This is a genomic window from Dellaglioa algida DSM 15638, from assembly GCF_001434695.1.
Lineage (GTDB): Bacteria > Bacillota > Bacilli > Lactobacillales > Lactobacillaceae > Dellaglioa > Dellaglioa algida.
Genome location: NZ_AZDI01000006.1, coordinates 1 through 57,671, shown reverse-complemented (window position 1 = coordinate 57,671; position 57,671 = coordinate 1). Strand labels below are relative to the sequence as shown.

The 57,671-nt window shown below is 35.6% G+C and carries 50 protein-coding genes (1 of these 50 running past the window's edge); 13 read left to right on the top strand and 37 right to left on the bottom strand.

Annotated elements, in window-relative coordinates:
• The 3 genes from FC66_RS05230 to FC66_RS05220 form a co-directional block, all read right to left on the bottom strand.
• On the bottom strand, positions 1-1,339 hold the 5' portion of the coding sequence (locus FC66_RS05230; protein ID WP_057974336.1) for an AcpB/EbpR/MafR family transcriptional regulator. 143 nt of this gene lie to the left of the window's left edge; only the first 1,339 of its 1,482 coding nucleotides appear in the window; the start codon lies at positions 1,337-1,339; the stop codon falls past the left edge of the window.
• 298 nt (positions 1,340-1,637) lie between these two features.
• Positions 1,638-3,122: a UDP-glucose--hexose-1-phosphate uridylyltransferase gene (gene galT / locus FC66_RS05225; RefSeq protein ID WP_057974335.1), complete on the bottom strand. Its 1,485-nt coding sequence runs from the start codon at positions 3,120-3,122 to the stop codon at positions 1,638-1,640.
• A gap of 24 nt (positions 3,123-3,146) precedes the next feature.
• Positions 3,147-4,313 carry a galactokinase gene (locus FC66_RS05220; protein WP_057974334.1) on the bottom strand — a complete coding sequence of 389 codons (1,167 nt, stop codon included), beginning with the start codon at positions 4,311-4,313 and terminating at the stop codon, positions 3,147-3,149.
• A gap of 127 nt (positions 4,314-4,440) precedes the next feature.
• On the opposite strand from FC66_RS05220, the gene FC66_RS05215 reads away from it, so the two are divergent.
• Positions 4,441-5,436 carry a LacI family DNA-binding transcriptional regulator gene (locus tag FC66_RS05215; RefSeq protein WP_057974333.1) on the top strand — a complete coding sequence of 332 codons (996 nt, stop codon included), beginning with the start codon at positions 4,441-4,443 and terminating at the stop codon, positions 5,434-5,436.
• A gap of 37 nt (positions 5,437-5,473) precedes the next feature.
• On the opposite strand, the gene FC66_RS05210 is transcribed toward FC66_RS05215, so the two are convergent.
• Positions 5,474-6,331, bottom strand: a complete 858-nt coding sequence (locus tag FC66_RS05210; RefSeq protein ID WP_057974332.1) for a hypothetical protein — start codon at positions 6,329-6,331, stop codon at positions 5,474-5,476.
• 220 nt (positions 6,332-6,551) lie between these two features.
• Here FC66_RS05210 and FC66_RS05205 point away from each other — a divergent pair, with 220 nt between their 5' ends.
• Both FC66_RS05205 and FC66_RS05200 read left to right on the top strand, forming a co-directional pair.
• Positions 6,552-7,373, top strand: a complete 822-nt coding sequence (locus tag FC66_RS05205) for a helix-turn-helix domain-containing protein (RefSeq protein WP_235804044.1) — start codon at positions 6,552-6,554, stop codon at positions 7,371-7,373.
• Between the two features lie 77 nt (positions 7,374-7,450).
• Positions 7,451-7,867 (top strand): hypothetical protein, encoded by a 417-nt coding sequence (locus tag FC66_RS05200; RefSeq protein WP_057974331.1) that lies wholly within the window; start codon positions 7,451-7,453, stop codon positions 7,865-7,867.
• A 241-nt stretch (positions 7,868-8,108) separates the two neighbouring features.
• Here FC66_RS05200 and FC66_RS08125 read toward each other — a convergent pair whose 3' ends face one another.
• A complete protein-coding gene (locus tag FC66_RS08125) occupies positions 8,109-8,195 on the bottom strand; it encodes a family 1 glycosylhydrolase (protein WP_235804047.1) in 87 nt (28 codons plus the stop codon).
• A gap of 308 nt (positions 8,196-8,503) precedes the next feature.
• Positions 8,504-9,223, bottom strand: coding sequence for a GntR family transcriptional regulator (locus FC66_RS05195; RefSeq protein WP_057974330.1), 720 nt, complete (start codon positions 9,221-9,223; stop codon positions 8,504-8,506).
• Between the two features lie 161 nt (positions 9,224-9,384).
• On the opposite strand from FC66_RS05195, the gene FC66_RS05190 reads away from it, so the two are divergent.
• Genes FC66_RS05190 through FC66_RS05180 form a run of 3 tightly spaced genes read left to right on the top strand, consistent with a single transcriptional unit; the run spans position 9,385 to position 14,736 of the window.
• On the top strand, positions 9,385-10,734 hold the full coding sequence (locus FC66_RS05190) for a PTS sugar transporter subunit IIC (RefSeq protein ID WP_057974329.1): 1,350 nt from the start codon (positions 9,385-9,387) through the stop codon (positions 10,732-10,734).
• Positions 10,735-10,764: 30 nt separating this feature from the next.
• The gene (locus FC66_RS05185; protein WP_057974328.1) at positions 10,765-13,398 is read left to right on the top strand and encodes a glycoside hydrolase family 38 N-terminal domain-containing protein; all 2,634 of its coding nucleotides are present in this window, start codon (positions 10,765-10,767) and stop codon (positions 13,396-13,398) included.
• Between the two features lie 33 nt (positions 13,399-13,431).
• Positions 13,432-14,736: a glycoside hydrolase family 125 protein gene (locus FC66_RS05180; RefSeq protein ID WP_057974327.1), complete on the top strand. Its 1,305-nt coding sequence runs from the start codon at positions 13,432-13,434 to the stop codon at positions 14,734-14,736.
• A 68-nt stretch (positions 14,737-14,804) separates the two neighbouring features.
• Here FC66_RS05180 and FC66_RS05175 read toward each other — a convergent pair whose 3' ends face one another.
• From FC66_RS05175 to FC66_RS05120, 13 genes are all read right to left on the bottom strand, one after another.
• Positions 14,805-16,292 carry an AcpB/EbpR/MafR family transcriptional regulator gene (locus tag FC66_RS05175; protein ID WP_057974326.1) on the bottom strand — a complete coding sequence of 496 codons (1,488 nt, stop codon included), beginning with the start codon at positions 16,290-16,292 and terminating at the stop codon, positions 14,805-14,807.
• A gap of 207 nt (positions 16,293-16,499) precedes the next feature.
• Positions 16,500-17,906 (bottom strand): C69 family dipeptidase, encoded by a 1,407-nt coding sequence (locus FC66_RS05170; protein WP_057974325.1) that lies wholly within the window; start codon positions 17,904-17,906, stop codon positions 16,500-16,502.
• A 143-nt stretch (positions 17,907-18,049) separates the two neighbouring features.
• Positions 18,050-24,187 carry a MucBP domain-containing protein gene (locus FC66_RS05165; RefSeq protein WP_057974324.1) on the bottom strand — a complete coding sequence of 2,046 codons (6,138 nt, stop codon included), beginning with the start codon at positions 24,185-24,187 and terminating at the stop codon, positions 18,050-18,052.
• 194 nt (positions 24,188-24,381) lie between these two features.
• Positions 24,382-24,540, bottom strand: a complete 159-nt coding sequence (locus FC66_RS08085; protein WP_169787609.1) for a hypothetical protein — start codon at positions 24,538-24,540, stop codon at positions 24,382-24,384.
• A gap of 1 nt (position 24,541) precedes the next feature.
• The gene (locus FC66_RS05160) at positions 24,542-24,874 is read right to left on the bottom strand and encodes a hypothetical protein (protein ID WP_057974323.1); all 333 of its coding nucleotides are present in this window, start codon (positions 24,872-24,874) and stop codon (positions 24,542-24,544) included.
• Between the two features lies 1 nt (position 24,875).
• Positions 24,876-25,469, bottom strand: coding sequence for a DUF1700 domain-containing protein (locus tag FC66_RS05155; RefSeq protein ID WP_057974322.1), 594 nt, complete (start codon positions 25,467-25,469; stop codon positions 24,876-24,878).
• Positions 25,469-25,777 (bottom strand): PadR family transcriptional regulator, encoded by a 309-nt coding sequence (locus FC66_RS05150; protein WP_057974321.1) that lies wholly within the window; start codon positions 25,775-25,777, stop codon positions 25,469-25,471. Before FC66_RS05150 ends, FC66_RS05155 begins: the two co-directional genes overlap by 1 nt.
• 115 nt (positions 25,778-25,892) lie before the next feature.
• Positions 25,893-26,642: a hypothetical protein gene (locus tag FC66_RS05145; protein WP_057974320.1), complete on the bottom strand. Its 750-nt coding sequence runs from the start codon at positions 26,640-26,642 to the stop codon at positions 25,893-25,895.
• Positions 26,635-27,507 carry an ATP-binding cassette domain-containing protein gene (locus tag FC66_RS05140; RefSeq protein ID WP_057974319.1) on the bottom strand — a complete coding sequence of 291 codons (873 nt, stop codon included), beginning with the start codon at positions 27,505-27,507 and terminating at the stop codon, positions 26,635-26,637. The genes FC66_RS05145 and FC66_RS05140 overlap by 8 nt, the downstream gene beginning before the upstream one ends.
• Positions 27,500-27,871, bottom strand: a complete 372-nt coding sequence (locus FC66_RS05135) for a GntR family transcriptional regulator (RefSeq protein ID WP_057974318.1) — start codon at positions 27,869-27,871, stop codon at positions 27,500-27,502. The genes FC66_RS05140 and FC66_RS05135 overlap by 8 nt, the downstream gene beginning before the upstream one ends.
• Positions 27,872-28,013: 142 nt before the next feature.
• Positions 28,014-28,436: a GNAT family N-acetyltransferase gene (locus FC66_RS05130; protein ID WP_057974317.1), complete on the bottom strand. Its 423-nt coding sequence runs from the start codon at positions 28,434-28,436 to the stop codon at positions 28,014-28,016.
• Positions 28,433-30,037: a glycosyltransferase family protein gene (locus FC66_RS05125; protein ID WP_057974316.1), complete on the bottom strand. Its 1,605-nt coding sequence runs from the start codon at positions 30,035-30,037 to the stop codon at positions 28,433-28,435. Before FC66_RS05125 ends, FC66_RS05130 begins: the two co-directional genes overlap by 4 nt.
• A 45-nt stretch (positions 30,038-30,082) precedes the next feature.
• Complete coding sequence (locus FC66_RS05120) at positions 30,083-31,201, bottom strand: low temperature requirement protein A (RefSeq protein WP_057974315.1); 1,119 nt, start codon at positions 31,199-31,201, stop codon at positions 30,083-30,085.
• 165 nt (positions 31,202-31,366) lie between these two features.
• On the opposite strand from FC66_RS05120, the gene FC66_RS05115 reads away from it, so the two are divergent.
• Positions 31,367-31,663, top strand: a complete 297-nt coding sequence (locus FC66_RS05115) for an antibiotic biosynthesis monooxygenase family protein (RefSeq protein WP_057974314.1) — start codon at positions 31,367-31,369, stop codon at positions 31,661-31,663.
• A 78-nt stretch (positions 31,664-31,741) separates the two neighbouring features.
• On the opposite strand, the gene FC66_RS05110 is transcribed toward FC66_RS05115, so the two are convergent.
• From FC66_RS05110 to FC66_RS07965, 5 genes are all read right to left on the bottom strand, one after another.
• On the bottom strand, positions 31,742-32,092 hold the full coding sequence (locus tag FC66_RS05110; RefSeq protein WP_057974313.1) for a DUF1516 family protein: 351 nt from the start codon (positions 32,090-32,092) through the stop codon (positions 31,742-31,744).
• Positions 32,093-32,210: 118 nt separating this feature from the next.
• On the bottom strand, positions 32,211-33,752 hold the full coding sequence (guaA, locus tag FC66_RS05105) for a glutamine-hydrolyzing GMP synthase (RefSeq protein WP_181647452.1): 1,542 nt from the start codon (positions 33,750-33,752) through the stop codon (positions 32,211-32,213).
• Positions 33,753-33,885: 133 nt separating this feature from the next.
• A complete protein-coding gene (gene coaA, locus FC66_RS05100) occupies positions 33,886-34,806 on the bottom strand; it encodes a type I pantothenate kinase (RefSeq protein WP_057974311.1) in 921 nt (306 codons plus the stop codon).
• 55 nt (positions 34,807-34,861) lie between these two features.
• Complete coding sequence (gene helD / locus FC66_RS05095) at positions 34,862-37,153, bottom strand: RNA polymerase recycling motor HelD (protein WP_057974310.1); 2,292 nt, start codon at positions 37,151-37,153, stop codon at positions 34,862-34,864.
• Positions 37,154-37,240: 87 nt separating this feature from the next.
• Positions 37,241-37,384 carry a hypothetical protein gene (locus FC66_RS07965; RefSeq protein ID WP_157051996.1) on the bottom strand — a complete coding sequence of 48 codons (144 nt, stop codon included), beginning with the start codon at positions 37,382-37,384 and terminating at the stop codon, positions 37,241-37,243.
• A 178-nt stretch (positions 37,385-37,562) separates the two neighbouring features.
• Here FC66_RS07965 and FC66_RS05090 point away from each other — a divergent pair, with 178 nt between their 5' ends.
• Both FC66_RS05090 and FC66_RS05085 read left to right on the top strand, forming a co-directional pair.
• Positions 37,563-38,216, top strand: coding sequence for a VTT domain-containing protein (locus FC66_RS05090; RefSeq protein WP_057974309.1), 654 nt, complete (start codon positions 37,563-37,565; stop codon positions 38,214-38,216).
• Between the two features lie 95 nt (positions 38,217-38,311).
• Complete coding sequence (locus tag FC66_RS05085; protein ID WP_057974308.1) at positions 38,312-38,974, top strand: histidine phosphatase family protein; 663 nt, start codon at positions 38,312-38,314, stop codon at positions 38,972-38,974.
• 39 nt (positions 38,975-39,013) lie between these two features.
• On the opposite strand, the gene FC66_RS05080 is transcribed toward FC66_RS05085, so the two are convergent.
• Positions 39,014-39,745: a deoxynucleoside kinase gene (locus tag FC66_RS05080; protein ID WP_057974307.1), complete on the bottom strand. Its 732-nt coding sequence runs from the start codon at positions 39,743-39,745 to the stop codon at positions 39,014-39,016.
• A 285-nt stretch (positions 39,746-40,030) separates the two neighbouring features.
• Here FC66_RS05080 and FC66_RS05075 point away from each other — a divergent pair, with 285 nt between their 5' ends.
• A complete protein-coding gene (locus tag FC66_RS05075; RefSeq protein ID WP_057974306.1) occupies positions 40,031-40,699 on the top strand; it encodes a histidine phosphatase family protein in 669 nt (222 codons plus the stop codon).
• A 59-nt stretch (positions 40,700-40,758) separates the two neighbouring features.
• Here the strand turns inward: FC66_RS05075 and FC66_RS05070 are convergent, their stop codons facing one another.
• Both FC66_RS05070 and FC66_RS05065 read right to left on the bottom strand, forming a co-directional pair.
• Positions 40,759-42,555: an FtsX-like permease family protein gene (locus FC66_RS05070; RefSeq protein ID WP_057974305.1), complete on the bottom strand. Its 1,797-nt coding sequence runs from the start codon at positions 42,553-42,555 to the stop codon at positions 40,759-40,761.
• Positions 42,556-42,577: 22 nt separating this feature from the next.
• Positions 42,578-43,333, bottom strand: coding sequence for an ABC transporter ATP-binding protein (locus FC66_RS05065; RefSeq protein WP_057974304.1), 756 nt, complete (start codon positions 43,331-43,333; stop codon positions 42,578-42,580).
• A 226-nt stretch (positions 43,334-43,559) separates the two neighbouring features.
• Here FC66_RS05065 and FC66_RS05060 point away from each other — a divergent pair, with 226 nt between their 5' ends.
• Positions 43,560-45,002: an APC family permease gene (locus FC66_RS05060; RefSeq protein ID WP_057974303.1), complete on the top strand. Its 1,443-nt coding sequence runs from the start codon at positions 43,560-43,562 to the stop codon at positions 45,000-45,002.
• 51 nt (positions 45,003-45,053) lie between these two features.
• Here the strand turns inward: FC66_RS05060 and FC66_RS05055 are convergent, their stop codons facing one another.
• The 9 genes from FC66_RS05055 to FC66_RS05015 form a co-directional block, all read right to left on the bottom strand.
• A complete protein-coding gene (locus FC66_RS05055; RefSeq protein WP_057974302.1) occupies positions 45,054-45,398 on the bottom strand; it encodes a hypothetical protein in 345 nt (114 codons plus the stop codon).
• A 147-nt stretch (positions 45,399-45,545) separates the two neighbouring features.
• Positions 45,546-45,998 carry a hypothetical protein gene (locus FC66_RS05050; RefSeq protein WP_057974301.1) on the bottom strand — a complete coding sequence of 151 codons (453 nt, stop codon included), beginning with the start codon at positions 45,996-45,998 and terminating at the stop codon, positions 45,546-45,548.
• Positions 45,971-46,384 carry a hypothetical protein gene (locus FC66_RS05045; RefSeq protein ID WP_057974300.1) on the bottom strand — a complete coding sequence of 138 codons (414 nt, stop codon included), beginning with the start codon at positions 46,382-46,384 and terminating at the stop codon, positions 45,971-45,973. The genes FC66_RS05050 and FC66_RS05045 overlap by 28 nt, the downstream gene beginning before the upstream one ends.
• Before the next feature lie 48 nt (positions 46,385-46,432).
• Positions 46,433-47,689, bottom strand: a complete 1,257-nt coding sequence (locus tag FC66_RS05040; protein ID WP_268904480.1) for a helix-turn-helix domain-containing protein — start codon at positions 47,687-47,689, stop codon at positions 46,433-46,435.
• 412 nt (positions 47,690-48,101) lie between these two features.
• Entirely contained in the window at positions 48,102-49,052 is a 951-nt protein-coding gene (locus FC66_RS05035) for an ABC transporter ATP-binding protein (protein ID WP_057974298.1), read from the bottom strand.
• Between the two features lie 16 nt (positions 49,053-49,068).
• Positions 49,069-50,136 (bottom strand): ABC transporter ATP-binding protein, encoded by a 1,068-nt coding sequence (locus FC66_RS05030; RefSeq protein WP_057974297.1) that lies wholly within the window; start codon positions 50,134-50,136, stop codon positions 49,069-49,071.
• A gap of 10 nt (positions 50,137-50,146) precedes the next feature.
• Complete coding sequence (gene opp3C, locus FC66_RS05025) at positions 50,147-51,172, bottom strand: oligopeptide ABC transporter permease (RefSeq protein ID WP_057974296.1); 1,026 nt, start codon at positions 51,170-51,172, stop codon at positions 50,147-50,149.
• A 2-nt stretch (positions 51,173-51,174) separates the two neighbouring features.
• Positions 51,175-52,104, bottom strand: a complete 930-nt coding sequence (gene opp3b / locus FC66_RS05020; RefSeq protein WP_057974295.1) for an oligopeptide ABC transporter permease — start codon at positions 52,102-52,104, stop codon at positions 51,175-51,177.
• A gap of 100 nt (positions 52,105-52,204) precedes the next feature.
• Entirely contained in the window at positions 52,205-53,848 is a 1,644-nt protein-coding gene (locus tag FC66_RS05015) for a peptide ABC transporter substrate-binding protein (protein WP_057974294.1), read from the bottom strand.
• Positions 53,849-54,147: 299 nt separating this feature from the next.
• Between FC66_RS05015 and hflX the strand changes: the two genes are divergently transcribed.
• Complete coding sequence (gene hflX / locus FC66_RS05010) at positions 54,148-55,422, top strand: GTPase HflX (RefSeq protein ID WP_057974293.1); 1,275 nt, start codon at positions 54,148-54,150, stop codon at positions 55,420-55,422.
• Between the two features lie 146 nt (positions 55,423-55,568).
• Positions 55,569-56,906 carry an APC family permease gene (locus tag FC66_RS05005; protein ID WP_420911475.1) on the top strand — a complete coding sequence of 446 codons (1,338 nt, stop codon included), beginning with the start codon at positions 55,569-55,571 and terminating at the stop codon, positions 56,904-56,906.
• Positions 56,907-57,043: 137 nt separating this feature from the next.
• Here FC66_RS05005 and FC66_RS05000 read toward each other — a convergent pair.
• Positions 57,044-57,671 (bottom strand): MucBP domain-containing protein (locus FC66_RS05000; protein WP_157051995.1); only part of this gene is annotated, 628 nt, incomplete at its 5' end.

Here is a 57,671-nt window from a genome sequence, read left to right as displayed (position 1 = left end):
CGTAGCGGCGACTAGAGTCATATACACTCACATTAGCCCGTAGATTTAAGTTCAGCTCTTGACTCGTATTCCTAACAAATAGTTCCTTAACACGTTCATTCGCATTCAAATCAATTCCAAGTGTTAACATTTTTTCTTTTTCAAGGAGTTTAGCACTAAATATTTCAATAATTTTATTACTAAATGGTTGCCTGAAGTGGCGATAAAAATCTGACCATTCCTTAGACAACTGTGGACTTTCAATTAATTCATCCATGGCATCCACCACATTTTGTCTCACTAAATCGTTGGAATATTTTTCTCGATAACCATCCATCATGTAAGTCCCTACGGCGTCCATTGTTCCTCGAAAACAAAATGCCTCGGCACAAATTGGGTATAGCGAATCACTAACATCCCCGCCACCAATTTTAATGTCCAACTTAGATTCAAATCCTTGTTCCAAGTACGCAACGGCTTGTTGTAACTTCGTATTATTCTCTCGATTAACGGCAATAAAATCGCGAGACAAGTACGTTGTCGAAGGTACTGGAACGAACGCAGCTGTCCACGCGTACAATAAGGCACTCTCAAAATGAATATCAATTTTATTTGAGAACTGTACGTAAACATCATTCATCTTTTCTTCAACTTGATCAAACAACGAATTATTTGAAATCATGTCTTCTAGAACATCAGAGATTAACCAGTTATCTCGATTCTTTCCCATCATTCTTTGGACACTGACCTTCATCCAGATTTTTATTCTCATTAAATTACTATCATTAACGTTGAAATCAAAATATTTTTCAAATAACTTAATATATTCGACAATAACACCGGCTTCTAACGTGTCATCAAAGTTAAAATCTGTTGCTAAAAATAATGAATAATAAAAGAATCTGATTTGTATTTCGCTACCCACCATTTCACCATGCGCAATTTGAATATCAAACTCAGCTAATAATTTATTTAATTGTTTGATTCTTCTAAAGATAGAAGATTCACTGACGTTCAAACTAAGGCTTAAATTGTCGACACTATTGTTCTCATTATGATAAAACGCCATTAATATTTGATAATTTATTGATTCTTGAACATATCGATAAATCGTTTCATAAAAATTAATTTTACCTCGTCCAACGAATTGAACGTTATTCTTTTTAATAATCATGAAGGGCTCATCGCCTGAATTAAATTCATCATCCAATTGTTGTAGCGCGACCCGTAATGCCGTATTTGAGACATTTAATCGATCACAGATTGCTTTTCTTGATAATCCGCGTTGATCTAACGATAACAATTCAATAATTTCGCACATCAGGAACTCTTGTCGATCTAATATATCTTTCTTGTACATTTATTCCTCCAAGAATTTTTCGATCGTCTTTTATACATCGACCTTTAGATTAGAATAATATATACCTTATTTTACCACAGTGTGCCAAGAATGGAATATTCTATTTTATCCTTCATCTCTAATACCCGTTTCATCATTAAGACTAGTAACCATCCCGTCTATTAATCTCTTATTCATTAAATTAAGATTAAATTTTTACGCCAATTTTAATTTAAAATAAAAAAGAATAGTAAATTTGGTAGTCGTTCGCCAAACCTGCTGTTCTTCTTCTATTCTGACCAATAAGTTGTATTTACTTCTAAACTTGTTCAATAAACTTAACAAATGCGTCCTGTCCATGAGCATCTTGTTTATAAACGCCGGCGTCTTCCAGAACACGCATAAAGACTTTTCCGACTTCATTTTGTACAACTGTACCAACTGTTTCTTCAGAGATTACCGCATTTTCTCGTTTAATCTCATCGGCCCACGTTTGGTGATACGCTGCAATTTCATTTGGTTGATCAATCAAGTATTTTTCAACTTCTGCCATTTCAGTTTTTAAACGTGGTGGCAAGATAGCTAATCCCATAACTTCAATCAAACCGATATTCTCTTTTTTAATATGTTGTACATCGGCATGCGGATGATAAATACCATCAGGAAATTCATTAGACGTTTGATTATCTCGTAAAACTAAATCTAATTCATAACGATCATCACGCATTCTGGCAATTGGCGTTACCGTATGGTGTGGTGTCCCATCGGTATCCTTAGCTATAATTTGCGCGTCGTTATCGCTATATTTTTGCCAAGAAGTCAGAACTTTTGCTGCCAAATCAACTAACCGTTCTGGATCTTTTCCATTTAAACGGATGACTGACATTGGCCATTTTACAATTCCCGCCTGAATATCATCAAAGCCGACAAAATGCATGGTTTGGCTGATTGGCGCTTTGGCCATTGGAAAATCATGACGCCCACCTTGATAATGTTCATGCGTTAAAATTGATCCACCAACAATCGGCAAATCGGCATTACTTCCGGCAAAATAGCCAGGAAATTTCCCAACAATTTGTAACAGATCTTCAAATGTTTTCTTGTTAATCACCATTGGCTCATGTTTCTCATCTAGAAAAATTGAATGTTCTTTAAAATAAGCATAGGGTGAGTATTGAAATCCCCACGTCGCTTTGCCTAAATCAAAGCGTACGATTCGATGATTACGACGGGCTGGAAAATCTACTCTCCCGGCATAACCCTCATTTTCCATGCATAATTGACACTTAGGATAACCTGTTTGCTTCATGGTTTTCGCTAATGCAATTTGCTTTGGATCTTTTTCAGGTTTAGATAAATTAATCGTAATCTCTAGATCACCATAATTCGTCGGTACCTGATAAGCAATATTTTTAGCAATAGCGGCCACTTTAATGTAATCATTGGCTTGGCTCAATTCATAGAAATATGCCAGCGCAGCCTCCGGATCTTTTGCATACAAATCCCAGAATCTTTTATTAACATGACTTGGAATTGGTGTAACCAAATCCATTAATTTAGCACCAAGAATATCTTGTTCTGCGATTAATTCATTTATTTTTCCATTCTTAATGGCTAAATCAAGTAAGGCATCTTTAGCGGCGATTATTGTATCATCAACTGGTCTATCGAGCTCTAACTCTGATTCACCAACCAAATCCAAAACAACGTTCACTAAATAATTTTTATCATCCATGGAATAAGTGATCGGATCAAACTGAATCACTTTATCGACAAATCTTGAAATCAATTGATTAGAATCCATATTTTTTCCTCTATCTCTTTATGCTTAATCTAGTTTTTTTGCGCCATCAGAAATTTCTGCTAAATAGAAACTTGGTGCATAACCAATTTTTTCTTCGTAAATGCGTCCAACTTCTTTTTCAAACGTTTCAACTTGATCTTTAGCAACGATTGCAATTGCACAGCCACCAAATCCGGCACCGGTCATTCGTGCGCCCAGCACACCAGGTTGTTTCCAAGCTGTTTGGGCAAGCGTATCTAATTCAACACCTGTCACCTCATAATCAAACTGTAATGAAACGTGTGATGCGTTAACTAATTTACCAAAACGTTCTAAATCTTTATCTTGTAAAGCTTTTTGAGCCATGATTGTTCGTTGGTTTTCTGAAACTGCATGACGCGCGCGTTTTAAAAGATTTTCTTTTTGAATCAAGTAAGTTTCTAGATCAAAACTTGCATTATCCATGTCGCCCAATGATTTAATATCATTTTTTTCTTGTAATAATGCTAATGCTGCTTCACATTCACTACGTCGTTCGTTATACTTGGAATCTGCCAATTCACGACGTTTGTTTGTGTTCATAATAATAATAACATTGTCTTGCAAATCAATTGGTACCAAATCATACTCAAGCGTATTTGTGTCTAATAAGATGGCATGATTTGCTTTACTCATACCAACCGCAAATTGATCCATAATACCTGAGTTAACACCGATAAATTTATTTTCTACCGTCATACCCGTTTTAACAAGGTCAATTCGATCGATATCCAAATTAAATTGATCTTCTAGAATAACACCCATCAATAATTCGATTGATGCTGATGATGATAAACCGGCACCATTTGGGATATTACCTTCAAGAAGAATATCTAATCCTTTATCAATTACGTATCCTTGTTCTTGCAAGTAAACAATCATTCCTTTTGGATAATTTACCCAATTATGTTCTTTTTGGTATGATAGATCGCTTAAATCAAATGATACAACACCATTATCTTTAAAATTATTCGACATGATATTAATCTTTGTATCATCACGTTTTGTTGCAACTGCATATGTGCCTAATGTAATGGCCGTTGGAAATACATGTCCACCATTGTAATCTGTATGTTCACCAATCAAATTAATTCGACCTGGTGAGAAATAACTTGCATCTGCATCCACGCCGTAAACATCTTTAAATTCGTTCTTTAACTTATCAATTTTCATTATATTTTCCTCCAATTTATTAACCGCTTTCATTTTACTAAATATTTACTAAAATTACAATCTTTTTCACTCAATTATTTTTATTATGGTAAACTAATAAACATAATCACCCAATCAGGAGGTAGTCATGGCAACACTTAAAGATATTGCACAGCTTGCTAAAGTTTCTAATGCGACTGTTTCCCGCGTACTAAATTACGATCAAACATTATCCGTCGGAGATGATACCCGTAAACGTATTTTTGAAGCGGCAGAAAGTTTAAATTACTCAAAGAGTACAAAGAAAGCAACCACAACTAAAGGCAAAATTGCCATCGTTGAATGGTACACCGAAAAAGAAGAATTAGAAGATTTATACTACCTTTCTATTCGCATCGGTGTTGAGCGTAAATTAATTGAACTCGGCTATGAAATTACCCGATTTTTCCAAAATGATCAATTCGATTCTTTAAATAATGTGCTTGGGGCCGTCGTTATTGGAAAATATAGTCCCGCACAGATTGCTGAACTCAAAAAAATGAATTCAAATTTAGTTTTTGTTGATATGAACACACTAGATGCCGGTGTCAGTTGTGTTATGACTGATTTCAAATCACCAGTTAAGTCAGTAATCGATTGTTTTAATGAACAAGGTCTTACAAATATTGGCATGCTGACTGGACAAGAAAGTACTTTTGATGGTGTCAAATTAGGCCTTGATCCTCGTTTCATCTACTTTAAACTGTACTTAGAAAATATGAATAATTATCATCCTGAATGGATTTACACGGGAGATTTCACGCCAGAATCTGGTTACCAGTTAACCTTAAAATTATTGGCTGACCACCCGGATGATTTACCAAATGCCCTATTCGTCGCCAATGACGCGATGGCTATTGGTGCGTTACGTGCGTTAAACGAATCTAATATCGACGTTCCAGAGCAACTTAGCATAATCAGTTTTAATGATACGTCAATTGCTGAATACACTTTTCCCGCACTTAGTTCGGTTAAAGTTTACACTGAACAAATGGGGAAATCTGCTGCCGAATTATTAGTTAATCAACTGGCTACGGCTGATGAAATTATCCCTCAAATCATTACAATTGGCACGACCCTATCTCTCAGAAATAGTTCAAAATAAAATAGCAGATTTCAGAAAAACTCTGAAATCTGCTATTTTATTTTGAACTATTACGACCAATTAACCAGAATACTAAACCGACGACAACCATCATCAAACTTCCAACTAGCATTGTATTAAGAGTGTCATTAATATATGAACTTACGATGCCTGTAAAAACGGCTGCCCTACTAGATACAATGCTGATTAACCCGGTGTATAATGCAAGTGCCGAGCCCACAGCAATTAAAATACCACTCCAGATGGCACTAGATCCTATATATTTAAGCGGTATAAAAAACGCACGATTAACAACTAGTAAAAGTAACGTAAGTACAACTGAGACAATTAAACTATATAAAAAGAAAGACTGCACTGTCGATTTTATCGAACTAACCGTTGAGGAAATTTTTGATAAGTACGAATTTTGAACATTATTCGTTAAATACTCATTCAAATTACTTTTAAAAGTTGCAACAAGGCTGTCTGCTTCAGCATTATCCGTCGCGTTTGACGTGTTTACCTTTTTCGAAATGTTACTAGCAACTTGATTTGTTATCTCTGTTGGATTGATTACTTTTTCTTTACCCGTGTAGATATTACCGAGACTCGCTTTTGCGATGTCATCAACTTGTTGATCCGTTAACGCATCTTTGACAATTGACGCTGGTACGTTATTTAATGTCGCAATATTTGATATTGCATCGTTCATCTCCCTAGTCACTAAACTTACACTCGTGTCCGTCAAGACTCTATCTTCCGTATATTTTTGATTTAACACAGTCATTCTTAAAACACTCGTCACAAATAATACGATTAAGCTAAGTGTTAAGAAGAATGCCAACCAGCCGTTCAACCCTTTGTGATTATCCCGACTACCTGTTTTATTGATTTCACTTTGAAATTCTGCGCGCATATTGTTTCCCCTCTCACTAAGTTTTCGGATTTATTTAAGTTTTAATAACCACCTAACAGCCTAATTGTACTCGGCGCGCTTGAAAAATGATAGTTTATAAAAATAAAGTACTTTATAACCTTTCGGCTATATCTAAATTATGATAAGTTAACTGTAACATTTCCCAATTAATCGTCTTATCCAATCTATTTTTACAAATAATTAAAAGAAGGTGATTGTCTTGATTACAATAGGCTCAATTTTAAAAGAAACTCGCAAGAAACAACATTTAACTCAAAAAGAAGTTTCCCAGGATATTTGTGCACAATCTATGCTTAGTGCCATTGAGACGAATAAGTATATGCCTAATGCGCAACTATTAATTCATTTATGCCAAAAACTGTCTATTGATTTAGATCAAATAAGCCTTTTAAAAAATTTTGATATTAGTTCAGAAACTCAATTTAATAATCGCGTTGATAGATTATGTAATCAACATTGCTACAATGAATTACTTCAGTTTCTCAATGAGAAATCAATCATTGATGACTTAAAAACAGACAAACAACTACAAGCCTACTATTACTATGTTGGCGTTGCCTCCCTGCATACTGAAACTAACACTGCTAATGCTGAAAAAGCCATCAAACTATCTCTTGCTTCTGGCAAAAATAGTCTTCAAGGTACACTTTCCAGACTTGGAACCATTTTTTTAGCTTTTATCTACGCAAAACATCACCTTAAAACGACAACTCAAACCTACATTGACCAAACTTTTGAAAATTTTGCTAACTTATTTTATGAAGAAAATCAAAATATTTTATTTTACTTAACGTCACTCATTTATTTTGAACTCGCTGATTATACTACATCCCTTAATTGGATAGACAAGACTATTACCTTCGCCACTGAACATAACTCGCATTATATGCTAGCAAATTCCTTTTATTTAATGGCACAAATTGCAAAAAAATCTGAAGATGACGACAAACTTTTAGAAGCCACTCAAAATCAAAAATTATTAACTAATCTTTTTAGCGAAAAAATCTATAAAAACATATAAAATATCAGAATACTGATTTTAAATTTCTTTATAGATTAGATAGACTGAAGCCATCAAATAAAAGGAGGCTTCAATTTATGAATGAATTACTATTTTCAAATACTATTTCAATTGAATCAAGTAAAGAAACAATTGCTCTACTTTTACAAAATCCAAAATTTTTACTCAAATGGGTTCCAGATATTATTCAGGTTGATCCGCTCGATGACCAAAAATTTAATATTCGCAGAACAGATTCTGCTTTAAATAAAAATGAACAACTCTCTATTAGTACTGAAAATGATACAATCTCCTATCAAAGTACAGGCGGTAAACTCGAATATACATTAAGTTTTATTTTAACAAGCAATGACACTAAAACATTAGTCGAAGAATGTTTTTACCTATCTCCAAATAATCATTCACATTTACCCTTAAAATTACTTACCCCAATTGCTAAACATGCTTTTAATTCAAATTTACAAGGACTAAAAAAAGTTATAGAAATTAATTAAATAAAAGGACAACTCACTTCAGAGTTGTCCTTTTATTTTATTGCCATTCAAATGACAGTTTATAAAAATAAAGTTATTTATGCTAATTTAGACCCATTTGATTTTATAACATCACGATACAAATTGAATGATTTCTTCTTCGTTCGTTTTAATATGTATCTTGGTTATAGTCATCTAAATCTACCTAAATGAACCTATATCTTTTACTCCTTTGTGATGTCGGGGCACTAACTAGATCAATTCATCCCCATGATGCGTAGCCTCGAACGCCAACCCCATCTTCAATGGCATCAGAGATTGACTGAAAATGATTACGGAAATACTCAATTTGATAATCATCTTGAATCGAACCATCTGATTCAACTTTATCATTATTGCCTAGTCCGTTTTAAATAATCCACAGTGGTTTACCATATCTATCATATAAATAAATCAATGGAATTTACAGGCCTTTAGAATCAACTTACCAACCCCAATCTGTCATAGATAAATAAGGATTTTTCACTCCTGTGCTGTTGACGTCCTATATATTTAGCACAAAGATCATAAATTACTTCAATATATCACTCACTTCTATTGCCTAGCACGTATTTAATTTACAAGGACTAAAAACGATTTTAGAAAACATTTGATAAATCAATCCATTTTAGATAAGTGCACATCAAGTACAAATTTATTATGATTACTCACAAATCTCGATGTTGAATACTCAAAAGCGCGCCCTTTTTGATCGTAAGCTATTTGATCTATCACAAAGATTGGGCTATTCATATCCACTTCCAAAGCTTGGCTCGTTTCTTCACTTGCCGGTTCCGCGTAAACGACTCTCCGCGCATCCGTTAACTGTATTTTTGCGTAACTACCTAAATAATCATACACAGATCCAGATAATATTTTTTCATTAATTGGTGCAACTGAAACCGGCATCACAGAATGTTCAAAACTGTACACCTGATTATTAATTAAACGGATCCGTTTAATTTCATAAACTGGATCATTGGATAAGATTTGTAAATTTTTTCGTTCTAACTCGGTCGGTAATCGTGCGTTAAAGTACAATAACCTGCTAGTTATTTTTTGATCCCTATGTGAGTAGGTTACTCCAATCGGCAAATCTAAAGGAAGCATCTCGGTCGACTGAGTATCCATCCTAGGGCGGACATACGTTCCTGAACCCTGTTTGCTATAGACTAATCCTTCGTCGATCAATAAATTTAAAGACTTTTTTAACGTCAGCCTAGAAACTTCGTATTTTTCAGTTAATATTTCTTGAGTTGGCAGCAAGGAACCCGCACGATAATGATTTGTTAATATATCTCGCTTGATATCTGAATATATTTCTCGATACCTATACATTTGTCTACCTCATTTCTTTATTATTGTATATACATATTATACTAAATTAAATAATTTGTAAACGTTTTTAATTAAAATATGTATTTACAAATTATATGTTAATGGTTATACTCTATTTATGGAAAGCGCTTCCTAAGACGAAATAAAAGGAGATTTTTATTATGCATTTTAACTTAGAAAAGATTCAAGAACCACTCTTAAAAGTTTCTGCATGGGTAGAAAAAAATACCATTTTGCAGGCGATTAAGAATGCGTTCGTTAGAACCATTCCCTTTACCGTTGTCGGATCATTCTCCAACTTAATTAAAATGGAACTCGACGCATTAATCAAAGCAAAAAATATTCATAATGTTATTTTAACAAGCATTAGCGATTTATTTGGTTATATTGGTACCGCAACCCTTGGTATCGTCGCATTAATTGTTGTTTTCTCATCGGCATACTCGTACGCAATGGAATTAAAAAAAGACGAAAAAAATAAAGGCTTGAATCCAATCATTGCAACATTGTTAGCATTCGCGGCATACTTCGTTATGATACCAAACAATGTTAACTTTTTGGATGGAAAAGCAAAAATTGTTGAAGGATTTTCCACCTCATTTTTTAGTTATGAAGGAATGTTTACGGCTTTAATTGTCGGGATGCTTGCCGTATCACTATTTGCTCGCTTCGCGAGAAGTAAATTTACTATCAAGATGCCAGGCAACGTTCCACAAAATGTTTTTGATTCATTTTTCTCATTAATCCCAATTTCTGAAGTATTAATTATCTTTGGAGTAGTTAGAATTTTAATTCAATCACTTGGTTACGTTTCATTGGTTCAAATGATCGCGGATATTGTTATATCACCCATGTTAAGCGTTGGTGTTGGACTACCTGCTATTATTATTGTTATTTTATTGGAACAGATTCTTTGGTTCCTTGGCTTACATGGCTTTAACATCGTTTGGGGTGTTATATCTGCATTTTGGTTACCACTTTTTCTCAAAAATGTTGCAAAATTTGCTGAAACTCAAAGTTTTGCGGATATTTCAATTTCACCTAATACAATGACAAACGTCTACGCTATGATTGGCGGTTCCGGTGCAACATTTGGATTAATTATTGCAATGTTAATTTTCACAAATAAAGGGGAAAAGGAACGAGAAGTGGCAAAACTAGGTTTTATCCCTAGTTGTTTTGGTATCAATGAACCTGTTATTTTTGGGTTACCTATCGTTTTAAATCCATTAATGTTTATTCCATGGATAGTTGTTCCCGTTACGAACGCAATTATCGCTTATGTCGTAACATCAATCGGTTGGGTTGTACCACTTGTTGTTCTAAATTCCGGTAATGAACCTATTTTTATTAGCACGTGGGTACTAGGTGCATTTCACTTAAGCCCTGTAGTCTTAACTGCCGTTTTAGTCGTTCTCGATACCGCATTATATGCGCCATTCGTCATTATTAATCAACGTCACGAACGTGCAGAAGCAAAAAAAATGGAACCAAATACGATTACTGAATAACTACATTTAAGAAAATAAGAGGTGTTTCCTTTGAAAAAAATTCACGCAATTGCTCATACTCATTGGGATTTTGAATGGTATTTTACTCGTCAAGAAGCTCGAGTTCAATTTGCTTTCCACATGGATGAAGTTTTTGAAGCATTAAATAAAAATGAATTAGATTATTACCTATTAGACGGACAAATGTCAATTATTGATGATTACCTGGAGACATCGCCAGGAAAAGAAATTCTTATTAAAAAATACGTTACTGCTGGACGATTACTTATTGGACCTTGGTATACTCAAATTGATGAAATGGTCACATCAGGTGAATCGATTGTTCGTAATATTAGGATTGGTTCGAAGTTAGCTGATGATTTAGGTGGAGTCATGAAAGTTGGATATCTTCCTGACTCTTTTGGTCAAGGTCAAGACATGCCAAAAATATATAATGGTTTTGGTATCGATAGCGCCGTTTTCTGGCGTGGATTCCCCTCTGATAATGATTCGCGTTACTTCTATTGGACAAGTAATGACTCCTCAAAGGTATTAGTTGCTAATATTAAAAACGGATATTATGCTGGCGTAGATCTAGTAGAGAACGACGATTTCCTTAACTTATCGGAAAAAATTACAACTAATACAGCTTCTAATAGTCTTGCTCTACCAGTTGGTGGCGATCAAAGAGCCATCGATCATAAATTAAAAGATAGACTTGAAGTTGCAAATAACATCCTTTCAGAATCAAACTTTATTATTAAGGAAAGCACCTATCCAAAATTCTTCACTTCGCTAGCTGAAGAACCTAATTTACCCACTTTTAATGGGGAATTTATCGATCCATCGGATTCTAAAATACATCGTGGTATCTACTCTTCTCGTTATGATTTGAAACAACTTTACGATCGGTTAGAACGACGAATGACCTATGAAGTCGAACCGCTAATGGCAATAGCTACACATCAAGGCATTCCTGAAAAGCAAGGATTAGTCGATAACATCTGGAAAACAATTGCTCGCGGTCAAGCTCATGATAGTTCCGGTGGTTGTAACAGTGATAAAACTAATCAAGATATTTTACATCGTGGTATATCGGCGGACCAATTATCCATTTCATTAAAGAGTTATCTGCTGAGGAAACTGAGCATTTCAATTACAGAAAAAAACCAACCTGACTTATTTGCATGGAATCCTCTTCCAGTAACAGTCAGTGAGGTCAGAGAATTCGAGGTTAGTACACTCAATGCACATTTTACAATATCAACAATTGACGGCGCCAACGTTCCTTTTGACATTATCTATCAAAGAAAAGAAAATGCTGCTGTTTTACGCCGTAATACCGAGGAAATGACCAACGATTTTTACTTTATAACTAAAATTTCTTTTAAAACAACAATATTAGCAACTGATTGGACTGGCTATTATTTTCAATCAACCCAATCAAATAAACCTGCAAACGAATTACAACTATCTAACGATATTCAAAATGATTTTTATAAAATTTATTTCGAAAACAACCAATTAACTCTTATTACAAAATTTAATAATAATTCTTACTCCAATTTCATAACGTTTGAAGATAGTGGCGATGAGGGAGATACGTACGATTATTCTCCAGCATTCAAAGATTGGATATTAGACTTAAACTTTTCAGATACTAATTCAGTCACCTTCAAGTCAGGATATTTCAATCAAATAATGTCCATTAACGGTTCATGGGATTTGCCAATGAATCTAAGCGAACGCGCTTTAAAAAATAAAACCGGAAAAGTTAATTACCAATTAACACTCAAATTAATTCAGAACTCAAATATAATTAATTTTAATCTTAAGATTGATAACTCAGTTTTTGATCATCGAATGCGTCTTATCCTAAATACACAATTAACCGATATCGATAATTCCTATGCGGACACACCATTTGGAGTTATTACTCGTCCTACTGAAGATAAACATCTTAAAGACTGGAATGAAATTGGTTACCATGAAGAGCCAACAAGTATGCGACCAATGATTCATTTCGCAAATTCTCACAATAAAAAAGCAAGTTGGTCTTTTCTAACCCTTGGTACAAAAGATTTTCAATTAATAGGTAAGTCATTTGATAAAATGGCCATTACGTTATTTAGAGGCGTCGGTTTCTTAGGTAGACCCGACCTAATGCGTCGTCCATCGGATGCATCTGGTTTACAAACAAAAATAGTTCCAACTCCGGACAGTCAATTAAATCAAGAATTATCATTTGAAGGTGGTTTAGTTATTGAATCAAAGTTTAATCCGATTGAACTTCAAAATAAACATCGTCAACTAAGCCAAAATAACCTTTTCTACCAAAATCAGATAATAAATCGCTTCACTACTCCTCTACAATATTTTATGATGAATCCAACTTCATCGAGTGTTATTCATAGCCAAATTATGTCCGTTGAAAATTTAGAAGTGGTAATAAGTAGTTTTTCAATCTCAGACGATAAAGCCGGTTATGAACTACGTCTTTATAATCCAACAGATGATTTAATTGAAAAGCCAGGTCGTATTGCATTAGAAGTCGCATGCAATATTGCAGAACTTGATCTGAACGGTAAAGTCAAAAAATTCATTGAGTCAAAGGTTAATACCATTGAATTATCGAGTTTTAGACCTGGGGAAATTAGAACCTACGGTATTATGCCAATTAAATAAGTAATTATGCTAACTAATAATTGAGGTGCACAAATGATAAATCAAAAAGAGCTCATCAACCAAGTCGAGGATTATTCACTAACGGTATCGCTTTTTTCAAAAAAATCAGAGGCGCTATTCCAGAATATCTTTATCGATACTTTAACAAATACTGTTAAGGTAAAAAATAACTCAGATATTTTTGTTGCTACGGGAGACATTCCCGCTATGTGGCTCAGAGACTCAACGTTTCAAATACTTCCTTATCTCTCCTTAACAGATAAGATACCTGAATTAATGCAATTAATTCATGGTGTCATTAAGCAACAATTAACATATATTCAACATGATCCTTATGCAAATGCCTTTAATGAAACTAGTTCAGGCGCCCATTATGCAATTGACAAGTCAAATATTCCCATATCTGACTTGGTTTGGGAAAGAAAATTTGAAATTGACTCGCTGTGCGCTCCTATTCACTTAGCTTCAGAACTTTATCACAAATCTGGATACTCGAACCATCTAGACGCTAATTTTTGGCAAACCGTGGATTTAATTATTGATACGTTCATCAAGGAACAACATCATGAAAATTCTGATTATATTTTCAATCGTTCTGACGGTCCATCAACTGATACGTTGAGCCATGACGGCAAAGGATCACCAGTTGGATACACTGGGATGGTTTGGAGCGGCTTCAGACCGAGTGATGATGCGTGTCTGTACGGTTATCACATTCCTGGAAACTGTTATATTGTATGTATATTAGACGAACTTATTTCATTGTCGGAAACACAAATGGTTGCATCCAAATTAATTGATAAAATATTAAAACTTCGATCCGATATTAAGTTTGGTATTGATAATTTTGGAATTGTGAAAGAGCCCAATACCCTGGAGACAATTCTTGCTTATGAAGTTGATGGTTTAGGTAACATCAACTTCATGGACGACGCGAATGTTCCAAGTCTATTATCACTACCATTTCTCGGATATATTTCATCTAGTGACGCCCTCTATCAAAGAACTAGAGAATTTATCCTAAGTAATAAAAATCCATTCTATTATTCGGGAAAATATCTGAAGGGAATCGGTAGCCCACACACACCGAATAATTATGTTTGGCCAATTTCATTAGCGATGGAGGGATTAACATCCAATAACTTAGAATTTATACAAGGAAGACTAGATACCATAAGCACAACCGATAACAACACGTTACAATGTCACGAAGGTATTAATGTTGATGATCCAAGTCTCTACACTAGGGATTGGTTTTCTTGGGCTAATATGACTTATTGCCAACTCGCCCTACGGTACATGGATATTCAAGAAGAAACATCCGGGCTAAAAACCTAACACATGGTATGAATCAACTTCTAACGAAAGCATACTCTATTTAATTAAATGCAAACAAAAAAGTATTATCAATTTTCATGATAATACTTTTTTAGTATCGCCGTTAATTTTTGCTCTACACCAGTCACATCGTTATCCGTGCCTAAACCAGTAATAATATATTTTTCTAACGTTGAGTTTAAATAATTTTTATTCATGAAGTTTGTAACGACTAAATCATAATTTCGATTAGAATCATAAACATCTAAGTTCACGCGCAAATTACCATTTAATAATTGGCTGACGTACATAATAAAAACGTCCTTAACCCTTTCGTCCGTGTTTAAATCAACACCTACAGTCAATAATTGTTCCTTAGCCAACAGCCGTGAATTAAAGATTTCCATAACGGAATTAGCAAATGAAACACCATACCTTAAATAAAATTGATGCCATTCAGGTTGATCTTTTACTTCTTCAATCATTGCATCCATTGCTTCTTCCACATTTTTACGAACTAGAGCGTTATCACTTTTCACACGATACGTTTCCATCATTGTTGTGCTAACTGATTTTAAAATACCGTGAAAACAAAATGCTTCCGTACAAATTGGATATAATGATTCACTTAAATCTCCACCAGAAATTTGAATGCCCAGGCTTTTTTCAAATCCATTTTCTAAAAACTCGACAGCTTGTTGTAACTTATTATTATTTCTCCGATTAATGGCAACGAAATCGTGCGCAACAAAAGTACTCCATGGCACCGATACAAACGCTATCGTCCATGCATAGAGCAGAGCACTCTCAAAATGGACATCAACTTTATCTTTAAATTGTTTAATTATCTCACCAAACTCTTCTTCGACACTATCAAATAAAGAGTTATTCGTAACCATATCTTCTAAAACGGATGAAATATTATGGTTATCTTGATCGTTTACCGTCATTCGCTGACTCGTCACTTTTAGCCAAATTTTCACTCGGACTAAACTGCTGTCATTTACATTGAAATCAAAATATTCTTCAAATCGTTCAATAATTGTCATGATACTTCCATTTTCAATTGATTCTTCAAATTTAAAATCAATCCCTAAAAACAGTGAGTAATAAAAAAATCGAATTTGACTCTCATCACCCAACATGACGCCTTGCGCAATTTTTAAATTAAAGCCCTCCAAAAGAGGCGTTAACCGTTTAATTCTTCTAAAAACAGAAGCTTCACTCACGTTTAATTTAGCACCTAAATTTTCAACCCTACCGTTACCTTTAGTGTAAAATGCCATTAAAATTTGATAATTAATAGACTTCTTAATGTAATCATATATTTTTTCGTTGAAATTAATTTTACCTTTGCCTACCAATTGAACATTATTTTTTTTAATAATCATGTAGGGTGTATCCCCAGAATTGAAATCTTCATCTAGCTGAAGCAAAGCAACTTTTACGGCAGTTTCAGAAACACCTAATTGCTCACACAACGCTTTTTTTGATAATCCAGTCTCATTCAATGCTAAGATTTCAATAATCTCACAAATCAGCCATTCCTGTTTATCAAGGATACTTTTTTTGTACATACTTGCCTCCAAGTTTTTATAATCATCATGTTTTTTAAATGAACTTATTTTATCATTCGGAATACTGTTTCCAAAAGAATAAATTCTCTTTTTAAAATTCTAACATTTAACGTATCCTGTGTCATTTTTTTCCTAGTCTAAATGGGTCTCATACCAACAAAAAAACCATTATCGTCAGATAACAGTTTTTCCACATTATTTATTAACTTAATCGTTCAAGTTATACCTTAATTTCATTTGTTCAGAACCAGAAATAACCATTTCGCCTAATAATTGTGTTTGGCGTTTCAATGATTCTTTAGCCAATTTAGCATTAATTTCTTCTAGGAATTTAGTCGCATTGGATTTCGTAGGTAATGCCTTATCAGCAGCATTTTGAATAGCATGGTACGCGCTCATTGCTTCTAATTCAAATGTATTTCGCATATCCACATAGAAGTCATAATTCGTATCGCCCAATAATGCCGTCGTACAACTCAACCAATACATATTGTTTAAATCAAATTCGCCGGTCGCATTTTTATACGAATCTGGCGTTTCATTAACGTTAGCATAGAACGGCACAATCGTGTTAAACGTGTTTGCCCCATAAGCCAACCAATGAATACCAGCGATTTCATCAGGAACATCATTACGAACTTGTAGTAAATGCACATTATGATTACGGTTAATTCCGATTGGACGAAAACGAGTTTTAATATCTTCAGGTGCACTTCCATAAGGATCATAATCCGTATTTTCAAAATGCGCACTTAAAACAAATTTCACGTCTTCAATCGAGATTTTACGATTTGCACGACGGATAAATGGTAAGTCTTGATCCATTGGATCCTGTGTAATTTCAGGATTAAAGAATTGTTGACCATACCATGTACGAGGATTGTTATAAACTGTATCTTTAATTGATGCACTACCAAAAATATGACGCAGATTATAACCGTCAAAATCAGGATTCAAATGATTATTATCAATCAAAACTTGTAAATCTTCAGAACAAAGAGTGTCTTCTGAATCAAAATCAAATGTATCAATATTTCTACGATTAGGTGCTACTACATAAGCGTCATCCGGAATACGGACGGCAGCCCAGTGATGACCACCAATTGTTTCAAGCCACCAAATGCTATCATTATCAGAAAATGCGATACCATTTGGTTCATATGTGCCATGAGTTAGAAGTAAGTCACCTAAACGCTCTACACCTTCTTTAGCGCTATGGATATAAGGTAAAACAAGTGTGACAAGATCCTCTTCGCCAATACCGCCAGCAACATATGGATCAATCCCTTGAATCCGTGGATTAGTTGTTATTGTTTCTGTTGCAGACATTGTAACGTTGTCACTATTAATGCCCGCAGCGGGCCAAATACCGTTCGTTAAGAGTGAGTTTGGAATTGATGTGTAACGCATTGGGTTATCCGGTAATTCTACCTTCACACCACTGATTACAGCCTGATAATTACGAGGTTGATCTTCAGGTTGTACCACAACAAAACGTTGTGGGTCTAAAGCCTCATGCCCATCGTCATTTCGAGAAATCATCGTTGAACCGTCGATTGAAGCCTTCTTACCAACTAGAATTGATGTACAAGAACCGTGAACTCTTTTTTTCATTTTCCAAACACTCCTTATCGATTTAATACTAATAGTATAGCCGTTTTCACAAGAAAATAACAGGTCTTAACGTCAAACAAAAGAAGTCTTAACGCTAGTTTCGGCGTTAAGACTTCTTCAATTAATTCTAAATACTTACCTGCTTACTTCTTTGTCCGTTTTGCTTTTTTTCTACCTACCATAAAGATCAGTGATGTTGCGAGTAAGGCTGCACCGACCAAGGTCATCAAGAGACTTGTTGCTTCATCAGTTTGAGGTAAACTTCCTGTTTCAGTTTTTGTCTTATTGGCTGAGGTTGCGTGAGAACCGCCATTTGGTGTATCAGTCAATGTTGTTGTCGTTCCTTTTGACTGATCATCTGTTGTTGGTGGTGTTACAACGGCTGCTTCCTCGTCCTTAAGATAAACATACGTAACTGTTTGCATCGCATCTGTGAAGATGCCTTCAGCATTGTTTGGTGTTTCTTTCAATTTCCAACCTGAAAGCTGTTTTGCCTTAGATGTATAGCTGTCGCCAACTTTTCCAGAAAGTGTAATCGATGCCGATAATTCATTACCATCTTTATCAACATATTTTACGGTTACATCTTTAGCTGTTGCTCTGGCATAAACATAGGTGACCGTCTGAGCATCCCCTGTAAACTTACCCTTTGCATTGTCTGGCGTCGTCTTAAGCATCCACCCTACAATACTCTTAGCAGTTGTTTCATAGGCATCCCCTAACTTACCAGAAAGGTTGTCAGGTGTTGCTAATTCGTTGCCTTTTTCATCTACATATTTAACTGTTACGGCCGCAGCATCTGTTTTTTCATACACATACGTAACCGTTTGAGCCTTATCTGTAAACGTCCCCTTAGCATTCTTTGGTGTTTCTTTTAATGTCCAACCTGCCAACTCTTTTGGACTAGATGTATATTCATCGCCAATTTTCCCTGACAAACTATCAGGCATTGCCAATACGTTACCATCTTTGTCAACATAGTTAACCGTCACATTGGCCGCATCTGTTTTTTCATACACATATGTGACCGTTTGTTCAGTATCTGTAAATAGCCCTTTGGCATTAGTTGGCGTTTCTTTTAATGTCCAGCCAACAAACACCTTAGGATCAGTTGTATAGGCATCTCCAACTTTTCCTGAAAGTACGTCCGCCTTAGCTAAATCATGACCTTCTCCGTCCACATATTTGACCGTAACTGGAACGGCGTCCGCTTTTTCATAGACATATGTGACCGTTTGTTTAGTATCCGTAAAGGTTCCGATCGCATTTTTTGGCGTCTCTTTCAGTGTCCAACCAGCAATATTCTTAGGCATTGTACTGTACGGATTGTCAATCTTCCCTGAAAGAATGTCTGATGCTACTAATTTGTTTCCTTTTTCATCAACGTAATTAACCGTTACATCAGCCGCGTCTGCTCTTTCATACACGTACGTGACTGTTTGTGCTTTATCCGTAAACATCCCTTGTGCATTATTTGGTGTTTCCTTCAAAGCCCAACCGGAAATATTTTTAGCCATCGTGTTATAAGGATTAGCAATCTTTCCTGAAAGTACATCTGACGCCGCTAGTTTATTGCCTTTTCCGTCAACATAATCAACTGTCACATTAGCTGCATCTGCTCTTTCATACACATATGTGACTGTCTGTGCATTATCTGTAAACGTTCCTTGTGCATTATTTGGCGTTGTTTTTAACGTCCAACCTGATAATACCTTAGAATCAGTCGTATAAGCATCCCCAACTTTTCCTGAGATAACGTCAGCTTTAATTAAATCATTGCCTTTTTCATCCACGTATCTAACCGTAACGGACACAGCATCCGCTTTTTCGTAAACGTATGTGACTGTCTGCGCCTTATCTGTAAACATTCCTTGCGCATTACTTGGTGTTTCCTTCAACGTCCAACCAGCAATATTCTTAGCTGTTGTACTGTACGGATTAGAAACTTTCCCTGAAAGAATATCTGATGCTACTAACTTATTACCTTTTCCATCAACATAATCGACAGTTACATCGGCCGCATTTGCCTTTTCGTAGACATATGTCACTGTTTGTTTAGCGTCTGTAAACATTCCTTGCGCATTGTTTGGTGTTTCCTTTAATGCCCAACCGGAAATATTTTTAGCCGTTGTGTTGTATGGGTTAGCAATTTTCCCTGAAAGCACATCTGGCGTTGCCAATTCCTTACCATCTGTATCAACATATTTGACAGTCACATCAGCTGCATTCGCTCTTTCATACACATATGTGACTGTTTGCGCTTTATCTGTGAACGTTCCTTGCGCATTACTTGGTGTTTCTTTTAATGCCCAACCTGACAATACCTTCGAGCTAGTTGTATAAGCATCTCCAACTTTCCCTGGAAGAACATCAGCGTTCGTTAAGTCATTACCTTTTTCATCCACATATCTAACCGTGACAGGAACTGCGTCTGCCTTTTCATAGACATATGTGACCGTTTGTTTTGTATCCGTGAAAGTTCCAATGGCATTCTTTGGTGTTTCCTTCAATGTCCAACCGGAAATAGTTTTAGCCGTTGTATCGTATGCGGCGTCTATCTTTCCTGAAAGAATATCCGATGCCACCAGTTTGTCACCTTTTTCATTTACGTAGTTAACTGTGACGTCAGCCGCGTCTGCTCTTTCATACACATATGTAACTGTTTGTGCGTCAACTGTGAATGTACCAGTTGCGTTATTTGGTGTTTCTTTTAATGTCCAACCGGCAATATTTTTAGCTGTTGCACTATATGGGTTAGAAACTTTTCCCATCAACTTATCTGGATCCGCTAACTTGTTGCCTTTTTCATCCACATAGTTAACTGTGACCGGTGCCGCATCTGCTCTTTCATAGACGTAAGTTACTGTCTGTGCATCCGCAGTAAACGTGCCACTTGCATTTTTTGGTGTTTCTTTCAATGTCCAACCGGAAACGTCAGCTGCAGTTGATGTATAAACGTCACCGAAATCACCCGTTAATTCTTTTGAAGCGGCAATTGTTTTACCAGCTTCATCGACATATTTTACTGTGACTGGTGCAGACGTTTTCTTATAAATGTAGGTCACTTTAACGGCGTCTGCTCCAAATTTACCAGAAGTTTTACCTTCTACCTTCACAAAATCATAACCCGGAATCTTCTTCTGAGTTGTTGTGTAGTCATCATCGAAGTAGCCACTTTGCACAACATCATCGGCAATCGTATCGCCTTTAACATCAACGTAGCTCGCCGTTACATCCGCACTGGCACGAATTAATTGTGTTCCTATCGCACCTGTCTCAACAACTTGTAGTTTGTTAGCCGCAATTCCGAAACTGTTATAAGCACCACGCGTTTCTTGAACGGCACGTGAAACTGCTGTTGTTTTAACTGGTTTATTACTAATTAACGTTGAATCTGAAATTTCAGATTCTTTAGGGGCAACTAAATCAAATGATAACGTTACACCTTTGCCTTGAGCCCATTCAACGCCATCATTAAGTGTGATTTTGTATGAATGAATGGTTGACCAATCAGTCACTTTGTCAGCCGCTACCCAAGTTGCATCTTCAGCACCTGCTGGATCAACAATTTTAGCAGCACCTGCTGGGTAAACGGTATTTTTATCCAAGATACCCGCACGTTTAGGATTCTTAGAAGTGCTATAGAGCACGGTCATCTTATTTTCCCACTCGCTTGGTAGTGTAATTTCACCATCTAACTTCATTTCATAAGCTGAATTACGAGCAGCGCCATCAGTAATATTAGCATCTCCGATTGAAGGTAAGACATCTAAAAATTGCATTGATGTTATTTTTTCGTCAGTATCATTTTTAAGAGTTGCTTTGTAAGTGGCTTTTTTACCAACCGTTACATTACCTAAATCGCCATAACCAGTATCCTTATCACCTTTGATACTTGTGCTAATATCGAGATTAGACGCTTTATTTAAGACGTAAGCATTACCTGTTTTAACAATTGGTGTATCCGTTTTGCCATCTTTATCAATATCATCCGTATCTTCAGACTTAACGGTATCCGTTAAGAGAACCGTGTCACCTGTTGGTTTAACCGCGGTATAATCAGTATCACCGATGGTACCAATCATATTAAATGTCATATTAGGTGTTGCGTCTTTAGAGATATCTACTTTAAATTGTCCCGTCAAGTAACTACCGGAAACTAACTTACCATCTTCCATTGTCACTTTAACCATTTGACGTCCAGTACCTTGATAATCTTTGTCATAGAGTTCAGCACTGTATTTAGTTGAAGAAACGGCCTCTTTAAATGTGACCCCAGTTGGTAAAAGAACGTAACTTGTATAAGGCCCATTTAAGGGTGAAATTGATGCTTTATTATTTTCAATTGATGTTAAAACTGTATTTTCACCTTCATTAACGGTACTTCCGACAGTATCTAATAGACTAACTGAAGCTTTAACAACTTTAGTTTCACCGGTCGTTTTAGCTGCAACTTCAACGTGACGAGGTCCAATTCGATCTGTGTAAATTTTACCGGAATCACCTTGGAATGCCTCTGCCCACGTATGTGTCGCATAATCAACATAACTAACATATTCATTTCCATCTGCCGCAGGTGCTTGTGCACCGTAAAAGGTCATGTCCATGGTGTTTTTCAGTTGACCCGTATACCCTTTATCAATAGTAGTATTCACTTTCATACCGCTATTGTATAACCCAGCTGGTGCCATCTTTAATAATTTATTATTAGCGTCATAAAATCTTCCCGCCGCATCATCGCGGTTTGCCGGAACATTTGTATAGTCTTTGTCATGGAACCATAACCAAATATTTGCGACCTTTTTCCCCTCTGGAATACCCAGCTGTGAACGTGAGTACTTAGCATTGGTCTGCATATCCATCTTAAGTAGTGACCAATTATCATCAACTTTTCCGTCAGTTTCATATTTTACTAACATTGCAAACGAAACTTTCTCCTTAGTTGCTCCAAACGTAGGCAATTTACCATTTGGCATATAATAAAAATTACCCGTTGTAAAACTATCGAGATTTAAATGTTTATCCATATTATAGTAGATATTATAATATACGAATCCAAAAGATGCTGATGTCGCCGTTTGCGATGACAACGTTAGTCCATAACTCAGATAAGCATCATCATTAACCGTTATATCAGGATCTATTAACGAGGTTGATGCCACTCCACCATTTCCATTTGATGGACCCAGATGATTAGTTGGAAATGCGGATCCACCAGGAGTTGGTATTGGTACATCCGTTGGATCATTTGGCATAACCATAACAACTGATTTAATTGGTGTTGTATCATTTGTGCTGCCGTCAAGGAATGTTGCCGTTGAACTCATTGTATTCGTAATTTGTGAGTAGTACGCCGCAGTATCCGAAACTTTAGCTTGAATTGTGACATTTTTTTCAAAGAAGTTAGTTGCTGCGGCCTTTTGTTCTGCGTAACTTGGTGCTGTATATTCCCAAGTTAACGTTCTACCATCGGCGCTGACTTTAGGCTCTTGTGCCCCATCTTTTACACCGTAATAGTCTAACCCTGCTCCTAAAGTATAGGTTGCCTTGACTGTTGATCCTTCTTTAACATAAAGTGCACCCGATGCTTTTTTGGGTGCACTAATACCGACACCGTAATTAACGATATCGCCACGATTAGGATTATTATATGTTTGGCCTTCAATACCAATTAGTTTATTTGTTGCAGCATAATTATTATCCGCCGTAATTTTCACTGCTGATTTTGAGTCATAACTCTTACTTTCACCATTTTGATCTGTACCAGTGAAAGCCGCAGCCACATTCAAAGTTGTATTAGGTAAAATTGCTCCATTGGTTGTTTGAATTTTTAAAATTGCTTTATTAGCAGTTCTTGCATCAAGTTTATCAAAATGATAATTCAAGATACCCTTATCTTTATCGTAAGTTGGTGTGACACCCGCAATTTTAAGCTCAGCCAAATCTTGCGTAAACGTCATATTCTCATCTAAATTGTCTGGTAACGTTACTTTTAAATCAACGTTTGTGAATGATGTATCTCGACCTGACATTTTAAAATACAGATTAAAATCAGCCCATTGTCCGGCTTCAATTGTATCTTTTTGAGCCTCAATGGTAATATCTGTATTAACGTCTCCGGCACGCGTCATACCCGTTTTTGACTTAGCGGCAGTCGACGGTGCCGCTTTTGCGGTCGTTGTTTCGGTCGTTCTGTTAACCCCCTGTGCAAAAACAGACGATAATGGTAACTGTGTAAACAACGTAATAACCGTTGTTGCGATTGTTAGTCCCTTTTTCATATTTAATTCCCCCTGTAATCCAATAACCCATGTACCACCCCGGTACAAGCAAAGTGTACCTTAACGCTATTTTTTTGTAAACGATTTCAACTCAAGCTATTAAAATACCCACGTATGAACCTAATAAACGTTAGATTCATGCGTGGGTATTTTTAGTAGACCAATTTAAACTTTCTATGTTAATTAACCATTATTTAAAAATAAAATGTTCGTCCCCATTCATGCGCACCCGTGTAATCAAATAACGTTGAATTAAACCCGGATAACGCATAACTGCTAAACATAACAATGGCACCAAACCAAATCATGAACAAACTAATCTTAATCCAATTATGACGTATATATTCAAACATTTTATACAATCTCCTTTAATCTTCTTTTCAAAATCTCACCTACTAAGTGCGTTAAACCTGCCACGAATCTAATTAAATATCTGACTGAATACCAAGCCACCGGTGCCATTAGAAATCCAATACCCAACATTGTAGCCCCTAGCCCCAATTGCATTAACCCAATTAGTAACCCTTGTTTCAGACCTACAAGCGGCGACAAAAATACGCTAAACACACCAACAATAATTGACGATAAGGATAAGACACTTGTGGCTACTGGGATTAACCACATTAATAGGTAGCCTATAGTAACTAAAAATATACTCATCAATTTATGTCGTAATCGTCTTATCATTTTAAGCCGCCGATCCTATTTTTCTTCTTAACAGCCGGCCTATCCAACGCGTTAAACTAACTGAATATGCGATTAAGTATTTTGCTGTGAATCTTGTCATTACGCCACATAAGAGACCCACGCCAATCATGACAAATCCCATGCCAAATTGCATTAAGCCAATCACAAATTCCTGATTAACCATCACGACTGGTGACAGTATCAAACTAACAACTCCGCCCAAGACAAATGATGCGAAAAAAATGCCGGCGAGTGCTGGTACCAACCAAATTAAAAGATAACCCGTTGCAATCAAAATGGCAGCCGTTAACGCTAAACTTCCCCATAATGGTGATCCCAATATAAGTAAAACAACAATTAATGCCGTTAACGCTGGTGACCGTTTTTTCTGTCCGCCTGGACGCTCAATCAGCGCCAATCTCATGGCGATTTGGTTCGGTGTTTCTAAACTAGTAAAAATAGTGGTTTCGGATTCGCCGGCCTCCAATCGGTCATCGATTAGCTCATCGTAGTACGCAATCGTATTATCAACATCCATCACTCGATAAAAATTGAGTTCTTCATCCAATTTTTTAATAAATTTTCTTTTATCCATTAGTTAGCCCCTTTTATGTAATCATAAACCGTCATTACTTGTTGCCAGTCATCCAGAAATCCCTGAATATCCGCTAGCCCCGTTTCGGTTAGATGGTAGTACTTTCGCAATCGTCCATTATGTTCAACACTGTAACTCTCAATAGCCTCTTGTTTTTCCAAGCGTTTCAAAATAGGATATAGAGTTGAATCTGAAAGATCAATGACTCCCGACGTGTCCTTAATAATTTGATAACCATATGAATCCGATGTTCTTAAAGTAGCTAGCACACAATATTCCAACATGCCTTTTTTTAACTGACTATTCATCAACTCACTCCCTTCAAAATACATACTATACGTTACATAGTATAATGTCAAACGCTATATTTATTTTTAGGCAAAAAAAATCCTTTGGAATCTCTCCAAAGGATTTACTAATAGACTATTTATTACGTTTAAAGCTAAGTGTTAAACGTTTAGTTTGCATGAAGTATTGACAAACACCTGCAAAGACAAGTGGAATAACGATACTTACTAGTACGATAAGCCAAAGATATGGCTGTCCAAAATCAAGTTCATCGATACTTCCCATCCCGCTAAAATCATTATAATAATTCTGCCATCCAGGTAATAAGTTCACAATAACGGGTTGAATATATGCTTCAAATAGTTTTGATACAACCAGCCAAGCACCTAAAACAACCCACCATATTTTACGTTCAAATAAAGTTACAAAGCTACTGATGGCAATAGCACCAGCCATTATGCTCCAAATACCCAAGATAATTACAATGATCATTTTAGGGTCCAATAAATTCGTGGTACCCGAGTAACGACTGTTAAATAAGATTCCCATAATTGGGTAAAAAATAACAAATGTCACCAGTTGGCTACCGAAAAGGCTGACCAACTGCGTGATATAACTCGTTTTTCTAGATATACCATTTAGAATACCAAAATCAAATGGCTTACGAGCCGTTGTAAATGACAGTATGATTAAGTCCGCCTGCGTCACAATCAACCCACCGGCGGCCAAACTAATGCCCAATGTAGATGATAAAACTGAAAAGTCCGCAAGTTTAATACTCAAAATAATTTCAGTAATAATCATAAATGCTTCTATAATTAGAAATGCAATAATTAAATCACGCCAAATGGCCGTTAATCGATACTTTAACATTGCTTTAAACATTTAACTCACGCTCCTCTTCGGTTAACTTGATAAAACTATCTTGTAAATCACTATGTTTAATCACAATACTGTCAGGAATAATGCGATTGGCAGGAAGGTCGGCGTATATGTAACAAGTGTAGAGTGTACCAATCTGTTCATCGTCCAAAATTTGAAGACCCTGACAGTACAACTGGACTTCCTCTTTGGGTCCACTAATCTGATAACTCTTTGCCAATAAATCCTCGACGTCAGAATCAACAATGATTTTTACATCTTTTAATATCAAAATATGTGCCACCAAATTAGCAATTTCTTCAACAAGATGTGTTGATAGAACAATCGTCCTCGCCCTATTTTCATAGGCTTTCAAAATATAACGGTACAGCATAACTCGATGATTAGCATCCAACCCCAGAATAGGTTCATCTAGGAAAACATATTCCGCGGGTACACTCAGTGCAACAATCGTTTTAAAAATTGTACGATACCCCGTTGAAAGTTGTGAGACTTTTTTCTTAGGGTCCAACTTAAATGCGAGTAACATTTCATCCGCTAACGTCTGATCAAAAGTACCCTGTAATAAAGTCGTTTTCTTTATAATATTCTTTAAACTATCTGACTTGTTAAAAAGATTATGTTCTGACATTAAATAAAATTCCTGTACTGGATGATCACGACCCGTTAATTCCTTGTCCTGCCAAACAACCGATCCACTAGAGGCAAAGATATGATTAGCTAAAATGCTCAACAACGTACTCTTCCCCGCACCATTACGGCCTAATAATGCATAAATTGTATTAGGTTTAAGATTCAAATTTAAATCATCCAACACTACTTGATTACCAAATTTCTTCGTTAAATGCTTCGTCTCTAAATTACTCATTATCATAACTCCTCTCAATAAGTGCGATTAGTTCAGCCTTAGTTAACTTTAATTTTTGTGCTTCCTTAATGAACGTTTCAACGTAATGATCATTAAATTCAGCTTGCCGTTTAGTCGTTATCTGATCCTGTGCCATCTTAGTCACAAACATTCCACGTCCTCTTTTCTTTTCAATTAAACCATTCTCTACTAGCTGGTTCATTCCTTTTAAAACTGTCGCTGGATTAATATTAAATTGCCGGGAAATCTCGGTCGTTGACGGTACTTGGCTTTCGGCCGGGAAAACACCCGTAAAGATACCCTCTTCAATTTGTTCAGCTATCTGTCGATATAAAGGCGTTTCATTATCAAATTCAAAAAACAAAATTATCACCACTTTCGTTAGTTGGTTAATTACTTATGTAACTAACTTAGCATTTATTTTTTTAATATGCAACCTTAATATTTAATTCATTTATGACAAAAAAAGAGATAAAGCTGTTAGACGGCTTTATCTCTGAGTTAAATTATTTTTTCCACACCATTAAATATTCTTTTTCGTTGTTATCTGTATCCATATCTTCTGACTTAATTATAAACCCTTCTCTTAAATAAAAATGAGTTGCCCGTTCGTTTTTTTGATATACATTTAAACTTAATTCCGATTTTATCTTTTTTGCGTAATCTAATAACTGTTTCCCAATTCCTTTAGACTGCACATCAGATGAAACAAATATGCCGGAAATATAGGTGTCATTCAGACCAACAAATCCTGTAATTACACCATTTTGTTCATATACAATTATTTCCGCGAGCGGCAACATTTTTTTAACCTCATCAAAATGACTTTTCCAATAGTCTTCAGAGATAAAAGCGTGCGCAGTCACGTTTACCTGATACCATAATTGAACAATTTCTTCAATATCATCGTTCGTTGCTTGTCTTATCATTTATTTTTTCTCCCTTTATTACCTAAAATAACGACCGGTCTTTTCCAAATGAATCCTAAATAAATGCCTACCGCTAACCAACTTAATAGTGTTATATAACCAGATATTTTTTGAATCAAGGTCTTCTTATACACCACTTTATATACCATTTTCCCAGGCATTATTTTTGCCGCCACAAGCCCGTGACTCGCGTACGTCGGAATAGTTTTATTTTTATCCGTCTGAATAACGTACCCCTTATAATAAATTTTCGGGAAAACAACAATAGTTGGTTGGTCAAAATCAAAGGATCCTGAACTCTTTTTTTCACGTAGCACCTTATAATTGATATCTTTAGGTAGATAATCAAGGCCACCACCAATAGCAGTATTATATTTTTTCGTTACATTCTGGTTCGTCAAAGTTAAATTATTAGCTTTAAAATTATTTGATACAGAAAAATTAAACGTCATCGCCAACATCAGGATTAAAAAAATTAGCGATTTAAAATACTTATGTTGATTCGTTTCTGACATTTTCGCCAGTAATAAACTACCAAATAATGTCGCAAAAATTAGAATCCGCCATTCAAATTGAATATTTGAAAACCATGAGTCTTTAAGCATGGGCCAAATCAATAAGTTAGTTGAACCAACCATAAACAGAGTTGTGATTATTAATAAGCGTTTAATGATTGGTAAACTACTTTTATACATGAATAAGCCAACAATCACGGCCAACATTAGAAGCGGTCCAACATTGGGAGAACTATTATTCCAGACGCCTGCCGCATTTGACATTGATCCATAGACTAGTTTAGATAAAGAAAAATCTAGCCCGGTCCCCCATAATGAATGATGTCCCATGAAATTATATTTTTCACTCGCCATTTGTTCTAAAACTGGAAAAACTGTCGCGCTTGCTAATATAATGGCGAATAAATAAGCATCAAATTGTCGTTTTACAAATTCAATTGATTTTTCTTTTTTAATTAATACATATATATTAATAATCCCTATGATATAGACACAGATTAGTGTAGTCATGGGATGAATACTTGTGACTAACCCTAATCCTAGCGCTAATGTTAGGATACCGTGTTTTTCATTTTTATAGACCTTATAAAATCCTAAAATAACTAACGGTAAAAAGATAAAGGCACCAGCCTCGCCCAAATCCCCACGAATAAACAAATCACCCAATCGATAGGTACTACAAGCATAGACAACTGTTGCCAGCAATGCTGTTCGCCTATTTTTAAAGAAGTGTTGCGCAGCGTAGAAGCCCACAAGTAGTGTCGCAAACGTATACGTCCCAATTAATAAGTAATATGATGCGATAAAGCCTAATCCCAACGAATAGAATAAGACAAATGGTAGTAAACTGTAGGACGGATAAAATAAATCAGTAGCATACCCATACCCTTTTGCCATACCATCAAAAATCATGGGATGAAAATCCTTGTTCACCATAACTGAATGGTAATAAGACAGTAACCTATTTTTATGAAACAAAAAATCATCATTAACATTTATTTTATGCTCTAGTAAAAATGGCATAACCGTTAGTATTGAGATACCTATAAATAGTAGCACCATTAAAATTTTATTTTTGCGTGACATGAGAACCCCTTAATTTTAAGCCCATAGATTCGGCTTAATGCTGTATTACAATCTAGTCTTTATAATCATATACCGCACATACACAATTGAATTAATAATAGCAATCAAGGCAGTCGTTATGACAACTACTGAAAATTGATTAAACATCAGGCTTACCAGTAATCCAATAATTGTTGAAATCGTAAAAAAGACAATTACCTGCTTATCTGAGTTCAACTGTTTCTTATTATACGGACTCGTTAAAAATAATCCTAAGTAAAACAAACTTAAACCTAAATATAAACTTAATATCGCAAAATTTTTAGGAATGTGGCTCTCTCCGATAAACTCTAACGAAACAGTCACCAAACTTATCCCAAATAAAATGAAATAATGAACATAAATTAATCGAATACCTGTTTCATCAGAACGATTCTCATCTATATAATGATCCATTTGCGTGATGTACGTCATAAACAGTGCGCCAACAATCGTAAATATAAGAATCGAATAAAAATTAAACGTTTCAACCGTGAAATATGACGCAATGCCAACGATTGTTTCTCCAAAAGTGATGATTGTTAGTAATGTTAGTCGTTCCAATATATGCGGAAAATTAAGCGCATGGAGCTTTAAAATAGATCCAAAAAGACCCGGTAATACCCAACTAATTGCAATACCAATCAAGGCAACCGGAATACCAAACTTAAGTGGTAAAAATGCGCCAATAAAAACTAAAACTGTTCGTGCCGCAGTAATTGTCATCATTAATCTAGAAATTCTTTTATCCGCACTTTTTTTAGAAGTCAGATAGACCGTTCCGTACTGAACGACTAATACGGTGGACAACAGACCCGTTGCGATGGCAAAGGGTTGAAACCAGTCTTGAATATTACCTTTAAACGCATTAGACATATATAACAAAATGGCGACGTCAATCATAAAAAGAATAATATCCGCGATTGAATTCTTCCCATATCGATTAATAAACACACTCTTAATCATCCAGGTATTAATAAAAACAACCATTACTACCGAAAAAATAATAAACGCTTCGGCGACACTCGCCAGATTCCCTTTAAAATGATAAAGTAAATCAGTTGTTTGCGAGATTGCATAGGCAAATACTAAATCATAAAATAATTCCGGTAATTCAACTTTCTTTTTAAATATCTTTTCTGCCATATTAATCTCCCTCAAAAATGGTTTACCCTTATTATAAACGATTAATTAAGTTCAAGCCTTACATTAACATTTATTGATTCTAAAATTAGTCGTTCACCCTGTATCTTTCATGTTTTCTTCGGAATGGTACAATTAAACCAACAAAAGAAAGGTTCGGTGAAAATAATGCCTATTACAGTTAATATTTTATATAGTGGTACTGGCACGAATGCTCAAGACTTCGCCAATGAAATGATGTCTACCGGAGTCGTGTCACAGATTAGACAAGAATCCGGAAATTTACGTTATAATTATTTTACGGATATGGAAGATAACCAATCTGTCTTGCTAATTGACGAATGGACTGACCAAGCAGCTATTGATGATCATCACAAAAGTGACATGATGACCACCATCGCAGAACTCCGCATAAAGTATCATCTTAAAATGCAGGTAACTCGCTATGTTAGAGATGAAAAGTAGCCCATTTACGCTACCCTTAAACAAAAATACCGCATAACAATTAGATTTCCGTCTAATCGTTATGCGGTATTTTATTCTCTAGATAAAAGGTCTTCCACCTGCAAGCATAAGTCCTAAAACACCTACGCCTATACAACAGATACCCACTGCATAAATCACACTTTTATTTAATTGTTTTCTGTTTTTTCGTGCAAAAGTCATTTCAGTTAATCCGATAAATATTATAGCAACAATCAATTTAATGGCCGTTAGCATTGGATCTCGCTGCCATGCATAGCCCAATAACATAATTCCACTAGCAATAGAAACCAAATACCCCAGTCTCGTAATCATTTGATAAATTTTTGTATTAGAATTTGTAAAAATCGTGAGCGCCACTAAAACTGCTATCACAACCCAAGTAATAAGATGTATCAATAACCAAATCATAGTTAATCTCCCTTTAAATTAATCTTATTATTAGTTTATCATTATTCTTCGTGAAATCAAGGTTTCAAAATTTATGCAAAAAAAATAATCCCTTTGTTAAAGGATTATCAATTTTAGTCTATTCCCACTCAATTGTTGAAGGCGGCTTGCTCGTAATATCATACACGATACGGTTAACGTGTGCGACTTCATTTACGATACGCACTGAGATATTTTGTAGGACATCCCAAGGGATTCTAGCAAAATCGGCAGTCATACCATCAATTGACGTGACGCCACGAATACCAACTGTGTAGTCATAAGTACGACCATCACCCATCACACCAACACTTTTAATGCCCGGTAAGACAGTAAAGTATTGCCATATTTCACGGTCAAGACCAGCTTTTTTAATTTCTTCACGTAAGATTAAATCACTATCTCTCACGATAGTTAATTTTTCTTCAGTAATTTCACCAAGTACACGAATTCCAAGACCAGGACCTGGGAATGGTTGACGCCATACTAATTCATCACTCATACCCATTTTTTCGCCAAGTTCGCGAACTTCATCTTTAAATAATGTACGTAATGGTTCAATTAAACTAAATTGCATATCATCAGGAAGGCCACCAACATTATGATGAGATTTAATCGTTTGGGCAGTTTCTGTCCCAGATTCAATCACATCAGTATAAAGTGTTCCTTGAGCCAAGAAGTCAATTCCTTTTAGCTTAGTAGCTTCATCATCAAAGACGCGGATGAATTCATTACCAATTGTTTTACGTTTCGTTTCAGGATCAGAGATTCCCTCTAATTTACCTAAGAAACGTTCTTGTGCATCAACTTTGATAATATTTAATCCAAATTTACCGCCAAGCATTTCCATAACTTGATCAGCTTCATTCTTACGAAGTAAGCCATGATCAACGAAAATACTTGTTAATTGGTCACCAATTGCTTTGTGTAATAAAACACCAACAACTGAAGAATCAACCCCACCGGATAAACCAAGAAGAACCTTCTTGTCACCAACAGTTTCGCGGATTTTAGCAATTTGTAAGTCAATAAAATCATCCATTGACCAGTTACTTTCAGCTTCACAAACATCAAATGCGAAACGACGTAAAATGTCATCCCCAAATTCAGTATTGCGCACTTCAGTATGGAATTGAAGACCATAGAATTTTTTATCAAGATTTTGGATTGCAGAAATAGGACAGTTAACTGAAGTTGCAACTGATGTGAAACCATCAGGAACTTCTGTTACTAAGTCACCATGACTCATCCAAACAGTTTGTTCAGTTGGTAATCCTTTAAATAAAGTTGCTTCTGGATCTGTAACTTCGATAACGGCTTTACCGTATTCTTTGTTATTCGCATTTTCAACTTTACCACCAGGCATGCAGTATGCCATTAATTGCATACCATAACAAATACCTAAGATAGGAATGCCTAATTCAAAGATTTCAGGATCAATTCTGAATGCATCTTCATCATAAACACTATTTGGGCCACCAGAAAAGATAATACCTTTAGGGGCAATCTCTTTTATTTCGGCCGCACTAATCTTGTGTGATAATAATTCAGAATAAATTCCGAATTCGCGCACACGACGAGTAATTAATTGATTATATTGACTACCAAAATCAAGAACGATAATTTTGTCGAAATCTTGCATGTTAACGTTGGCCAAAAATAGTCACCTCTTCATATTTTTTAATTTCTTATTACGTCTATTCTACTGATTGAAACCCAGTTGGTCAATCGTTTGATTTAATTTTCATGAAAATCTGTGAAAATACGTCTTTTTTCTAATATTTGCGTAAATAAACAGTATTAATTCGATGCTCATCTGTCTTCTCTAAAATAAGATCAGCACGATTTCTAGTGGGTAAGATAAAGGTATTCAAATTCTTTAGATTCACGGTTTTCCAAACATTACGGGCTAGCTTAAATGCCTCATCATGATTACCAATTGCGTAGTCATAATAGTAATTTCCAGGTTTCTGAAAAGAAGTATTCAATAAGACACCGAAACGTTCCAAATACCATTTTTCAATTAAGTCCGCATTAGCATCAACATAAATTGAGTAATCAAAAAAATCACTAACATACAGTTGTTGATTACTAGGTAACTGTAAAACATTAATCCCTTCGACAATTAAAATATCTGGCTGATCAATAAGTTGAACGGCTCCCGGTACAATATCATAACTATCATGAGAATAAACGGGGGCCTCAGTTTTCAACCCACTCTTAACATCATTCAAAAATAAAATAAGTTTCTCCATATCATAACTTTCTGGAAACCCTTTGCGGTCTAATATATCTCGACGAATAAGCTCTTTATTTGGAAATAAAAACCCATCTGTCGTAATTGACTGTACTTTTTTAGTTGGATATAACGTTGTAAGCAATAGTTGTAACAACCGTGCAGTCGTACTCTTACCGACTGCCACGCTACCCGTGATACCAATTACGAAAGGCCATTTTTTAGCTTTAATTCCCAAAAAGTCAGCTTTTTTTGATTGCAAATCTTGTTTACCCGCCAATGTCATATTCAATAAATGAACCAGGGGCATATAAATTTCCCGCACATCTTGAACCGATATTTTATCGTTGACGGATTGAATTTGATTCAATTCTTGTTGGGACAATGAAACCTGCTCCGCTTTATAGAAGTCTTGCCACTCATCCCTTGGAATTTTATAATAATTCATTTGTTTATCCATTTTAGAAATCCTCTAATAAAAATTACTTACCTTAGCAAATAATTTCTTTCACAGCTTATTTTAAAATATATAATGCTTTTGAAACATGATCAAATAATGGTGACAATTCAATTTCAGCATAGACATTCAAACGGTGCATTGCTCTTGAGCAAATCGTATAAACCAATTGACGTTCGTCTTCTTCGTGATAATTGGCTTTTGAAGCGCCCCACATCACAACAGCATCAAATTCCAAACCTTTAGCCAAGAAAGCCGGCACAATAATTGTCCCCTCAGCTAAACGTTGGTTTTCCGTTTTAATCAACGTTACAGGCACATCATCAGCCTGCAAACGATTATAAAGCGCCGTACATTCAGCTAATGATTTCGCAATAATAGCTGTCGTCAAATGATCATCTACATTTTTTGCTAATTGATTTTCTAAATCTTGAACCAATTTATCCGAGTTCTTATCCACAGTAATTGTGGGTAAGTCCCCTTGTCGGTTGAACGAGGTAACTGATTCACCATTTATCAACACTTCTTTTGTGAAATCTGTGATTTGTTGTGTTGATCGGTATGATTTCGTTAATTGAACAACCTTTGTTTTATCAGCCGGGAATAAATGCCCCAATTCTGACAATAGACTCTTGCTATTTTCTTTTGTAAAAATAGCTTGATTCAAATCACCTAGCAAGGTGAACTTAGCTCTTGGGAACCCTTCCTTCAGAAAGGCTAACTGGAATGCCGTATAATCTTGAATTTCATCAATAAAGACATAACGGACATCTGTTTCCCCATGTTTACCCGTCATTCGATCAAACAGGTAAAGGTATGGCGTTACATCGTGCATCGAAATCTGACGCGTTTTCAATCGCGCGACAACATCAGCAACATCGTCTTGCCATTCTTCTAAAGTAACCCCATAATCACTCAAATTAACGTACTTAGGCACATTGTGTAAAAAGTTCACATATTGTGAATTAATGTTCAAAAATCGGTTACGCACAATGGCTTTGTGGACACTTGTGAATTGACGCATGACAAATGTTCGCGTTAAGAAACGCATTTCTTTATCACCACTCGCAAATTCTCGATCTTGATCGCCGTATAAAGCATTTAATTGTTCTTTTGACATATCTTGAATGGCTTTTTCAACCCACTCTAACTTAGCTTCAGCTTCAATTCGACGGTTCAACAATTTAACTAACGACTCGCGCGTTGCTTCCAATCTCGTACGCAAATGGTAATTTTCATTATATTTATAGTAAATTGATTTGATTTTATCTTTTGAAATGAAAATTTCATCATTAAATTTAATATCTCTAAATTTCATATCCGCTTGTTCCAAATGTTCTGAATAAGCCATTGATGCATTAAAGAAAGCGAGACTATTTTTCAACACCTGAATATGCTTCTTGGCAGTCGTATTATCTTCTTCAAATCGCTCTTGTAAGGTTTCAACTTGCATGTTCGGTAAGCGTCTTGATGCATATTGGAAGTAAGTCATTTGAACCATGTTTTGTTCACCAAGTTCTGGCAACACTTGATCGATATAATCATTAAACAGCTGATTAGGTGAGAATAAAACAACTTGGCTAGCCGTTAAGTTACCACGATAACGGTATAACAAGTACGCCACTCGTTGTAAGACTGCTGAGGTTTTACCCGATCCAGCTGCCCCTTGAACAAATAATAATTCCGCTTTAACATCACGAATAATTTGATTTTGTTCTTTTTGAATTGTTGTAACGATACTCTTCATTTTTGTATCCGCAGAATCGTTCAAAACATCTAATAACATTTGATCTCCGACGGCTTCATCAGTATCAAAGATCGTTTCAATCTGTCCATCGTCAATCACGAATTGACGTTTCAATGAAACGTCTACCGTCTGGTCACCGTCTGGCGTTTGGTAAGTGACATCCCCTAGCCCACCATCATAGTAAACACTTGAAATGGGTGCACGCCAATCGTAGACCATAAAATGTTCAGGACGATCTGCGAATGATCCTAATCCAATATAAATTGTTTCTTTTTTATGATTTCCTTCTTGGATATTCAGTCTAGCAAAATATGGTTTATTCTCTAATTTCTTTAAAATATCTAAACGTGATGTCGCATTTTTCCAACTTGTCTCACGTTCAGCTAACATTTGTTGTTGTTGACGAACAGACATCGCCGTATCAATCATTCCGGTATACGTTGTCGTATTGATATGAACATCACTTGTAAATTCACCATTGATTGATCGTGCTTCATTTTCTGCGTACTTAATTTCATTTTGGCGTTTAACTTCAGCGTCTTTAATCTTAATAATCACGTCATCAAGATGTGCTTGTTCTTCTATTTTAATTTTATCAGCCACTTCTTAATACCCCACTTTACATGATTTTCTTAGGCTTAATAGTGTATCACTTTTCAATAATCAACTCAAATAAGCTCCCAGTTGACTTTATTTTTTATTTGGCAAGAATTGGTCAACCGTAATACCCACAGCCAATCCAATCAGTGTCGCCACGGCAATTTTGCCCATCATAATACCGGCAACTAATCCAATTAATGTTGTCATTCCTGCAATTAAAGCACGTCTTGTCATATTGACCTCCAAAAATTTAATATATCAAGTATACCAGTATCAAAACCGGTTTGACACCAACGACCCTCAATAACAACGCAAATCTTAATAAAAGCTAAATATCGGTTAAATTAATAGTCTTTTTTTACGTTTCGGTTTAATATAATTATTAAGAATAAGAGGACTGGAGGATCCGACAATGTTCGAACAAGCTTGGTTTTTATTCACCCATTTCGAAAACTATCTAGAACCCTTGTTTCAAACGTTAGGCAGTTGGAGTTATCTAACTCTTTTTGTCTTAATTTTTGCCGAAACAGGCCTTGTGATCTTTCCTTTTTTACCCGGCGAGACACTACTTTTTTTCACCAGTTCAATTGCCGCCTACTCAACTCAAACTTTAGATATTCGTATCTTAATTCCAATATTTTTTTTCGCGGCACTTATTGGCGATGCCGTTAATTTTGAGATTGGCCGTCACTTAAATAAATTACCGTTCCTTAAAAACAGAATTTCTCCAGAAAAAATGGCATCCGCAAATATTTTTTTTAAAAAACACGGAGCTAAGACTGTTATTTTCGGCCGTTTTGTCCCTTTAATTAGGACGTTTGTACCCCTTATTTCGGGTAGCGCTCGAATGAGTTACCGCCACTTTGGACTATATAACTTTATCGGCGTCACACTTTGGGTGGCACTAGGAGCTGGTATTGGTTATTACTTTGGTGCACTCCCTTTTGTTAAGGATCACTTCTCGGTCATTTTCATTTCAATTGCTGGAATTGCCCTAATCCCTTCAATCTTAGCCGGATTATTACACTTATTTAAATTTATTACTAATAAAAAAGCACGTTCTTAAAATTTAGAATGTGCTTTTTTGGTCTCATAAATCTTTAGATTAATCGTTTTCTTTAGCGTATAATGGGCCTATCATATAAATTTCAGGAGGTTCACATGTCATTTACAGTCTATCTCGTTCGTCATGGTCAAACAATTTTCAACAAATATAACCGGATGCAAGGGTGGTCCGACTCTCCACTAACAGAAAAGGGCATCAACGATGGTCACGCAACTGGTAAGAAGTTAGCAAATATTCACTTTGCTAACGCTTATAGTAGTGACACGACTCGCGCAAACCGAACAGCAAATTATATCTTATCTGAAAATGAAACATCTTCGAATCTAACTGTTAAATCATCCGAATTTCTAAGAGAACAAGGATACGGATACTACGAGGGTGCTGATTCTTCACAAGCTTGGTTTGTTGTTGGCAAACCACATGGTGCGGCTAACTTTACCGAAATTCTACAACAATTTTCAATTGAAGAAGCCCGTGATTTTTTCAAAGAAACAGACCCTTTTCACGATGCAGAAGATGATGCTGATTTCTGGGCACGTCGTGATAAAGGCTTTAATTTATTACGTGAAGATGCTAAAGATGGCGATAACGTTCTCGTTGTCAGCCATGGTACAACTATTCGAAGTATCGTTTCTCGCTTTGCACCCGAAATTGATATCACAATGAGTCCTAAAAACGGTAGTGTAACGAAATTAATTGTTGACGATGATTCTGTTAAAGTTGTCTACTTTAACCATCACGATGACGATAAAATCTAAATTAAAAGGAGTAGCCATTGACTGGCTACTCCTTTTAATTTAGATTGCTTTACGTTGTGTTTTATAATCGATAACTTCTTTTTCAGATAAGTTACCTAATTCTTGTAGTTTATCTTCAATGATATTTAAAACAACATTACGATCAGCTTCGTTTTCAACAAAATCATACTTGTCACCATCAATAACTAAAAATTCTGAGACGTCATATTCTTTTTCCCAATCTTCATAGTAACGAAGTAATGTTTTATAGTATTCAACCAATGAATGATCCGTTTCAATTTGTTCGTAATCGCGTCCACGTTTTTGAATACGGTTAACCATTGTTTCGTAAGAAACTTTAATCATAATCATCAAATCAGGTGATTTTTTATGTGCCGCATAAGGTAATTCTTCAAGCATATTTTCTAATAAATCTTGATAAATGTCATATTCAACATTTGTCGCATTACCCATTTCCGTATTCATCTTCATGAAAATTGCATCTTCATAAATTGAGCGGTCAAGGACATTATTATCCTCTTGCATCGCTGCTTTAATCATTCTAAAACGACGATTTAAAAAGAAAGTTTGTAATAAGTAAGCATATGGGTTAGTTGCGTCCTTATCTCCTGCTTCACGTTTTTTTGCAGCAATCTCATTACCCTTGTAGAATAAAGGTAATACGGGGTTATCTGTTACGGGTTCGTAGAAAGCTTCTACCCCAAGTTCTTCAGATAATATTTTTGTCATACTAGATTTTCCTGAACCAATAATACCAGCCAACGTGATCAAAATAATAAACACTCCTTCTTAAATAGTTAATCCAATTTATGTCGTCAAAAATAATCAAATCTAGACTTATAACACCTCATTCGGTATTATCTTACTAGTCAATATTAATAAATAATCTCATATTTTTAATTCTCCGTTTATTTAGTATACATTGGTTTAAATAAAATAAAAGTCTTTTCTTTTTCCAAAATTAATGATTTATAGTAAACTTTTTATTGAAAGCTAGACAGCTCTAAGCACCTTTTTATTTACAAAATAAATATTATTTACCATGAAAGGATTCTTATGTCATTTACTGTTTATATGGTCCGTCATGGCCAGACACTATTCAACTCTTTTCAACGAATGCAAGGTTGGTGCGACTCACCACTTACAGATGCTGGAATTGACAATGCGATTCATTCGGGAAAACTTTTACAAGATAAATCTTTCAACGCAATTTATCGAAGTGACACAATGCGCACAAAAAATACGTTGATTCATCTTTTAAAAGAATCTCATATTCCAGAGAATACTCGTTTAACGCCAATCGAATCAGATCTTTTTCGTGAAGAGTTTTATGGTTTTTTTGAAGGTCAGAATACTGATAAAGTCATGGAAACGGTTGGTCTACCCTATGGTTGTCGAACATTTCTTAATATTCTTGAAAAATATTCAATTGAAGAATCTCGCGATTTTATGAAAAAGGCCGATCCATTTGATCTAGCTGAAGATAATCAAGAATTCTGGGATCGTTATGATAAGGCATTCGATTTTTTACGCGCTCGCCAAAACGATGACGACCAAGTACTTCTCGTTGGTCATGGTACAGCCATTCGAAGTATCGTTTCACGTTATGCGCCAGAGATTGATATTTTAAAAAGTCCCAAAAATGGTAGTATCACTAAATTGATTGTTCATCCCGATACGGTTGAAGTGAGTTATTATGGTAACTTGGGCAAAACGCCAATCTAAGTATCAAAAAAATGCACGTTATTCAGTTTTCATTATCTGAGTAACATGCATTTTTTATTTTACTTTTTCAATACAATGCCTTTATACAAGCTAACCGTTAGCCAATAGTAACCCAGGTAGAGTACCGCAAATATGATAAACGGAATCGCGATATGTGAATAAGTATCTGGAATCATTTCCTTAAACATTTGTAACCCGAATAAAACATGGGTTACACCAACAATTCCCGGTAATAAGAAGAGAATTCCAATTTCACGATTAATTGATTTCTTCATTAATTGGTGTCTAGCACCCAATTGATCTAACAGATCATATCTTTTTTTATCGGCCGCTGCACTTGATAAAATCTTAAACATCAGAATACTTGCTAACATAGCCAACATTGCAATACCCAAGAAGAAGCCCATGAATTCCATGCCACCAAAAATACCATTAATACTTTGGTAAACGACATACTTATTCATTAAGTAGGTTGAACTTTCAACCTGACTCTGAGAAATCCCCTGACTTAATGATTTTAAAGTATCTTTATTATCCTTGAAAGAAGCGAGTCTAACCGCATGGACATTTCGAGTTGGTGCAGATATAGTTGAAAATGATTTATCCGAAACAATCTCTGGATCCAACATATCAGATTCCAAAGTGGTTCGAACGACATTTCCCCACACATCATCTTCATTTTTAGTCGTCATATTATTGGGATCAATTTTAGACAACTTACCCGCATTCATATTTGATGCTGTGAAACTCAGCATATAAAGTGGTGATTTTACAAAATCTGATTTTTTAAAGTAACGTTTATCGCCCACTTTTTTCGTTGCATAAATGGCCTCTTTTTTATCAGTTAGTTGACCAAGTAATTTTTGTTCTTTTACCGAAGGGTCTTGAAGAACAACGTCGTATGGTGACGCATTGTCTACTGATTTATCAGTAATACCAGAAAATCCCATACCAACTGTGATAGCCCCCAAAGCCAACGCAAACAACATCGCAACCATTGTTAGTACCCGATTTAACGACCCTAAACGAAAGCTAAGTTGGCCAACTAAGAACGTATTTAATTGTTTCTCTGAAAACTTTTTACTACGTTTCAATAATTGAACTAATCCACTAAATAATGAATTAAATATTAGGAACGTCCCAACGAAAATAGTCACAATTGAAACGGCTAGTCCAGCCACCTGATACTGTGCCATGTGACTTAATAAATAGTAACCTATGATAATTAAACCTAATCCCATTACACTCTGAATTAAAATCGTACGTAGTTTCATTTTTTTACTGTTTGGTTGTTCCGCTTCATTTAATAATTTTAATATAGGCGTATTCAATAACACATGGCGATTAAATAGTGCCGCAATCATAAAAATAACGATAAAGAAAAGTAACGTTATTAAGATGGCTGGAATATAGAACGGCTGGAAAGAATGTGGTGCAATGTCCATCTTACCAATTAATAATTGTCCAACGCTATATGTCAATCCGACGCCGACCAAGGCCCCAACCACTGTTGCAATAAGCCCAATAATCAACGTTTCCATAAAAATCAAACGTCCGATTTTACGCTTTTTTGCACCAAGCATCATGAACAAGCCATAATCTCTTTGTCGCATACTCATTAAGAAGGTATTTGCATAGATAATATAAAAAAGTGTAATAATTGCCAACAAGACCGAGCCAAATTGGAAAATCATTGCCGCATATTTAACCGTTGCATTCTGCTTAATGAATTCTTGATTTGTTGCTAATGTCTCGAACATATAGAAAATCGCTGAGGCCATAATGAGTCCTGATAACAGAATTAAATAGTCTTTAAATCGACTTTTTATTCCTGTTAAAGATAATTTTAATAACATTTAGTTCCCCTCCTTCCTAGATTTATTGTTCAGCGTTTGCCAATTCTTTTAAAATTTCTTGATAAAATTCTGTTCGTGTTTGTGTCCCTTGAACTAATTCTTGTCCAATTTTTCCATCTTTAATGAATAAGATTCTCTGGCAGTAACTAGCACTAACTGCATCATGTGTCACCATCAAGATAGATACTTGCTCCTTTTTATTGAGCTCTTCCATTGTCGAAAGAAGCGATTTAGCGCTCTTAGAATCTAAAGCGCCTGTTGGTTCATCGGCCAACAGAATCGCCGGGTTATGCACTAATGCACGTACGGCAGCAACACGTTGTTTTTGACCACCGGATAGTTCAGTTGGGTATTGCCCCAAGACATCGCTAATTCCAAGTGTTTTCGTTAGTTTATTAATACGTTCTTGATATTTTGAAATTGATGCATTCTGTAAAGAAAGTGGCAACGAAATATTCTCCGAAGCTGTTAAATTATCTAATAAATTAAAACTTTGAAAAATAAATCCAATTTCTTGCGCTCTAAAATCAGATAATTTATCACCGCTCATTTGTGAAATATCTTGATGATTAATTTCGATGCTCCCTGAAGTAGGCTGATCTAACGTTGATAATAAATTCAACAACGTAGATTTACCTGATCCTGAAGCCCCCATGATACCGATAAATTCACCCTGTTCAACAGAAAAATTAATTCCTTTTAAAGCCTCTGTTTTCTTCTCTTTATTCTTACCATAAATCTTTTTAACATCCTTCACACTTACAACAATTTCTTTCATTTTATTCAGCCTCCGTTTTATATTTAATGCAATGCTCTATGTGTACCATTATACATAGTACACAACAAAAATCAATTTTTAACTTTTATATTCCTAATTTAATTCTCATTAAACCGATTACATTGTTTATTAATTTAATTTATCGTGGAATTTAATTAGGTAGTTCACTATACTTATAAACTGTTAGTTTAATTTACATAGTCAGTTATCTATTCGGGAGGCACTTATGGAAAAAGAGAAAAAAACATTTATATCGTGGCCAGTTCTGGCATTAATGTCATTTGTAACAGTTATTGGCTTCGACGATATCGTCTATAACTTTCAAAATCAAGGTATGGGCGTTATTACATCTTGGATTATTTTATTGCTATTATATGTTATCCCTTATTCTTTAATGGTGGGACAATTAGGATCCGTCTTCAATTCAGAAGGTGGTGGATTAAGTTCATGGGTTCGTGGTACTCGTGGCGAAAAATTAGGTTATTTTACAGCCTGGACTTACTGGGCTGCTTCAATCCCCTACGTTGTTGATACGGCTAACGCAGTCGTCGTTGGCTTTGGCTGGTTGCTCAATGGGAGTAACGCACTCGAGGACAGTTTATCAACTGCCATGTTCGCCTTGATAACATTAATCATTTTCGTTAGTTTTATCTTCATTCAACGTTTTTTCAAGGGTTCATTAGAATTTTTAGGCTTAGTTGGTGGGGGGGCCATGTTCATCCTCACAATTTTGTACGTTTTCATGGCGTTTGGTTCGTTACTAACACCCTCTGGTCATATCGCAACAACAAATATGAGCTGGCGCACATTAATTCCTAAATTTGATTTACATTACTTTACAACAATTGGTTTATTAATCTATGCAATTAATGGTGCAGAACTAATCGCACCATTTGTTACAAAAATGAAGCGACCAAAAAAAGATTTCCCTAAGGCAATGATTATGCTAACGGTAATGACAATTTTCTTAACCGTCTTTGGCTCATTTGCCCTTGGTATTTTCTTCAATGCTCACAATATTCCTAATGATTTTAAAATGAACGGTTCGTACTATGCGTTCCTTCGTTTAGGAGATCAATTCCACATGGGTAGTTGGTTGATGTATGCCTTCGCTGTTACTCAAATTGTGTACATGTGCGCGCTTCTAGCTGTTCTTCTTGATGCTATGACTCGTATGCTCATCTCCGACACAGGCGCTCGTTACATGCCTAAAAAGTTACTTAAAGTTAACAAGGATGGTTTACCCATTAATGGTTATATTCTAACTTGTACGTTAAGTGCTTTCATCCTCTTCTTGGGTGTTTTCTTACCAGATATGAATACTATTTTTAATTGGTTACTGAACTTGAACGGGATTATATCACCCGGTGTCACTTGTTGGATTTTCTTCGCTTTCATGCAAATCCGTAAAAATAGTGACAAATACCCATCAGAATACGTTTTTATTAAAAATGATAAACTCGCTTATGCTGTTGGTTTATGGTGTTTAGTCGTCACAGTTTTAGCAACCATCTTTGGAATTATTCCTCAAGATGTTACCATGGGTAGTTCATTATTCTACTATCAATTAGCAATTAATATTATTAGTATCATTGTTCTAATCGGTCTTGGCTTCATCATGCCAATGATTGCTGAACGTGAACGAAAAAAAGATGGAATTAAAGATTAACTAAAAAATGCTGTCATTACTTTTAAAATAAGTAATGACAGCATTTTTTAGTTACACGAGGATTCCTTTTGCACTTACTGACTCACAAAGTGTCAAAAAACGAATATTCATTAATTTTTCAAAATGAGCGTTATACCGCCTGAACCATCTGCGGTATTCCTTATAAATCCTTATCATTTGGATTGCTTCGCGCCGATTTTTTTTGAAGTTAATAAATAACGCCCTACGGTCCCCGTTAAATCCGTAAAACTCTGTAAAAGTAGCAACACTTTCAAGAAATACATCAAGGATTGTTCCCCAACTCACCTGACTCTCTGAAAGATGCCTTTCATTCAACAAAAGACGAGCATCATATGGTAACTCGCTCATGGCTTTTGTTTTTTCACCTAAGCTCATTCGATTACCCCCAATGATACCATCACTATATCATACCTTTATCGCTTAAACCAAACGCCAAGTTCCATATTCATTTTAACTATCCTGATGGTCTGAAAGTAATAAAAAAAGCTGAACAATAATGTCCAACTTGCTTATCTAAATTAATTAAAAATTGGCTACTTCCTTGTTTTCCACTTGGTTAAACCAATGTTGACATCTTTTTTCAGGTATTAAAATATCCCTATCCTGCGATAAAACGTCATAACATTTATTAACAACTAACGTATCTTCACATCTATTGTAATCAATCTTAAGTTCTGACGGTAATGGTTCATCTGAGGCTAAGTAATCGTCACGAAGCTTGTGCAGTACTGATTTAAGTTTTTTTAGAAAAACAAGTTGATCTTCTAGCTTGTTCTTTGTACCACAATGTTGTAGATCAATATCGTCCATACTAATAAATTCACCGTCTGCTCTAAACATTAAGTTAAGATAACATCTACGGTTCTCATTAGCGCAATAAATATAGGTTTCACAGTGTTCGTATTGAACATAATCGTTTATAATTGTTAATATTTCTTTTTTATATTCTAACTTGTTATTCTCAAATTTTCCCATTTTTCCTCCAGTTTGTTAACTTCTCCCTGACCATCGTCCACGCATACCTTTCGTTCAGCATCCCATTCGCAAACAGTTAAAAATTTCGTCTTTGCAAAACATTTAAAATACGGTTGGTATTTTTCGAACCATTTCCGGTAACAATGATATTGGTCAATTAACTGTGTCGCTTCCGCTAAATTTTTTTTAAGATCATTAAATAATTGCTTTTTATTGTCATTAAATCCGTAAAATTCACTTAGATTAACAGTACTTTCAATAAATAACTCAAACAAAACGGCTAAATTTTTATCATCCTCACTAAGGTGACGTTCTTTAGCAAGTACTCGCACATCGTTTGGTAACTCTTTATAAGCCTGATTATATATTTTTATCTTGTCTTGCATGTTGGGTCGCTCCATTCTCCCCAATACCCGTAACCCTTTTGTTCCCACTTATTGTTCTAAAATCTGTGCCTTCAATATTTGCCAGTCTTGATCTTCTGGTAATTTCCCAAGCAATATTTGCCGACATTTTAAATGACTCATAACAACATCTGAAATATAAACATCAGTCTGACTAGACAGTCTTTTTTCAAATTTTATGGCACTCTCACCCTGTAATGTCAGCATTTTAATGACATAATCGTTATATAAATCGCCCTCTGAAATATCCACGCAAACGTGAATCGTTCGACTGATATAGTTTAGCGGAATACTATTAATCAACAACAACATGTACTCAAGATACAGCTGATTAAAATTCTGAAATTCATTTTGAATATGATTCGTCTCAACATTAGTAAACAGAAAATCCGTCACACATCGATGAAACGTTTGGTACTTGGCATCAAACGTTATCTCCGTTTGCGTTGTCATATAGTTGGCGTGTATCAAGTAACGACTGTTAATCTTAATCAACTCAGTATGCATCTTTTGAATCAATTGTCCCCTGAGATCATCGCTTATCTGATCCGTTTCTAAATACATTTTTGATACTTTGTCCATGAACGTATCTGCCATGCTCTTAACACACTTATTTTGACTTGAATTAAAATCGGAATCAATTAAGTTCTCAATGCCTAGAAAAAGGATTAAATTCTGTGTTTCTTTTTTTGACACCAATTTAGGTTGCTTGATAACTCCGTTAATAAAAATCTGACAAGCCTCGTTAAAATGTTTGATTTTTTCACTGTCACCAATGACATCGTAAGATGAATAAAATTCAATTTGATGATTATTCTTCATTCTGAAGTAATTTATCTCAAAAAATAATTTCAATTTCACTTCACCGGTCGGTGTTAACTTTAAATTAAAGTATGAAATAACAAAATTAACCATTTTTTTGCTATCAATCTTAATTTCTTCCTCAAACACGGGGGCCTCAATCATATTAAAAAAATGATAATATATATTAAATAGTAATTTTCGAATACTGAATTCGTCCCCGATAATTTGCCCATCTTTGAATTCTAGGTGGTAAAGGCCTAAAAATGATTCTAACTCACTTTTTAATTCATATGCTCTGGACATGCTAATAAAATATCGTTTAGAAAACTGTCGTACCGTAACTGGATGTACTAAAGAATCTTCTAAAAAATGAAATAAATACGACTCCTTCAGATACATAAGACGCAGCCGCCTAATAGTCCGCTTCGATAAATTTTCACAATTAATATTGTCATTATTACAATTTATTTCCACAGAACACATCTTAGCTAGATCTTCATTTAACTCTTTAAATCTTTTGTTTATTTTAAATTTTGAAAGATACAATTCCCGTTCGATTTTTGAAACGGTTACGTTAACGTCTCTTTCTAACAAATTTAATATTTTCAATTTTGTGATATTTTTATCACTAATTAAAACAAGTAAATTGTCTTTGATTTAAATCCCTCTGTTCTCTTTTTAATCTAATGAATTCTATAACAATAGTATATCTTTTTAATTTAACAATATCATTTATAAATACTCATAATATTCCACATTTTTTTATTATTTTTATAATATTCCACAATTTCCCAAACTAATCACTAAGACACTAGTTTACTCCTTTTCCAAGGCACAAGAAAAGACCTTTTCAAAAATTCTTGAAAAGGCCCTTCCTAAGCTAACCTATCATTTCTTATAACAGTGCCTTTGCAGCACGTTCTTCATACATTGCAATCTCATCTTCACTTGCTAAAACAAAATGTTCTGGCGATATTTCAACCATTCTTCGTTGTTTACCATCAGCTTCTATTGATGCATCATAGGGGACCTGAACACGATTACGTTCAAATTCAGGATCAGGAACTGGAACAGCCGAAATTAAACTCGCCGTGTAATCATGTAGGGGATGCGTGTAAATTTCATTAGCCGGTGCAATTTCTAACAACTTACCATAATGCATAACACCAATTCGATCACTGATGTATTTAACCATTGATAAATCATGTGCAATAAATAAATAAGTTAACTTATTTTTTATTTGTAATTCTTTCAATAAATTGACAACCTGGGCTTGGATTGAGACATCTAAAGCCGAGATAGGTTCATCAGCAATAATAAACTTAGGCTCAACGGCTAATGCCCGAGCAATTCCGATTCGTTGACGTTGTCCACCTGAAAATTCATGTGGGTAACGACTTGAATGATCTTTATTAAGCCCAACTGTTTCCAATAATTCTTCGACGCGTTTTGCACGGGCCTCATCGTTGGCAGCAAGATGATGAATATCAATTCCCTCGGCCACAATATCTTTAACTTTCATCCGTGGATTGAGTGATGCATAAGGATCTTGAAAAATCATTTGCATATCACGTCGAAATTGTAATTTATCTTTTTTTGATTTTATTTTACGAATATCTACGCCATCAAAATCAATTTTACCATCCGTTGGTTCATACAAATTGATAATACTACGTCCTGTTGTTGTCTTACCAGACCCCGACTCGCCCACCAAGCCAAAGGTCTCGCCTTCATAAATATCAAATGAAATGTCATCAATGGCTTTCACCTCGTCCGGTTTGCCGACATTAAAATACTGTTTTAAATGACGTACTTTTAAAATTTTATTTTTCTTTTGTCCCACCATGTCTAACTCCCCTTCCTTAGCCTTCTGCCAAATTTTGATTCGCTTTAATCTTTGTTTCTTGTTGTTCCGAAAAAATCTTGTAACGTCTTTGAATTTCAACCGGTGGTGTTACCTTAGGTGCGTCCGGATGCAATAACCACGTAGCTGCTGCATGCGTTGGTGATACATCAAAGAATGGCGGTTGTTGTTCTGTATCAATCTTCATGGCGTAATCGTTACGAGCCGCGAAGGCATCCCCTTTTGGTGGATCCAATAAATCAGGAGGTGTACCTGGAATTGCGTATAGATGTTCACTATCAAGTGTCGGCATTGAGTTCAATAATCCCCAAGTATATGGATGTTGTGGATTATAAAAGACTTCATCAACCGTTCCATATTCAATGATTCGACCGGCATACATAACCGCGACGCGATCAGCCATACCAGCAACGACACCCAAATCATGGGTAATAAAAATAATTGACGTTTCAATTTTTGATTGTAACTCTTTCATTAATTCCAGAATTTGTGCTTGAATAGTCACATCCAAAGCCGTCGTTGGTTCATCTGCAATTAAAATTTCTGGATAACAAACTAATGAAATGGCAATCACTATTCGTTGACGCTGGCCACCAGAAAACTGATGCGGATAATCTTTAAATCGTCTTTCAGCATCCGTAATTCCAACTAATTTTAAGATTTCTAAAGCTTGCGCCATTGCTTTTTCTTTTTTGAAATGTTTGTGTTTCATTAATGGCTCAGCAATTTGTCGCCCAATTCTCATCGTAGGATCTAGAGAAGTCATCGGATCTTGAAAAATCGTCGCAATATCCTTACCACGAATACCTTCCATTTGCTTCTCTGACTTTTTAAGTAAATCTTCGCCATGATAGAGTATTTCGCCACCCATCACTTCTGCGTTATTAGCTAATAAACCCATTAAACTTTTTGTTGTAACGGATTTACCGGAGCCAGATTCGCCAACGATTGCTAAGGTCTCACCTTTAGCCAGATGAAAACTAACATCACGTATGGCCTTAACATCACCGGCATACGTATGAAAATTAATTTCTAGATGATTAACTTCTAAAATATTTTCTGTCATTTTTCAACACCTACTCTTTCGTTTTTGGATCAAAAGCATCACGGAGTCCATCGCCCAATAGGTTAAAGGCAACCATGATGATACATAGGACAATCGCCGGATACCACATTTGGTATGGTAGGAACTGAAAGTTCTTTTGTCCATCATTCAACAATGACCCTAAAGAAGCTTGAGGAGCACTAATCCCGATTCCAATGAAACTTAAGAAAGCTTCGAAGAAGATTGCACTTGGAATGGTAAACATGGTTTGAATAATAATTACACTCGATAAGTTAGGCAAAAGATGTTTCACCGCAATTTTCATGGGTGATTCACCTAATGTTCTTGCCGCAAGAATATATTCTTGATCCTTTAATTTTAATGTTTGTGCCCTAACAAGCCGGGCCATAGTTGTCCAACCAGTTACAGCAATCGCTAATATGATTGATGTTAGACCTGGTTTGAAGACAAGTAACATTAAGACAATGACAACTAGGTTAGGGACAGACGAGATAATTTCTATAATACGTTGCATGACCGTATCAACGTGTCCACCACGCCAACCGGACAGAATCCCGTATGCCACCCCAACGCCTAAATCAACCAATGCGGCAACTAAAGCCACAATTAGGGAGATTTTAGTTCCATACATAATTCTTGATAATAAGTCACGGCCAAAAACATCCGTCCCTAAAATAAAGTACTTATCCTTTGGAATACTATTTTGCTTGTACGCATCGTACCACTCGCCCGATGATGTTTTTAATTTACCATTTAATCCATCAATCGGAACACCAGGAATTTTAGGCGGTAGGTTAGTATATTCAACATTTTGTTCCGTCGCACTATGCGGTGCCAAAATTGGAGAACCAAAAGCTAAAATAAAGATGGCAACTAGTACCCAAAGTGAGATAAATGCCCCTTTATTTTTCTTTAGACGACGCCAAGCATCCTGAACGAAAGTCAACGACGGTGCAGCAATTTTTTCATTATCAATAGTGTTATTTTTGTCTAACGGTTCAAATGCATCTACTGGTAGGTCAATTTTATCTGCCATCGTTAATTTCTCCTTCCGGTTAATCGAATTCTTGGATCAATAATACCGTAAATGATATCTGTTAGTAAGATAACAACAACTAAACCTGCTGAATATAACATTGTAACGCCCATAATTGTTGGGAAATCATTTGTTAAAATTGATTTAACAAATTGTTCACCGATTCCGGGAATTGAAAAGATATTTTCAACAACCATTGAGCCAGTCATTAACGCAACCGTGTAAGGGCCGATTAATGTCACTAAAGGAATCAAACTATTACGTAAAGCATGATGGAATACCACACCAAACTTAGTCAATCCCTTAGCCTTAGCTAACTCAATGTAATCACTGCTCAAGACGTCCACCATTTCGGTTCGAATGAACCTGGCTGTTTCTGCCAGCGGCCCGACACCCAGAGCTATTGTTGGTAAGATGGTGTAGCTAAATCCACCCCAATCAGCAATCGGTAACCAACCTAACTTCAATCCAACGTAGTACTGCAACAAAACAGCTAATACGAATGATGGAATTGAAATACCTAAAATTGATAATATTGTAGAAGATGTATCAATCCAAGTGTTCTTGTTGATAGCTCCAATAGCCCCAATCACAATTCCGATAACTAACCCAAAGATGATTGCCTGGAGTCCAAGCTGTCCCGATGGTCCAATTCGACTTGAAATCAAGTACGAAACCGGTTGATTACTGTATTGGAATGATGTTCCTAAATCGCCCTTGACTAATCCCAATAAATAAATGAGATATTGTTGCCAGACCGGTTTATTCAACCCGTATTGTTCATTCATGATTTGTAATTGTTCAGGCGTCATTTTTTGTTGATTCGCATACGGTGATCCAGGCATTAACTTCATTAAAAAGAAGGTAATGGTTGCAACTAAAAACAACGTCAGTAACATATAAAAAATTCGTTTGACTAGGTATTTACCCATAATTCTGACCCTCACTTTTTGCTTTATTATGTAATTAAAACAAGTCAGAACTAACCATTACGGTTAATTCTCACTTGTTAAATTTTACCACGTTGATTATTTATTTAGTAACATAAGCACCCTTAAAGTTGTAATTAACGCCGGCGCCGTTGTAGATAACACCCTTAACTGTTGATCTCAGTAATTGTGCTTGAGACATTTGGTAAAGTGGTGAAATACCTTGATCTTCCATCAAGATTTTTTCAGCTTTGACTAAATCATCCCAACGTTTGTCTGGATTACTTGCATCCGTTGTTTTTGATGCTTTAATTAATGCATCATATTCACTGTTCTTCCACTTACCACCATTTTGCGAATTATCTGAAGTAAACAAATCTAAGAACGAGATTGGATCGGAGAAATCTGCTCCCCACGCTGTAACAACGATATCAAAATCACCACTAGTTGATCTTGCTAAACGTGATTTGAATGGGATATTAATCAATGTGACGTCCGCGCCATCCAAATTATCCTCAATTGCATTTTGTAAAAATTCATTTGTTTTCTTAGCCTTATCAGTATCTTCACTCATGATTGAGAAACTAGCTTTTGAAACGCCAACTTCTTTCAAACCGGCTTTCCATAATTTTTTAGCTTCCGTAACGTCTGTGCTTGCTGCCATCTTAACTGCCGATTCTTTAGCGAAATCTGTTCCTGTCTTAGGATTTGAAGCAAGTCCTGTTGAAACTAATCCTGAAGCAACTGTTGAACCGTCACCTAGTATCTTATCCACAAATTGTTTTCTGTTGATAACTAATGAGATAGCTTGACGAATTTTTTTGTTTTGGAATAATTTATTCTTTTGATTATATTGTAAGTAGAATGTTGATGCTTGTTTACGTGTAATATAATCTTTATCCATGTTTAATGTTTTAGCCTGTTCGGCCGATAAATTTGTCATATCTAATTTTTTACTTTGGTATAGATTATAGCTTGTCGTGTTATCTTTAGACACTTGGAAGTTCATTTCTGTTAACTTAACTGCTTTCTTATCCCAGTAAGTGTTGTTTTTCTTTAGCTTCCAATTTAAGTTCGTTCCTGTCCAACCATCAAGTACAAATGGACCATTGTAAACCATGTATTTACTTTGTGTTCCATATTTTGAACCAAATTTTTCAACCGATTTTTGATTTTGTGGGTAGAATGACGGAAATCCCATTAATAACTTAAAGTATGGCACTTTTTTATCCAATGTCACAACTAATGTATGTTTGTCGGTTGCCTTAACACCTAAGGTTGTTGGCGCCATTTTCCCTGTACTAATAGCATCATAGTTCTTAATTCCTGAGAAGAGGTACCCATATTGTGAAGCCGTTTTAGGGTTCACTGTCCGTTGCCATGAATAAACGAAGTCTTGAGCCGTTACGTCATCTCCGTTACTCCACTTAGAATCGCGAAGATTAAACGTATAGGTCATACCATCTTTTGAGATTGTTGTTTTAGTAGCGAGCGCATTTGAGACTTTACTATTTTTACCGATGCTATACAAACCTTCATTTGTATTATTCAACATGTTAAAACTGACTGTATCTGTTGCAGTTGATAAATCCATCGATGGTAATTCTGCTGTCTCGGACCAATTAATAACTTGTTTATCAGCTAGCTCTTTACTATCCGATGATGAAGACTTAGATCCACATGCTGCCAATACGACGACAGACAATGCAAGTACACCACTTAATTTCAACACTGACTTTAACTTCATAATATGACCTCTCCTTTTTTATTTACCTTTTCTTAACGTAAGTTTATCTTACATTAAAATAAGATTAAAATCAACATTAAAATCTAATTTAATATAAAGTGGTTTAAAACTGTGTTTTATAGACGTTGTCGTTCGTTAAAATTCATTTAAAATTGATATCACCAAATATTAAAATGAGAATTTAGCCATTATTTGTTGTTAATTCTCATTTATCTCCTCCCTTGCATTTTGATGTTCGAATATTTTTCCTGATAAATGTTATACTTAACCTATTAAGTAAGTTCCACGAGGAGGTTCTCATGAAAGAAACATATTCTACAGAAATACCAGTTATTGATGTTTTTATTGCCGGTATTGAAAAACAACGTGAAAATTTAGATTACACAATGTCCGAATTAGCTGCATTGGTTGAAGCAAATAACATGCATGCAGTTGAAGACATTCGCCAAAAGTTAGATCGCCCTACTGCCGCCCTTTACTTTGGTAAAGGTAAGGCAGAGGAGTTCAAAACTGAGAGTGAAGCACAAGGCGTTAAAATTTTAGTCGTTAATGATGAATTATCACCAACTCAAATTCGTAACCTTGAAGCCGCATCAGGCATGGAGGTCATGGATCGTACGGGACTAATCCTGGCTATTTTTGCTTCTAGAGCCCAGTCTCGCGAAGCTAAACTCCAAGTTCAAATGGCTCAACTTCAATACCAATTACCTCGTCTAAGAGGTATGCAAGCTAAATTGGACCAACAATCTGGTGGTGCTGGCCTCGCTAACCGTGGTGCCGGTGAAACAAAAATTGAATTGGATCGTCGTGTTATCGAGAATCGAATCACTCATATTAAAAAAGATCTAGCTGAAATGGACAAAGAAGAATCAACCAGACGTAAACAACGTGATAAATCTGGTATTCCTACCGTTGCCTTAGTTGGGTATACTAACTCGGGTAAATCAACAACAATGAATGGATTGCTTCGTCTAATCGGACAGGATGAAGACAAACAGGTTTTCGAAAAGAATATGTTATTTGCTACATTAGATACAAGTGTTCGAAATATTCAATTTGAAGATAAGAAGCAAATTCTATTGAGTGATACCGTTGGATTCGTTAGCAAGTTACCTCATCAATTGGTTAAAGCCTTCCGCACAACCTTAGCTGAAGCTGCCCAGGCTGACCTGTTAATTCAAGTAATTGATGTTGCCGATAAACATGCTGAAGAGATGATTCAAACGACTGAAGAAACATTGAAGGCCATTGGCGTTGAAAATATTCCGATGATTTATGCCTACAATAAAGCCGACTTAGCAGATATTGCTTATCCTACATTTTCTGATGATAAGTTCACTTATAGTGCTCGCGATGAAGCGTCACTTAACCAATTGGTTGATATCATTAAAAAGAATGTCTTTAAAGATAACGAAATCATGACCGTTTTAATTCCATTTGATAAAGGTCAGCTGGTTGATTTAATTAATGAGAAAGCAACCATTTTAGAAACAACTTATGAAGAATCAGGTACAAAATTAAAAATCGATGCTCCAAAGATCATTGCTAATCAAGTACAAGAATATATCGTCTAATCTAATGATTAAAAGAGTAACTCAATCAAGTATTTCTTACTGATTGGGTTACTCTTTTTTTGATGTGACAGTATTGTCAGATTAATTGCGTCACCCCCACCGTTATGCTAAACTTCTAATATTCATTTTAGAAAAAGGAGGATTCAATTTTGGAAAAAAAACCAGCAGTTGAACTTAACAGATCGTTAGGTCTGTGGTCAGCACTATCAATCGTCATTGGAACGGTTATCGGTTCCGGTATCTTTTTTAAGCAAGCATCGGTACTCGACTATACCGGATCTACTACAAATGCCTTGCTTGCATGGCTATGTGGTGGCATTATAACCTTAACCGCCGGATTAACTGTTGCCGAAATTGGATCTCAAATCCCGCAAACTGGTGGCTTATATATCTACATGGAAAAGATTTACGGAAAAATCTGGGGATTTCTAGCCGGTTGGATGCAAGTTATCGTTTATGGACCTGCCATGATTGCTGCTCTCGGTGCCTATCTTGCCATTTTAATCGTAGATTTCTTTGGTATTCCGGCTGGGTATTCACATCTTATTGCGTTGGTTGCTGTTGTTTCTATCGGGGCACTTAATATGTTATCTAATCGTTATGGTGCGTCATTTCAAATCATAACGACCATCTGTAAATTATTTCCAATTGCCGCAATTATTATCTTTGGGCTGTTTTTCGGAGACGCAAATGCGCTCGGTCAGTCAGTTTCAACTGTCAGTCACTCTACAAGTAATTTTGGAGTTGGTATTCTTGCCACATTATTTGCTTATGATGGTTGGATTCTAATTGCCAATATGGGAGATGAAATAAAAAATCCTAAAAAGACATTACCCAGGGCAATTGTTTTAGGAATCTCACTTGTTCTTTTCATTTACGTTCTGGTTTCATTCAGTATTATGCGTGTCGTACCCGCAGATCAAATTCATCAGTTAGGTGAGAACGCAACACCACAATTTGCTAAGATTGCTTTCGGCGAAATTGGTGGCAAGATCATGAATATTGGTGTAATTATTTCTATTCTGGGTTGTATGAACGGAAAAATTATGACGTTCCCTCGGATAATGTGGGCAATGGGTAAAAACAAACAACTCTCTTTCCATAAACAACTTTCCTATTTACATCCAAAATCACATTCACCTGTTGTCGCTACATGTGTCGCATTAAGTATTGCTGCCATTATGATTTTATTCTTTGACGCAGATCGCTTATCTGAAATATGTATTTTTACAGTTTATTGTTTTTACGTTATGACTTTTATCGGCGTCTTCATCTTACGTCGTCGGAATAAAGAATCACATTTGAAACGTGTTTTTTCAGTTCCGTTATATCCATTTACGCCCATTGTAGCCATTTTGGGCGCAGCATTTGTCTTAGTTAGTGAAGTCCAATCGGACCTTATAGGAGTTCTTATCTCTTTCACAATTGTGGCAATTGGCATACCCGTTTATTTATATGAATCACATAAAAATAAAAATTTATAGTAAATAAAGACTTAATGACACTATTGTCGTTAGGTCTTTATTTGTCTATTTATCACGGTTATCAGTTAATTCAATTTCCCATAACAAATAAAAGGAGGGTCCTCCGACGGGTCCCTCCTTTTATTTGTTATGCTTGTTTATTTTTTAATACGTTTTTTGATAAAAATACCTACCAATGATAATCCCGCTAATAAACCACCAATCACCATAATCAGAACGGAGTTAGCTTTTTCATCTGTTTGCGGCAATTGTTTTTTATCCTTCTGTAATTTTTTTGGTTGCATCGAATTTATATCCTTTTTCTTATTTTTATTTTCTGTTTTCCCCATTTCCTTTATGTTTTTACTTGTTTTTTCGGTTACCTTTAACTGATCATTTATTGGTTTAATTACTTCCGGTTTGATAACTTCTGGTTTTGTTACTTCGTTCACGAGATCTTTTTTATAAACGTAAATCACGATAAGGTTATTATTCGCATACGTTCCACCCGTTTCGGCACTTCCGTTCTTAATCTCTTTAAATGTGTATCCTTTTATTTCTTCTCTGTTCGCTAAATACGATGATCCAACTGGCCCGGTCATTAATGTATCCGCCCGAAGCGCTTTACCATTTTCGTCAACGTATTTTACCGTTACCACGCCATTTACAATAGGTTTCATATTTTCTACATATACATAAGTGATAATCTGATTCTCATTTGTATACTTTCCTATAGTTGGGGCACTTTCTTCTAACATTTCTTTGAATTTATATCCTTTTATCGCC

Excerpts from the sequence above, each read along its gene's own strand:
- galT (WP_057974335.1), bottom strand. The coding sequence starts at position 3,122 with ATGGATTCTAATCAATTGATTTCAAGATTTGTCGATAAAGTGATTCAG.
- FC66_RS05220 (WP_057974334.1), bottom strand. The coding sequence starts at position 4,313 with ATGAAAATTGATAAGTTAAAGAACGAATTTAAAGATGTTTACGGCGTG.
- FC66_RS05215 (WP_057974333.1), top strand. The coding sequence starts at position 4,441 with ATGGCAACACTTAAAGATATTGCACAGCTTGCTAAAGTTTCTAATGCG.
- FC66_RS05210 (WP_057974332.1), bottom strand. The coding sequence starts at position 6,331 with ATGCGCGCAGAATTTCAAAGTGAAATCAATAAAACAGGTAGTCGGGAT.
- FC66_RS05200 (WP_057974331.1), top strand. The coding sequence starts at position 7,451 with ATGAATGAATTACTATTTTCAAATACTATTTCAATTGAATCAAGTAAA.
- FC66_RS05195 (WP_057974330.1), bottom strand. The coding sequence starts at position 9,223 with ATGTATAGGTATCGAGAAATATATTCAGATATCAAGCGAGATATATTA.
- FC66_RS05190 (WP_057974329.1), top strand. The coding sequence starts at position 9,385 with ATGCATTTTAACTTAGAAAAGATTCAAGAACCACTCTTAAAAGTTTCT.
- FC66_RS05180 (WP_057974327.1), top strand. The coding sequence starts at position 13,432 with ATGATAAATCAAAAAGAGCTCATCAACCAAGTCGAGGATTATTCACTA.
- FC66_RS05175 (WP_057974326.1), bottom strand. The coding sequence starts at position 16,292 with ATGTACAAAAAAAGTATCCTTGATAAACAGGAATGGCTGATTTGTGAG.
- FC66_RS05170 (WP_057974325.1), bottom strand. The coding sequence starts at position 17,906 with ATGAAAAAAAGAGTTCACGGTTCTTGTACATCAATTCTAGTTGGTAAG.
- FC66_RS05165 (WP_057974324.1), bottom strand. The coding sequence starts at position 24,187 with ATGAAAAAGGGACTAACAATCGCAACAACGGTTATTACGTTGTTTACA.
- FC66_RS08085 (WP_169787609.1), bottom strand. The coding sequence starts at position 24,540 with ATGTTTGAATATATACGTCATAATTGGATTAAGATTAGTTTGTTCATG.
- FC66_RS05160 (WP_057974323.1), bottom strand. The coding sequence starts at position 24,874 with ATGATAAGACGATTACGACATAAATTGATGAGTATATTTTTAGTTACT.
- FC66_RS05155 (WP_057974322.1), bottom strand. The coding sequence starts at position 25,469 with ATGGATAAAAGAAAATTTATTAAAAAATTGGATGAAGAACTCAATTTT.
- FC66_RS05150 (WP_057974321.1), bottom strand. The coding sequence starts at position 25,777 with ATGAATAGTCAGTTAAAAAAAGGCATGTTGGAATATTGTGTGCTAGCT.
- FC66_RS05145 (WP_057974320.1), bottom strand. The coding sequence starts at position 26,642 with ATGTTTAAAGCAATGTTAAAGTATCGATTAACGGCCATTTGGCGTGAT.
- FC66_RS05140 (WP_057974319.1), bottom strand. The coding sequence starts at position 27,507 with ATGAGTAATTTAGAGACGAAGCATTTAACGAAGAAATTTGGTAATCAA.
- FC66_RS05130 (WP_057974317.1), bottom strand. The coding sequence starts at position 28,436 with ATGATAAGACAAGCAACGAACGATGATATTGAAGAAATTGTTCAATTA.
- FC66_RS05125 (WP_057974316.1), bottom strand. The coding sequence starts at position 30,037 with ATGTCACGCAAAAATAAAATTTTAATGGTGCTACTATTTATAGGTATC.
- FC66_RS05120 (WP_057974315.1), bottom strand. The coding sequence starts at position 31,201 with ATGGCAGAAAAGATATTTAAAAAGAAAGTTGAATTACCGGAATTATTT.
- FC66_RS05115 (WP_057974314.1), top strand. The coding sequence starts at position 31,367 with ATGCCTATTACAGTTAATATTTTATATAGTGGTACTGGCACGAATGCT.
- FC66_RS05110 (WP_057974313.1), bottom strand. The coding sequence starts at position 32,092 with ATGATTTGGTTATTGATACATCTTATTACTTGGGTTGTGATAGCAGTT.
- guaA (WP_181647452.1), bottom strand. The coding sequence starts at position 33,752 with ATGCAAGATTTCGACAAAATTATCGTTCTTGATTTTGGTAGTCAATAT.
- coaA (WP_057974311.1), bottom strand. The coding sequence starts at position 34,806 with ATGGATAAACAAATGAATTATTATAAAATTCCAAGGGATGAGTGGCAA.
- FC66_RS07965 (WP_157051996.1), bottom strand. The coding sequence starts at position 37,384 with ATGACAAGACGTGCTTTAATTGCAGGAATGACAACATTAATTGGATTA.
- FC66_RS05090 (WP_057974309.1), top strand. The coding sequence starts at position 37,563 with ATGTTCGAACAAGCTTGGTTTTTATTCACCCATTTCGAAAACTATCTA.
- FC66_RS05085 (WP_057974308.1), top strand. The coding sequence starts at position 38,312 with ATGTCATTTACAGTCTATCTCGTTCGTCATGGTCAAACAATTTTCAAC.
- FC66_RS05075 (WP_057974306.1), top strand. The coding sequence starts at position 40,031 with ATGTCATTTACTGTTTATATGGTCCGTCATGGCCAGACACTATTCAAC.
- FC66_RS05070 (WP_057974305.1), bottom strand. The coding sequence starts at position 42,555 with ATGTTATTAAAATTATCTTTAACAGGAATAAAAAGTCGATTTAAAGAC.
- FC66_RS05065 (WP_057974304.1), bottom strand. The coding sequence starts at position 43,333 with ATGAAAGAAATTGTTGTAAGTGTGAAGGATGTTAAAAAGATTTATGGT.
- FC66_RS05060 (WP_057974303.1), top strand. The coding sequence starts at position 43,560 with ATGGAAAAAGAGAAAAAAACATTTATATCGTGGCCAGTTCTGGCATTA.
- FC66_RS05055 (WP_057974302.1), bottom strand. The coding sequence starts at position 45,398 with ATGAGCTTAGGTGAAAAAACAAAAGCCATGAGCGAGTTACCATATGAT.
- FC66_RS05050 (WP_057974301.1), bottom strand. The coding sequence starts at position 45,998 with ATGGGAAAATTTGAGAATAACAAGTTAGAATATAAAAAAGAAATATTA.
- FC66_RS05045 (WP_057974300.1), bottom strand. The coding sequence starts at position 46,384 with ATGCAAGACAAGATAAAAATATATAATCAGGCTTATAAAGAGTTACCA.
- FC66_RS05040 (WP_268904480.1), bottom strand. The coding sequence starts at position 47,689 with ATGTGTTCTGTGGAAATAAATTGTAATAATGACAATATTAATTGTGAA.
- FC66_RS05035 (WP_057974298.1), bottom strand. The coding sequence starts at position 49,052 with ATGGTGGGACAAAAGAAAAATAAAATTTTAAAAGTACGTCATTTAAAA.
- FC66_RS05030 (WP_057974297.1), bottom strand. The coding sequence starts at position 50,136 with ATGACAGAAAATATTTTAGAAGTTAATCATCTAGAAATTAATTTTCAT.
- opp3C (WP_057974296.1), bottom strand. The coding sequence starts at position 51,172 with ATGGCAGATAAAATTGACCTACCAGTAGATGCATTTGAACCGTTAGAC.
- opp3b (WP_057974295.1), bottom strand. The coding sequence starts at position 52,104 with ATGGGTAAATACCTAGTCAAACGAATTTTTTATATGTTACTGACGTTG.
- FC66_RS05015 (WP_057974294.1), bottom strand. The coding sequence starts at position 53,848 with ATGAAGTTAAAGTCAGTGTTGAAATTAAGTGGTGTACTTGCATTGTCT.
- hflX (WP_057974293.1), top strand. The coding sequence starts at position 54,148 with ATGAAAGAAACATATTCTACAGAAATACCAGTTATTGATGTTTTTATT.